This is a genomic window from Bradyrhizobium monzae, from assembly GCF_021458635.1.
Taxonomy (GTDB): domain Bacteria; phylum Pseudomonadota; class Alphaproteobacteria; order Rhizobiales; family Xanthobacteraceae; genus Bradyrhizobium.
In genome coordinates this window covers 56,364-113,770 of record NZ_JAIRDQ010000003.1, presented here as the reverse complement: position 1 = coordinate 113,770, position 57,407 = coordinate 56,364, and the positions used below count along the sequence as shown (strand labels likewise).

50 protein-coding genes (2 of these 50 cut by a window edge) are annotated in these 57,407 nt (G+C 63.9%); 35 read left to right on the top strand and 15 right to left on the bottom strand.

What is annotated here, in order from left to right; all coding sequences use genetic code 11:
* Positions 1–597: the start of a sensor histidine kinase gene (locus tag K3F49_RS14045; protein WP_234681984.1), read on the bottom strand. The gene continues 861 nt to the left of window position 1, outside the view; 597 of the gene's 1,458 nt are visible here — the first part of the coding sequence; its start codon is at positions 595–597; its stop codon lies off the left edge, out of view.
* Between the two features lie 424 nt (positions 598–1,021).
* Here K3F49_RS14045 and K3F49_RS14040 point away from each other — a divergent pair, with 424 nt between their 5' ends.
* Positions 1,022–1,255 carry a hypothetical protein gene (locus tag K3F49_RS14040; RefSeq protein WP_234681539.1) on the top strand — a complete coding sequence of 78 codons (234 nt, stop codon included), beginning with the start codon at positions 1,022–1,024 and terminating at the stop codon, positions 1,253–1,255.
* Positions 1,256–1,517: 262 nt separating this feature from the next.
* Here the strand turns inward: K3F49_RS14040 and K3F49_RS14035 are convergent, their stop codons facing one another.
* Entirely contained in the window at positions 1,518–2,792 is a 1,275-nt protein-coding gene (locus K3F49_RS14035) for a serine hydrolase domain-containing protein (RefSeq protein WP_234681538.1), read from the bottom strand.
* A 163-nt stretch (positions 2,793–2,955) separates the two neighbouring features.
* On the opposite strand from K3F49_RS14035, the gene K3F49_RS14030 reads away from it, so the two are divergent.
* Entirely contained in the window at positions 2,956–3,873 is a 918-nt protein-coding gene (locus tag K3F49_RS14030; RefSeq protein WP_234681537.1) for a dioxygenase family protein, read from the top strand.
* 15 nt (positions 3,874–3,888) lie between these two features.
* Here the strand turns inward: K3F49_RS14030 and K3F49_RS14025 are convergent, their stop codons facing one another.
* Together K3F49_RS14025 and K3F49_RS14020 are read right to left on the bottom strand one after the other, a co-directional pair.
* On the bottom strand, positions 3,889–5,622 hold the full coding sequence (locus K3F49_RS14025; RefSeq protein ID WP_234681536.1) for a bifunctional protein-serine/threonine kinase/phosphatase: 1,734 nt from the start codon (positions 5,620–5,622) through the stop codon (positions 3,889–3,891).
* A gap of 66 nt (positions 5,623–5,688) precedes the next feature.
* Positions 5,689–6,528, bottom strand: a complete 840-nt coding sequence (locus K3F49_RS14020) for a formate/nitrite transporter family protein (RefSeq protein ID WP_234681535.1) — start codon at positions 6,526–6,528, stop codon at positions 5,689–5,691.
* Between the two features lie 698 nt (positions 6,529–7,226).
* On the opposite strand from K3F49_RS14020, the gene K3F49_RS14015 reads away from it, so the two are divergent.
* The 8 genes from K3F49_RS14015 (at position 7,227) to K3F49_RS13980 (ending at position 17,351) form a co-directional block, all read left to right on the top strand.
* On the top strand, positions 7,227–8,609 hold the full coding sequence (locus K3F49_RS14015; protein WP_234681534.1) for an MFS transporter: 1,383 nt from the start codon (positions 7,227–7,229) through the stop codon (positions 8,607–8,609).
* Positions 8,610–8,731: 122 nt separating this feature from the next.
* The gene (locus K3F49_RS14010; RefSeq protein ID WP_234681533.1) at positions 8,732–9,160 is read left to right on the top strand and encodes a globin family protein; all 429 of its coding nucleotides are present in this window, start codon (positions 8,732–8,734) and stop codon (positions 9,158–9,160) included.
* A gap of 10 nt (positions 9,161–9,170) precedes the next feature.
* On the top strand, positions 9,171–10,388 hold the full coding sequence (locus K3F49_RS14005; protein WP_234681532.1) for an NAD(P)/FAD-dependent oxidoreductase: 1,218 nt from the start codon (positions 9,171–9,173) through the stop codon (positions 10,386–10,388).
* Between the two features lie 15 nt (positions 10,389–10,403).
* The gene (locus K3F49_RS14000; protein ID WP_234681531.1) at positions 10,404–13,109 is read left to right on the top strand and encodes a nitrate reductase; all 2,706 of its coding nucleotides are present in this window, start codon (positions 10,404–10,406) and stop codon (positions 13,107–13,109) included.
* Between the two features lie 217 nt (positions 13,110–13,326).
* Positions 13,327–14,223: an SMP-30/gluconolactonase/LRE family protein gene (locus K3F49_RS13995; RefSeq protein WP_234681530.1), complete on the top strand. Its 897-nt coding sequence runs from the start codon at positions 13,327–13,329 to the stop codon at positions 14,221–14,223.
* Positions 14,224–14,242: 19 nt separating this feature from the next.
* Positions 14,243–15,082, top strand: a complete 840-nt coding sequence (locus tag K3F49_RS13990; RefSeq protein WP_234681529.1) for an aldo/keto reductase — start codon at positions 14,243–14,245, stop codon at positions 15,080–15,082.
* Between the two features lie 188 nt (positions 15,083–15,270).
* Complete coding sequence (locus tag K3F49_RS13985) at positions 15,271–16,212, top strand: DMT family transporter (protein ID WP_234681983.1); 942 nt, start codon at positions 15,271–15,273, stop codon at positions 16,210–16,212.
* Positions 16,213–16,271: 59 nt separating this feature from the next.
* The gene (locus K3F49_RS13980) at positions 16,272–17,351 is read left to right on the top strand and encodes a zinc-binding dehydrogenase (protein WP_234681528.1); all 1,080 of its coding nucleotides are present in this window, start codon (positions 16,272–16,274) and stop codon (positions 17,349–17,351) included.
* 99 nt (positions 17,352–17,450) lie between these two features.
* Here K3F49_RS13980 and ppk2 read toward each other — a convergent pair whose 3' ends face one another.
* Both ppk2 and K3F49_RS13970 read right to left on the bottom strand, forming a co-directional pair.
* Entirely contained in the window at positions 17,451–18,371 is a 921-nt protein-coding gene (ppk2, locus tag K3F49_RS13975) for a polyphosphate kinase 2 (protein ID WP_234681527.1), read from the bottom strand.
* A gap of 97 nt (positions 18,372–18,468) precedes the next feature.
* On the bottom strand, positions 18,469–18,930 hold the full coding sequence (locus K3F49_RS13970; protein WP_074122330.1) for an Lrp/AsnC family transcriptional regulator: 462 nt from the start codon (positions 18,928–18,930) through the stop codon (positions 18,469–18,471).
* A 135-nt stretch (positions 18,931–19,065) separates the two neighbouring features.
* Here K3F49_RS13970 and K3F49_RS13965 point away from each other — a divergent pair, with 135 nt between their 5' ends.
* Entirely contained in the window at positions 19,066–21,429 is a 2,364-nt protein-coding gene (locus tag K3F49_RS13965) for a transketolase (protein WP_234681526.1), read from the top strand.
* Positions 21,430–21,636: 207 nt separating this feature from the next.
* Complete coding sequence (locus K3F49_RS13960; protein WP_234681525.1) at positions 21,637–23,067, top strand: aldehyde dehydrogenase family protein; 1,431 nt, start codon at positions 21,637–21,639, stop codon at positions 23,065–23,067.
* Between the two features lie 240 nt (positions 23,068–23,307).
* Here the strand turns inward: K3F49_RS13960 and K3F49_RS13955 are convergent, their stop codons facing one another.
* Positions 23,308–24,285, bottom strand: coding sequence for an SMP-30/gluconolactonase/LRE family protein (locus K3F49_RS13955; RefSeq protein ID WP_234681524.1), 978 nt, complete (start codon positions 24,283–24,285; stop codon positions 23,308–23,310).
* Between the two features lie 89 nt (positions 24,286–24,374).
* Here K3F49_RS13955 and K3F49_RS13950 point away from each other — a divergent pair, with 89 nt between their 5' ends.
* Both K3F49_RS13950 and K3F49_RS13945 read left to right on the top strand, forming a co-directional pair.
* Positions 24,375–25,199: an NAD-dependent epimerase/dehydratase family protein gene (locus K3F49_RS13950; protein WP_234681523.1), complete on the top strand. Its 825-nt coding sequence runs from the start codon at positions 24,375–24,377 to the stop codon at positions 25,197–25,199.
* Positions 25,200–25,295: 96 nt separating this feature from the next.
* Positions 25,296–25,709, top strand: a complete 414-nt coding sequence (locus K3F49_RS13945) for a hypothetical protein (RefSeq protein ID WP_234681522.1) — start codon at positions 25,296–25,298, stop codon at positions 25,707–25,709.
* 8 nt (positions 25,710–25,717) lie between these two features.
* On the opposite strand, the gene K3F49_RS13940 is transcribed toward K3F49_RS13945, so the two are convergent.
* The gene (locus K3F49_RS13940) at positions 25,718–26,416 is read right to left on the bottom strand and encodes a GntR family transcriptional regulator (RefSeq protein ID WP_234681521.1); all 699 of its coding nucleotides are present in this window, start codon (positions 26,414–26,416) and stop codon (positions 25,718–25,720) included.
* Positions 26,417–26,589: 173 nt separating this feature from the next.
* Between K3F49_RS13940 and K3F49_RS13935 the strand changes: the two genes are divergently transcribed.
* The 4 genes from K3F49_RS13935 (at position 26,590) to K3F49_RS13920 (ending at position 31,468) form a co-directional block, all read left to right on the top strand.
* Entirely contained in the window at positions 26,590–28,308 is a 1,719-nt protein-coding gene (locus K3F49_RS13935) for an IlvD/Edd family dehydratase (RefSeq protein ID WP_234681520.1), read from the top strand.
* Between the two features lie 62 nt (positions 28,309–28,370).
* The gene (locus K3F49_RS13930; RefSeq protein ID WP_234681519.1) at positions 28,371–29,378 is read left to right on the top strand and encodes a TRAP transporter substrate-binding protein; all 1,008 of its coding nucleotides are present in this window, start codon (positions 28,371–28,373) and stop codon (positions 29,376–29,378) included.
* Positions 29,379–29,552: 174 nt separating this feature from the next.
* Positions 29,553–30,131 (top strand): TRAP transporter small permease, encoded by a 579-nt coding sequence (locus tag K3F49_RS13925; protein WP_234681518.1) that lies wholly within the window; start codon positions 29,553–29,555, stop codon positions 30,129–30,131.
* On the top strand, positions 30,128–31,468 hold the full coding sequence (locus tag K3F49_RS13920; RefSeq protein WP_234681517.1) for a TRAP transporter large permease: 1,341 nt from the start codon (positions 30,128–30,130) through the stop codon (positions 31,466–31,468). Before K3F49_RS13925 ends, K3F49_RS13920 begins: the two co-directional genes overlap by 4 nt.
* A gap of 25 nt (positions 31,469–31,493) precedes the next feature.
* Here the strand turns inward: K3F49_RS13920 and K3F49_RS13915 are convergent, their stop codons facing one another.
* Positions 31,494–32,075, bottom strand: a complete 582-nt coding sequence (locus K3F49_RS13915; protein ID WP_234681516.1) for a histidine phosphatase family protein — start codon at positions 32,073–32,075, stop codon at positions 31,494–31,496.
* A complete protein-coding gene (locus tag K3F49_RS13910; protein ID WP_234681515.1) occupies positions 32,072–32,866 on the bottom strand; it encodes an enoyl-CoA hydratase/isomerase family protein in 795 nt (264 codons plus the stop codon). The genes K3F49_RS13915 and K3F49_RS13910 overlap by 4 nt, the downstream gene beginning before the upstream one ends.
* Before the next feature lie 244 nt (positions 32,867–33,110).
* On the opposite strand from K3F49_RS13910, the gene K3F49_RS13905 reads away from it, so the two are divergent.
* Positions 33,111–34,331: an NAD(P)/FAD-dependent oxidoreductase gene (locus K3F49_RS13905; protein WP_234681514.1), complete on the top strand. Its 1,221-nt coding sequence runs from the start codon at positions 33,111–33,113 to the stop codon at positions 34,329–34,331.
* On the opposite strand, the gene rbsK is transcribed toward K3F49_RS13905, so the two are convergent.
* Complete coding sequence (gene rbsK / locus K3F49_RS13900) at positions 34,332–35,249, bottom strand: ribokinase (RefSeq protein ID WP_234681513.1); 918 nt, start codon at positions 35,247–35,249, stop codon at positions 34,332–34,334.
* Between the two features lie 20 nt (positions 35,250–35,269).
* Complete coding sequence (locus K3F49_RS13895; protein ID WP_234681512.1) at positions 35,270–36,163, bottom strand: sugar kinase; 894 nt, start codon at positions 36,161–36,163, stop codon at positions 35,270–35,272.
* 208 nt (positions 36,164–36,371) lie between these two features.
* Here K3F49_RS13895 and K3F49_RS13890 point away from each other — a divergent pair, with 208 nt between their 5' ends.
* From K3F49_RS13890 to K3F49_RS13850, 9 genes are all read left to right on the top strand, one after another.
* Entirely contained in the window at positions 36,372–37,220 is an 849-nt protein-coding gene (locus tag K3F49_RS13890; RefSeq protein ID WP_234681982.1) for a VOC family protein, read from the top strand.
* Between the two features lie 129 nt (positions 37,221–37,349).
* Positions 37,350–38,105 carry a TetR/AcrR family transcriptional regulator gene (locus tag K3F49_RS13885; RefSeq protein WP_234681511.1) on the top strand — a complete coding sequence of 252 codons (756 nt, stop codon included), beginning with the start codon at positions 37,350–37,352 and terminating at the stop codon, positions 38,103–38,105.
* A 264-nt stretch (positions 38,106–38,369) separates the two neighbouring features.
* Positions 38,370–39,179 (top strand): ABC transporter permease, encoded by an 810-nt coding sequence (locus K3F49_RS13880; protein WP_234681510.1) that lies wholly within the window; start codon positions 38,370–38,372, stop codon positions 39,177–39,179.
* Positions 39,180–39,230: 51 nt separating this feature from the next.
* Positions 39,231–40,223 (top strand): ABC transporter substrate-binding protein, encoded by a 993-nt coding sequence (locus tag K3F49_RS13875; protein ID WP_234681509.1) that lies wholly within the window; start codon positions 39,231–39,233, stop codon positions 40,221–40,223.
* Positions 40,224–40,351: 128 nt separating this feature from the next.
* Entirely contained in the window at positions 40,352–41,197 is an 846-nt protein-coding gene (locus tag K3F49_RS13870; RefSeq protein WP_234681508.1) for an ABC transporter ATP-binding protein, read from the top strand.
* Between the two features lie 130 nt (positions 41,198–41,327).
* A complete protein-coding gene (locus tag K3F49_RS13865) occupies positions 41,328–42,737 on the top strand; it encodes an enolase-like domain-containing protein (protein WP_234681981.1) in 1,410 nt (469 codons plus the stop codon).
* On the top strand, positions 42,734–43,885 hold the full coding sequence (locus K3F49_RS13860) for a Gfo/Idh/MocA family protein (protein WP_234681507.1): 1,152 nt from the start codon (positions 42,734–42,736) through the stop codon (positions 43,883–43,885). The genes K3F49_RS13865 and K3F49_RS13860 overlap by 4 nt, the downstream gene beginning before the upstream one ends.
* A gap of 135 nt (positions 43,886–44,020) precedes the next feature.
* On the top strand, positions 44,021–45,211 hold the full coding sequence (locus tag K3F49_RS13855; RefSeq protein WP_234681506.1) for a dihydrodipicolinate synthase family protein: 1,191 nt from the start codon (positions 44,021–44,023) through the stop codon (positions 45,209–45,211).
* Entirely contained in the window at positions 45,211–46,074 is an 864-nt protein-coding gene (locus K3F49_RS13850) for a sugar phosphate isomerase/epimerase family protein (RefSeq protein ID WP_234681505.1), read from the top strand. The genes K3F49_RS13855 and K3F49_RS13850 overlap by 1 nt, the downstream gene beginning before the upstream one ends.
* A gap of 84 nt (positions 46,075–46,158) precedes the next feature.
* Here the strand turns inward: K3F49_RS13850 and rocD are convergent, their stop codons facing one another.
* The 3 genes from rocD to K3F49_RS13835 form a co-directional block, all read right to left on the bottom strand.
* A complete protein-coding gene (gene rocD, locus K3F49_RS13845; RefSeq protein WP_234681504.1) occupies positions 46,159–47,373 on the bottom strand; it encodes an ornithine--oxo-acid transaminase in 1,215 nt (404 codons plus the stop codon).
* 156 nt (positions 47,374–47,529) lie between these two features.
* Entirely contained in the window at positions 47,530–48,207 is a 678-nt protein-coding gene (locus K3F49_RS13840) for a potassium channel family protein (protein ID WP_234681503.1), read from the bottom strand.
* 6 nt (positions 48,208–48,213) lie between these two features.
* Positions 48,214–49,434, bottom strand: coding sequence for a cytochrome P450 (locus K3F49_RS13835; protein ID WP_234681502.1), 1,221 nt, complete (start codon positions 49,432–49,434; stop codon positions 48,214–48,216).
* A 106-nt stretch (positions 49,435–49,540) separates the two neighbouring features.
* Here K3F49_RS13835 and K3F49_RS13830 point away from each other — a divergent pair, with 106 nt between their 5' ends.
* The 7 genes from K3F49_RS13830 to K3F49_RS13800 all read left to right on the top strand — a co-directional run.
* On the top strand, positions 49,541–50,083 hold the full coding sequence (locus K3F49_RS13830) for a phosphonopyruvate decarboxylase (protein ID WP_234681501.1): 543 nt from the start codon (positions 49,541–49,543) through the stop codon (positions 50,081–50,083).
* The gene (locus K3F49_RS13825) at positions 50,080–50,670 is read left to right on the top strand and encodes a thiamine pyrophosphate-dependent enzyme (RefSeq protein ID WP_234681500.1); all 591 of its coding nucleotides are present in this window, start codon (positions 50,080–50,082) and stop codon (positions 50,668–50,670) included. Before K3F49_RS13830 ends, K3F49_RS13825 begins: the two co-directional genes overlap by 4 nt.
* A 141-nt stretch (positions 50,671–50,811) precedes the next feature.
* On the top strand, positions 50,812–51,513 hold the full coding sequence (locus K3F49_RS13820; RefSeq protein WP_234681980.1) for a TetR/AcrR family transcriptional regulator: 702 nt from the start codon (positions 50,812–50,814) through the stop codon (positions 51,511–51,513).
* Between the two features lies 1 nt (position 51,514).
* Positions 51,515–52,708: an efflux RND transporter periplasmic adaptor subunit gene (locus tag K3F49_RS13815; protein WP_234681499.1), complete on the top strand. Its 1,194-nt coding sequence runs from the start codon at positions 51,515–51,517 to the stop codon at positions 52,706–52,708.
* 79 nt (positions 52,709–52,787) lie between these two features.
* A complete protein-coding gene (locus K3F49_RS13810) occupies positions 52,788–55,883 on the top strand; it encodes a MexW/MexI family multidrug efflux RND transporter permease subunit (protein ID WP_234681498.1) in 3,096 nt (1,031 codons plus the stop codon).
* 105 nt (positions 55,884–55,988) lie between these two features.
* A complete protein-coding gene (locus tag K3F49_RS13805) occupies positions 55,989–56,972 on the top strand; it encodes an ABC transporter substrate-binding protein (RefSeq protein ID WP_234681497.1) in 984 nt (327 codons plus the stop codon).
* 54 nt (positions 56,973–57,026) lie between these two features.
* On the top strand, positions 57,027–57,407 hold the start of the coding sequence (locus K3F49_RS13800) for an ATP-binding protein (RefSeq protein WP_234681496.1). The gene runs 2,211 nt beyond the window's last position; only the first 381 of its 2,592 coding nucleotides appear in the window; it begins with the start codon at positions 57,027–57,029; its stop codon lies beyond the right edge, outside the window.

The window sequence follows — 57,407 nt, the reverse complement described above, 5'->3', positions numbered from 1 at the left end:
GCCGAAGGTCTCGTTCGGATTGGGGGCGCGCGCGAACACGACGCCCTTGCTGTCCAGCAGCGACACGGTCCATTGCTCGTCGGGGCGCTGTCGCTCGACCAGATGCTGGAAGATGTCGATCGGCGGGCTGAAGGACAGCGAGTAGATCACCTCGCCGTCGCTCAGCACGGGGACTTCGACCGTGACGATCGGGCGCTTCTTGGTAGATCCGGTGAACAGATCGGAGAATTGCGGCGTCTTGCTCGCGAAGACCCGTTCGACGATCTCGTGATTGTTGCGCGGTGGCAGGCTCGCCGTGTCGGTGGTCAGCGTCGAGAACAATTGGTGCCCAGACTTGTCGGCCAGCAGCAGCACGCTGTCCTCACCGTACTGGTTGATGAACCCGGCTGCCGATCGCCGGAAACTGTCGAAGTCACCTCTGCGCAAGGATTCGCTGAGCGCGAGCACCTGCAGACCGCCCGTCATCCGCTGCACTTCGGAATCGAGCACGAGGCGCATGCTTCGCACTGTCTCGAGCACCCGCCGCGTCGCGTCGCTGCGGTCCTGCCGATAGTTGGAATAAGCGAGACCGACGGCGAAAACGATCAGCGGCAACATCGTTCCCGCAACCAGGAGAGCGAGCCGGACCGGCAAGGTGAGCTTTGACAACGCGGGCGTCCCGGTTCCAGCGCTGCGGCGCCGGATTTTGATTTTGGACAGAACCATACGGGCAGGACTTGCGCGGCGCCACGATTTTCATCTCCGGCAAGCAGGCCGGAATGGCAATTTTGCAGCGCAGCCGCCGGCGCTTCAGCTCATGCCGATTGCCGTGAGCAGCAAACACATGGCGTACACGGCCGCCAGGCTCAGCCCGGCGATCCGGGCTTCTCGATGCGAAGTCATGGTGGGATCTACTCCGAGAGGCGACCGCTTGTTCAACATCCCTCTGAACGTGACGTTCCCGGCGGATAGGAACAAATTGCCATTTTTTCCCGTTTGTGAATCGACCGGGGTTTGGAATGCCCGGCAATTGGAGGAGAACATGAAATTGAGGATCGTAACCGCAGCGCTGATGGTTGCTGCATTTTCCCTGCCGGCGTTCGCAGCCGACGAATTCTACGTCGTGCAGGACGTCAAGACCAAGAAGTGCACCATCGTCGACAAGAAGCCGATGGACACATCCATGACCGTCGTGAGCCCGTCGGGCACGGTCTACAAGTCGCGCACCGAGGCTGAGAGCGGCATGAAGACCGTCAAGGTCTGCACGTCAAACTGACGAGGATGACACAATGCCAGTTCTCATCTTGTGGGCCGTGCCGGCCGTACTGGTTGTCGGCGGCGGCATCTATCTGATCGGCCACTTCCACTAGACAAAATAGCAACGGGCTCGCTGATCTCTCACGAAGCCCGTTGCCATCGTGTATGTCTCGTCATGGCCCGGCTTGTCCTGGCCATCCACGCGCTTGGCCAAGTGGAACGAAGAACGTGCATGCCCGGGCATGACGACCTCTCGCAAATCTCAAGAGACGTTCGTGATCTCAGAGATTGCTCTCGGTGATCGCGGCGTAGACCATGCTGCGCAGCTCGCGCCGGATCGGGTAGGCGCTCGACGGCAGCACCTGGGTCATGAAGATGGTGATCAGTTCCTCGGCGGGATCGATGAAGAACGAAGTCGTGGCTGCACCGCCCCAGGCGTATTCACCCGCGCTGCCCGCGATCAGCGTCTCCGATGGACGCATGGTCACGGCGAAGCCGAGACCGAAGCCGATGCCGTTGTAGGCGGCTTCCGAAAACAGCGAGCGCGACAGTTCGGGCAGCGCGTGGCCGCCGGGAAGGTGGTTGCTGGTCATCAGCGCCAGGGTCTTCGGCCCGATCAGTCTGACGCCGCCGAGCTCGCCGCCGTTGAGGAGTGCGCGGCAGAAGGTGAGATAATCCGCCATCGTCGAGCACAGCCCGCCGCCGCCGGAGATGAAGGAGGGCGGCGACAGGAACGAGCTCGTGGTCGGGTCGTCCTGGAGCGTGAGGCCTTCGCGGCGCTGGCCGGCATGGAAGGTGAATCCACCACTGGGATCGGCGTTGTAGCAGGCGGCGAAGCGGTGCGCCTTCGAGGCGGGCACGTGGAAGTCGGTGTCGGTCATGCCGAGTGGATCGAGGATGCGTGTTTTGAGGAACTGCTCGAACGGCATCCCGGAGATCTTGCCGACGAGATAGCCGAGCACGTCGGTCGCGACCGAGTAGTTCCAGGCCTCGCCCGGCGAGAACTCCAGCGGGATTTTGGCAAGGCTATCGATCATGGTCTGCAGCGTGCCTGCTTTCTCGACCTCGCCGATCTTCTCGGCGCGATAGGCCGCATCGACATTGGAGCGCTGCTGGAAGCCGTAAGTCAGCCCGGACGTGTGGCGCAGGAGGTCGACGATCAGCATCGGCCGGGACGGCGGCCGGGTCAGGAAGGCCGGCGAAGTGCCGGCGACGAACACGCCGAGATTCGTCCATTCGGGGATGTATTTGGCGACAGGCTCGTCGATCGCGACCAGGCCTTCCTCGACCAGCATCATGAAGGCGACGCTCGTGATCGCCTTGGTCATGGAATAGATGCGGTAGATGGTGTCGTCCTTGACCGGCACCTTGCGCCCGATATCGGCAAGGCCCTGCACGGAGCTGTGGGCGATCTTGCCGCGACGGTAGACGAGGAGATGCGTGCCCGGGAAGCGGCCGGCATCGATGTAGCGGGTCTTCAGATGGGCATCGACGCGGTCGAGCGCGGCCTTGGACATGCCCACGGATTCGGGCGAGGCGGGGGTAGGGGCGAGCATCGGTTCCTCCGGGCGGTTTTGTCGGCAAGTTGATAGCCGAAATGATGGCCTCATTCCCAGCGGGTCGCGCTTAACGCAGGGCCGCCGGTTGGTGTAGGCTCCGGTCTGGAACGCCTCCAGGGAGCCCAGCCGGGCCAACGAGAAAATCTAGGGCAAACGCACCATGACGCAGTTCAACGAGACCGAACTCACCGAAGCCGTCGTCAAAAGCTTCGACAACACCCCAAATCCGCGAGCGAAATTCCTGCTCCAGGAATTGGTGAAGTCGCTGCACGATTACGTGAGCAAGACCGGTCTCAGTTTCGAGGAATGGGACTACGCCATCGATTTCCTGACCCGCACCGGCCAGAAGTGCACCGACACCCGGCAGGAGTTCATCCTGCTGTCCGACGTGCTCGGCGTTTCCATGCTGGTCGATGCCGTCAACCACCGCGACCGCGATGGCGCGACCCAGACCACGGTGCTCGGCCCGTTCTATGTCGGCGAGCACAAGGTCACCGCCCACGGCACCGACATCTCGCCGAACAATCTCACGGGCGAGCGGATGTTCGTGCAGAGCCGCGTCACTGATCTCAAGGGCAAGCCGCTCGCCAATGTTCCTGTCGATGTCTGGCATGCCGACGATGACGGCTTCTATGATTCCCAGAAGGCGAATTATGACGAGGTCGGCGCCTCGGCGCGGGCGCGCTTCATCACCGACAGCGATGGCCGATTCTTCTTCCGCACCATTTTGCCGTGCAGCTATCCGATCCCGACGGATGGCCCGGTCGGCGAGATGATCATGCAGACCAAGCGCCATCCGATGCGCCCGGCGCATGTGCACTTCCTGGTCAATGCGAAGGGCTACGAGCCGCTCATCACCCACGTCTTCATGGACGGCGACAAATATCTCGATTCCGACGTGGTGTTCGGGGTCAAGGATGACCTCGTCGCCAAGGTCGAACCGCGCAGCGATCCGGCGATGCCCGACGGCGCCAAGGCGAACGGGCAATGGCACCTGATGACCTATGAATTCCACCTCAAGCCCGGTGGCGGCATCGCGCCCAAGCCGCTGGGGACGAAGGCGGCCGAGCCGGCCTGACCGAGATCGGTCCTACTAGCGCGCATGCAGCAGCGCGAGCAGGGTCACGACGGCGCATGCCAGGACCACTGTGGTCAACTTCCAGAACAGAAGCGGATTGCGCTCGAGCAGCGGCGTGGTCCGCGTGCTGAGATAGGCCGGATTCGGATTCCTGAGCTCGTAGGTGAATTCGGACAGGTCCTCGTGGCGCTTGTTGGGATCGGGATGCAGCGCCTTGCGCAGCGCGCCGTCGATCCAGACGGGGACAGCGCGGTCGTCGTGGCTGGCCGGACGATACCTCAGCTTCCACGCGTCCGATCGTCCCCGGATGCGGGCGATCTGGGCACCGTAAGGCAGATCTCCGGTCAACATCTGGTAGCAAATCACGGCCAGCGAGAACATGTCCGAGCGTGGTGAGCCGCCTTCGCCGAGAAAGTATTCCGGCGCGGTGTATTGCACCGTACCGAGGATTTCTGCGTCGGCCGGATGTGGCGAGGCCTCGACGATTCCGGCGACCTGGACCGCGCCGAAGTCGATGATCTTCGCGGTGCCGGTCTTGTCGATCAGGATGTTGTCGGGCCTCAGGTCCTGATGCAGCATCTCCATGCGGTGAAAGGCGCGCAGGCCCGTCGCGATCTGGTCCACGATGCCGCGGACGGTCTCGAGGTCGGGGCGCGGATTGTCCAGCATCCATTGCCGCAGCGTCTGCCCCTCGATGAACTCGGTCACAACGTAGAGGTAGTTGCGTCGTTTGGACCGCGTGCGGGGTTTCAGCACATGGGGGCTGTCGATCCGCCGCGCGATCCATTCCTCAATCAGGAAGCGCTTCAAATAGGCGGGGTCATCGCGCAGATCGATCGAGGGGATTTTCAGGGCGACCATCTCCTCGGTCTCGGTGTCGACCGCAAGATAGATGTGGCTGCGGCTGGAGGCGTGCACTTCACGGACGATGCTGTAGCCATCGAATAGTGCCCGCGGTTCCGGAAGCGGCGGCAACGGCAGCTCCGTCGTGCCGCCGAAAATGTCGGACGAACCGGTCTGCGGCACCTCGTCGATGCGCAGGATCTGGACGGTGATGTTGTCGTCGCTGCCGCGCCGATGGGCCTCCTCGACGATGGATTTCGCTGCGCCATCGAGATCGCCGGCATGGGCATCGAGCGTGCTGGTGACGAAGCGATGATCGGCGAACTCGTAGGCGCCGTCGGTGGCGAGCAGGAAGATGTCGCCCTTCTCGATCTGGAGCGCCTGGTAGTCGATCTCGATCTGCGGATTGATCCCGAGCGCGCGGCCGAGATAGGTCTGCTCCGACGAGACGATGACGCGATGGTCTTCGGTCAGCTGCTCGAGCGCCTTGCCGGCGACGCGGTAGATCCGGCAGTCGCCGACGTGAAAGATGTGGGCCATGGTCGATTTGACGACCATTGCGGTGAAAGTGCAGACGTAGCCCTTGTCGCGCTCGTAGGCGCACTGGCTGCGTCGCGTTTCCGCGTGCAGCCACGAGTTCGTGGCTTCGAGCACGCGCCGCGCCGACGTCTTCACCGTCCAGGATTCTGATGTGCAATAATAATCGCTCAGGAAGCTCTTGACCGCCGACTCGCTTGCGACCTGGCTCACGGCGCTGCTGGAGATACCGTCGGCCAGCACGACGGCGATCCCCTTCAGGCTCAACAGCGGCTCCGCCGGGATGAGGGCGCCGTGAAAATCCTGGTTGACCGGCTTACGCCCCTTGTCGGAGTGCTGCCCGATCGAAATTCGCAAGCCCCGGCCCATCCTCGCCACCAATGCAAAGGGAGCCTCACCTTATCAGGCGAGGCTCCCTTGTTGACCATCGATCGATCAGGCCGCGGCGCGGGTCTGCGCCTTCGCAGCCGGCTGGCGCTTCGGCTTCGTCAGCACGTGCGTCGTGTAGAGCGTCAGTCCGGTGAAGGCGAGGCCGCCCACGAGGTTGCCCAGCACGGTCGGGATCTCGTTCCAGATGAAGTAATCCATGATCGAGAATTTGGCGTGGAGCATCAGGCCTGACGGGAACAGGAACATGTTCACCACGGAATGCTCGAACACCATGTAGAAGAACACCAGGATCGGCATCCACATAGCGATCACCTTGCCGGGGACGGTCGTGGAGATCATCGCGCCGACGACGCCGGTCGAGACCATCCAGTTGCAGAGCATGCCGCGGATGAACAGCGTCGCCATGCCGGCGGCACCATGCGCCGCGTAGCCGAGCGTTCGGCCTTCACCGATATTGCCGATGGCCGCGCCGACCTTGTCGGGGTCCTGCGTGAAGCCGAACGTCGTGACGAAGGCCATCATGAAGGCCACCGTGAGCGCTCCGGCGAAATTGCCGAGGAACACCAGCCCCCAGTTGCGTAATACGCCGCCGAGCGTGACGCCGGGCCGCTTGTCGATCAGCGCGAGCGGCGCGAGCACGAAGACGCCGGTCAGAAGGTCGAAGCCCAACAGATAGAGCATGGAGAACCCGACCGGGAAGAGCAGCGCGCCGATGATCGGCTGGCCGGTGTTGACGTTGATGGTGACGGCGAACCAGGCCGCGAGTGCCAGGATGGCGCCGGCCATATAGGCGCGGATGACCGTATCCCGGGTGGACATGAAGATCTTGGATTCGCCTGCGTCCACCATCTTGGTGACGAATTCCGAAGGCGCGAGATACGACATCAACAGCTCCTTTGCTCGTGTGAACGATCGACCCGGCTCGTGCCGGATCGACGCCTCTGTCAGACCAATGAGCTGTGCGCGCGCCCCGCGGGACGGGGACGCGGAGCGGAGAAGAGCACCGACATGCGCAAGGGATAGCATCACGATGACCGCGCCTTGGCGGACCAGCGAACAGGCTTCCCAGTGGCCATCGGTGGCTTAACGCTCCGGCTCACTGTCAGTCATCGTTGACTAGGCAGAACAAAAGCAATCGATGTGCCAGACCGGCCGGCAAGCAGGTGACAACAGGCTGGGCCCGATTTTTTCGCTGTTTGGAAGGAGATACACCTCCCCGGCCGTGCCTCATCGGCTCCGGCAGATCGCCCGATGACGAAAAAACGGGCGCGTGCCCAAGTCTTGTGCGACGCACAATCAACAGGCGAATCTGCATTCAAGAAATGAGCGCGTCGCTGGTTTTTGATGCAATTATAGGCGTGATTATTTTTTCATCAATTGCATCAAGTTGCTGTATTTATTTAACTTTCCAACGTTGATCGGTTTGGCACGGAGCTTGAATTAAGGGTTTCGACGCCATCGACGCCGTCACCGAGCAATCATTCAAATCGTGACACCGCCGAAAACGGGGGCCTCCCCGAGCGTGCATCCGTGCGCCCCCGCGTCAGTCGGTGTCCCGCTTCCTACGAAAGGGAATTTTTCCAATGAAGGAAAGCAATCCGACGTGGATTTCTGACTGGCGCCCCGAAGATGAGGCGTTCTGGAATGCGGGCGGCAAAGCCGTCGCCCGGCGTAACTTGATCTGGTCGATCGTCGCCGAGCATATCGGCTTCTCCGTGTGGCTGATCTGGAGCATCGTCGCGACCAAGCTGCCGCAGGCGGGTTTCCACTATTCGACCGACGAGCTGTTCCAGCTCGTGGCGGTGCCGGGCCTGATCGGCGCCTTGATGCGCTTTCCCTATACGTTCGCTGTCACCACGTTCGGCGGCCGCAACTGGACCATCTTCAGCGCGGCGGTGCTGTTCATCCCGACGCTGGCGCTCGCCTACTTCGTGAGCCAGCCCGACACGCCGTTCTGGCTGATGCTGTTGATCGCGTCGACAGCCGGTCTCGGCGGCGGCAATTTCGCCTCCAGCATGACCAACATCTCGTTCTTCTTCCCGGACCGAATGAAGGGCTCGGCGCTGGGTATCAATGCTGCGGGCGGCAACATCGGCGTCTCCAGCGTGCAGCTCGTGACCCCGATCCTGATGACGCTCGGCGTCATCAACCTGTTCCAGGCCACGCCGGTCGGCGGCGTCTATTTGCAGAACGCCGGCTTGATGTGGGTGCTGCCGATCGCGATCGCGGTGTTCGGTGCGGCGTTCTTCATGAACAACCTGACCTCGGCCAAGTCGTCGGTGAAGAACCAGCTCGCGATCGTCAAGCGCAAGCACACCTGGATCATGGCGGTCATCTATATCGGAACGTTCGGTTCCTTCATCGGCTACTCCGCGGCGTTCCCGCTGCTGATCAAGACCCAGTTTCCGACGGTGACGATCTCGATCGCGTTCCTAGGTCCTCTGGTCGGTTCGCTATCGCGCCCGCTCGGCGGCTGGCTCGCCGACAAGGTCGGCGGCTCCATCATCACTTTCTGGAATTTCATCGCGATGGCGGCGGCCACGATCGGCGTGCTGTACTTCGTCGGGCAGAAGGACTTCACCGGCTTCCTGTCGATGTTCTTGATCCTGTTCCTGACCACGGGCATCGGCAACGGCTCGACCTACCGCATGATCCCCTCGATCTTCCGCGAGCAGAATCTGTTCAAGGTGCGCGGCAAGGGCGAGGCGGCGCGTGCGGATGCGTTGAAGACGGCGAGCGTCGAGAGTGGCGCAGCAGTCGGCTTCATCGGCGCGGTCGGCGCGATCGGCGGCTACCTGATCCCGAGCAGCTTCGGAAAGTCGATCGCAGCGACTGGTGGTCCGCAGCTCGCGCTAGCGATCTTCCTCGTGTTCTACGCCGCCTGCCTTGGACTCACCTGGTGGTTCTACCTGCGCCGCGGCCCGCAGACTGAAGGCGCGCCAAGCCTCGCCGAAGCGCGGGTCTAATACTCGGTACGCAACTCGCTTCTCCCCGCACGCGGGGAGAAGCCGCTCTGATGAAGTTTGACCCATGAACCTTGTTCGCAACGGCGCGGACAAAGGCAGACCGAAACAGACAGGAGAACATCATGACGCCACAGCAGATCGCCCTCGTGCAGCAAAGCTTTTCCAAGGTCGCGCCGATTTCAGAAGCAGCCTCAAAGTTGTTCTACGACCGCTTGTTCGAAGTGGCGCCGTCCGTGCGTGCGATGTTTCCCGAGGACATGACCGAGCAGCGCAAGAAGCTGATGGGCATGCTCGCCGCTGTCGTCAGTGGCCTGTCGAATGTCGAGACGATTCTTCCCGCGGCGTCGGCGCTCGCCAAGCGCCACGTCGCCTACGGCGCCAAGGCCGAGCACTATCCCGTGGTCGGCGCGACCTTGCTGTGGACTCTGGAGAAGGGGCTCGGCGACGCCTGGACGCCCGAACTCGCAACCGCCTGGACCGACGCCTATGGCGTGCTGTCCGGCTACATGATTTCCGAGGCCTACGGCGCACAGGCGCAGGCCGCCGAATAGGAGATGCCTTGTGAGTGAACCACTGGTCATCGTCGGTAACGGCATGGCGGCTGCGCGTCTGGTCGATGAACTCGCCAAGACTGCGCTCGGCCGCTACGCGGTTGCCGTCATCGGCGATGAGCCGCGGCTCGCTTACAATCGCGTGCTGCTCTCCTCGGTGCTGGCCGGCGAAACCGGCTCGCACGAGATCGAGCTGCGGCCCGCCGACTGGTGGCGCCATCGCGGCGTCACGGTGCGCTACGGCTACCGCGTCACCGAGATCGACACCGGCCGCCGCGAGCTGAAAATCGCAGGTGAAGAGAGCATGGAATATTCCAAGCTCGTGCTCGCCACGGGATCGACACCGCTGCGGCTGAACGTGCCCGGCGCCGATCTCGCCGGCGTGCATACGTTTCGCGACACGCGCGATGTCGACCTGCTGCTGACGCTGGCGGCCGCGAAGAAGCGCGTTGTTGTGGTCGGCGGTGGCCTGCTCGGGCTCGAAGCGGCCTATGGCCTGGCGAAAGCCGGCGCGCCCGTGACGCTGCTGCATCTGATGGACCGGCTGATGGAGCGCCAGCTCGATGGGCCGGCCGCCGATCTGCTCAAGACGCTGGTCGAACGCAAGGGCATCCGCATCCTGCTCAATGCCTCGACCGCGCGCATCCATGGCGAGCGCCAGGTCGAAGCCGTCGAGCTTGCCGACGGCAGCCGCGTCGAGGCCGACGCCGTGATCTTCGCCGCCGGCATCAGGCCGAACATCGCGCTGGCCAGGGAGGCCGGCATCGCGGTCAACCGCGGCATCGTCGTCAACGACGAGATGCAGACGGCGTCGCCCGACATCTACGCGCTCGGCGAGTGCGCCGAGCATCGCGGCACCTGTTACGGCCTGGTCGAGCCGGCCTATGAGCAGGCGCGCGTTCTGGCGCGGCATCTCGGCGGCCGTCCCGCCGCGTATCAGGGCAGTGTGGTCTCGACCAATCTGAAGGTCTCGGGCGTCAGCGTGTTCTCCGCCGGCGACTTCGTGGGCGGGGAGGGCAGCGAGAGCCTGCTGCTGACCGATCGCAGGCGCGGCACCTACAAGAAGCTTGTGATCGCCGACGGATGTCTCACCGGCGCCGTCTTGATCGGTGATACCGCCGACGCGCTCTGGTATCTCGAGCTGATCCGTACGCGCGAGAAGATCGCCGGGATCCGCGCCGACATGATGTTCGGCCGCGCGCTCGCGCTGCCGTCCAGAGCTGCTTGATGGAGGCGGCTTGACATGACGGCGATCGACCCCAACCTCCGCACGACCAAAACGACCTGTCCCTATTGCGGCGTCGGTTGCGGCGTGCTCGCAACGCCAGATGGCGCGGGCGGTGCTGCGATCGCGGGTGATCCCGATCATCCCGCCAATTTCGGCCGGCTGTGTTCGAAAGGCTCTGCGCTCGGCGAGACCGTCGGGCTGGAGAGCCGGCTGCTGTATCCGATGATCCGCTGCAAGGGCGTGCTGGAGCGCGTCGCGTGGAGCGATGCGCTTGATCACGTCGCCCATCGCATGCAGCACATCGTCGCGCGCGACGGGGCCGACGCGGTCGCGTTCTATCTTTCGGGCCAGCTGCTCACCGAGGATTACTACGTCGCCAACAAGCTGATGAAGGGCTTTGTCGGCACGGCGAACGTCGACACCAATTCGCGGCTGTGCATGTCGTCCTCGGTCGCCGGCCACCGCCGTGCCTTCGGCGCCGACACCGTGCCCGGCTGCTACGAGGATCTCGACCAGGCCGATCTGCTCGTCTTCGTCGGCTCGAACGCCGCCTGGTGCCACCCGGTGCTGTTCCAGCGCATGCTGAAGAACCGGCAGGAGCGCGGCGCGCGCATGATCGTGATCGATCCGCGCCGCACGGATACCGCGAGCGACGTCGATCTGTTCCTCGGCATCAAGCCCGGCACCGATACCGCGCTGTTCTCGGGCCTGTTCGTCCATCTCGCCGACAGCGGCGCACTGGATCAGGAGTATATCGCCCAGAACACGTCGGGTTTTGATGATGCGCTGGCGCGCGCGCGCAACATCGCCGGCAGCGTCACGGCGACCGCGCTGGCGACCGGCCTCCCCGAGCAGGACGTCGCCGCCTTCTTCAAGATGTTCCGCGACACCGAGCGTGTCGTCACGCTCTATTCGCAGGGCGTGAACCAGTCGGCGCAGGGCACCGACAAGGTCAACGCGATCCTGAACTGCCATCTTGCCACGGGCCGCATCGGTAAGCTCGGTGCCTCGCCGTTCTCGCTCACCGGCCAGCCCAACGCGATGGGCGGCCGTGAGGTCGGCGGTCTCGCCAATCAGCTCGCTGCGCACATGAACTTCACGCCGCCCGACATCGACCGCGTCAGGCGGTTCTGGAAGGCGCCGGGCATCGCGACCCACGAAGGGCTGAAGGCAGTGCAGCTATTCGAGGCGATCAACCGCGGCGAGGTCAAGGCGTTATGGGTGATGGGCACCAATCCCGCGGTGTCGCTGCCTGATGCCGATTTCGTGCGCGAGGCGCTGAAGAAGCTCGAGCTGTTCGTGGTCTCCGAGAACGTGCTCTCCAACGACACGGTCGGAGCCGGCCCGCACGTGCTGCTGCCGGCACTGGCCTGGGGCGAGAAGTCGGGCACGGTGACCAATTCCGAACGCCGCATCTCGCGCCAGCGTTCGTTCCTGCCCGCACCCGGCGAGGCGCGTCCCGATTGGTGGATCCTCAGCGAGACCGCAAAACGCCTCGGCTTCGGCGACAGCTTCAATTACAAATCCGCCGCCGAGATTTTCCGCGAGCACGCCGCGCTCTCGGCGTTCGAGAACAATGGCAGCCGCGATTTCGACATCGGCGCGCTGACGTCGCTGTCTGATGAAGACTTCGACGCCTTGAAGCCCGTGCAATGGCCGGCGCGCGAGGGCGAGGCGCCGGGCGAGCGCTTCTTCGCGGCAGGCGGCTTCTTCACCAATGACGGCAAGGGCCGCTTCGTCGCGCCGGAGATGCCTGCACTGCGCAGCGAGACCGGACCGTCGCGCCCCCTGCGGCTCAACACCGGACGCATCCGCGACCAGTGGCATACGATGACGCGCACGGGGCTGAGCAAGCGGCTGGGCGCGCATCTGCCCGAGCCGTTCGTCGAGATTCATCCCGACGACGCCAACAAATACGGCATCGTCCATGACGGCTATGCCCGCATCACCACCGATTACGGCCAGTGCATTTTGAAGGCTGTCGTCAGCGAGCGGCAGCAACGCGGTGCGTTGTTCGCGCCGATCCACTGGAGCGCGATGAATGCCTCGCACGGCCGTGTCGGTGCGCTGGTCGCGCCGTTCACGGATCCGTTCTCCGGGCAGCCGGAATCGAAGGCGACGCCGGCGGCGATCGCGCCGTATGAGTACGTCTTCCGCGGCTTTGCGCTGTCGCGAAAACAGCTCGATTTACCGCAAAACCTGCTGTGGACTCGCGCAACTGTGGCCGGCGGCTTCGGCTATCTCTTCGCCGACAACGCGGATCTGTCGCGCTGGCCGGCCTGGCTCGACGGCCTTGCCGGCGAAGATGTCGCCGACTACCGCGATTTCGGCGGCGGTGTTTATCGCGCGGCCTTGTTTTCGGGCGATCGCATCGAGACCTGTCTGTTCGTCGGCCCCGCGCGCGATGCCGGGGACTGGGAGGTGGTGAAGAGCGCGTTCGCGGCCGATCGCGTCACCGACGATCAGCGCCGCATGCTGCTGTCAGGCAAGTCCAGCGAAGGCGCCGCGGCGACCGGTCCGGTCGTCTGCGCCTGCTTCGGCGTCGGCCGTGGCACCATCTGCGACACCATCGCGGCAGGCGCGCGCACCGCCGCCGAGATCGGCGCAAAACTGAAGGCCGGCACCAATTGCGGTTCCTGCATCCCCGAGCTGAAGCGGCTGATCGCAACGACAGAGGCGGCACCGGCGAAGCAGGTCAAGCTCGCGGGCGCGGCGAGGTAGGCACCACTCTCTCCATCGTCATTGCGAGCGCAGCGAAGCAATCCAGAGTCCCGCCGCGGTGACAGTCTGGATTGCTTCGCTGCGCTCGCAATGACGGTGCTTGTTGAGGCGGATTATCCATTTCCACCAACGCAGCCATGCCACTGCCCCAATCGACGCGCCCGCGATTGTGCCCTATGTTGCCGCGCTCCCCCTCAGCAATAAGAAAAAATCAAAAATGTACCTGGAAACGCCGCCGCGCCTGATCGAAACCAAGATCTTTTCCGTCATGCCCGATGATTTCCGCCGCAAAGGCGTGTGGAGCGATTGGGCCGACGCCAACCGGCCGGGCGTACCGACCGATAGCTTCATCGAAGGGCCGTCGTTCGACAGGGATGGAAATCTCTACGTGGTCGACATTCCGTTTGGCCGCATCTTCCGCATTGCACCGGATGGCACGTGGTCGCTCGTGATCGAGTATGAGGGCTGGCCGAACGGGCTGAAGATCGCGGCCGACGGCCGCGTCCTGGTGGCGGATTACATGCACGGCATCATGGAGCTCGACGCCAAGGCTGGTCGCATCAAGCCCATCCTGACCGCGCGCAATTCGGAATCGTTCCGCGGCTGCAACGATCTGCATCTCGCCTCGAATGGCGACATCTATTTCACCGACCAGGGCCAGACCGGTCTGCACGACGCAAGCGGCCGCGTCTATAAACTGGCGCCGAACGGCCGGCTCGATTGTCTTGTTGACACCGGCATCAGCCCGAACGGACTGGTGCTTGATCCGACCGAGACCGTGCTGTTCGTCGCGATGACGCGCGACAATGCGGTATGGCGGCTGCCGTTCATGAAGGATGGCAGCGTGTCGAAGGTTGGCCGCTTCTGCTCGCTGTTCGGCACGTCAGGCCCCGACGGCATGACCATGGACGCGAGCGGTCGCCTGTTCGTCGGCCACGCCTCGCTCGGCCATGTCTTCGTGTTCGCACCGAATGGTGAGCTGATCGCGCGGATCAAGTCCTGCGCGGGGCCGAACTGCACCAATGTCGCTATCGGTGGCGCGAAGAAGGATCGGCTCTATATCACGGAGTCTGCGACCGGCAGCGTGCTGGTCGCGGACATCAGTGGTCTGTAGAGCATTTGAAGGAGCAAACATGAACACAAAACCCTTCGGCAGGACCGGCGCCAATGTCTCCGTGATCGGGCAGGGCACCTGGTATCTCGACCATGGCGATCGCAAGCGCGCGGTCGCGGCGCTGCAGCGCGGGCTCGATCTCGGCATGACCCATATCGACACCGCGGAGATGTACGGCGACGCCGAGCTCGTCATTGCCGATGCGATCGCCGGCCGCCGTGATGAGGTATTCCTGGTATCGAAGGTGCTGCCGAGCAATGCCTCGCGTCGCGGTACCATTACGGCCTGCGAGCGCTCGCTGAAGCGGCTGAAGACGGATCGTCTCGATTGCTACCTGCTGCACTGGCGCGGCTCGTATGACCTTGAAGACACCGTCGCCGCATTCGAGGAACTGGTGAAGGCCGGCAAGATCAAATCCTGGGGCGTTTCCAATTTCGACGCGGACGATCTCGACGAAATCCTCGATGTGTCCGGCGAAGGCAGGATCGCCTGCAATCAGGTGCTCTATCATCTGAAGGAACGTGCGATCGAGCATACGGTGATCCCGTGGTGCGAGAAGCACGGCGTCGCCGTCGTCGCCTATTCACCGTTCGGGCACGATGATTTTCCCGATGAGCGCAGCAAGGGCGGCGCCGTGCTCGCGCGCATTGCGGAGGCGCGTCGCGCGACGCCGCGTCAGGTCGCGTTGAGCTTCCTCACCCGTGCGACTACGGTGTTTGCGATCCCGAAGGCGTCATCCGCCGAACATGCCGGCGAAAATGCGACTGCCGGTAATCTCGTGCTGACGAAAGAGGAGATTTCGGCGCTGGATGCGGCGTTTCCGCGCGGTTCGAAACCGCGTGGTCTGCCCATGCTGTAGTGCACAAAGGCCTATTATTAATGGAGTATTGACGCGCGCGGACGTGAGCGCATATCGGCATCCTGTTTTCGGAAGTTGTGAAAGCGGCGCATTTGTCGTTTTTTACGATCGTTCCCGAATCGTCGTTTTCCCAGGTTCCAGCCGTGACACCGCCGCCCGCCGCAGCCGCAAGGCTCGACAGTATTTCCATGCCCGCGCCGGAGAAGAAGCAGGAGGCTCGCCGTGCGCCTGCGCGCGTCGATCATCCCTTCAAGGGCATCGCGCTGGTGCTGCTGTCGACGGTGTTCCTCGGCTGCTCCGACGTCACCGCGAAATATCTCTCGACCAGCCTGCCGTCGATCGAGATCACCTGGATCCGATTCGTCACCTTCGCGCTGATGTTCACGCCCGTGATGCTGCCGGGTTCGCCGCTGCATGCGATGCGGACCGAACGTCTCGGGCTGCAGTTGATGAGGGGCGTCGCGCTGCTCGGCTCCTCGCTGTTCTTCATCACTGGCCTGCGCTTCCTGCCGATTGCGGAAGCTTCCGCCACCGGCTTCGTCTCGCCGCTGTTTGTCACCGCACTGTCGATTATCTTCCTCAGTGAGAAGGTCGGGATGCGTCGCTGGATCGCGACCGCGATCGGCTTGACCGGCGTGATGATCATTCTGCGGCCCGGCTCGAGTGCGTTCCACATCGCCGCCTTCTTCCCGATCGTCTCGGCGTTCTGCTGGGCTGCCGCGCTGATCATGACGCGCATGATGAGCGGGCGCGAGGCCGTTCTCACCACCATGGCGTACTCCGCTCTCACCGGCGTCGCGATCCTCAGCGTGATGGTGCCGTTCGTCTGGGTCACGCCGACCTGGACCGCGATCGGCCTCGGCATCGTGATCGGTGTCGCCTCGACCGTCGGCCAATGGATCATCGTGCTGGCCTATCGCTACGGCGATGCTTCGGTGCTGGCGCCGTTCTCCTACACGCAGTTGCTGTGGGTCAGCCTTCTGGGATTCTTCCTGTTCGGCGAGTTGCCGGACGTATGGACGATCACCGGCGCGGCTTTCATCGTCGCCAGCGGTCTCTACATCGCCCATCGCGAGCGCATTCGCCGCGCTCAGCTTCTGGTGCAGGCCGCGCGTTCCCCGAACCCCTGACGCAAGTCAAGCGTCCCGCTTCGTGCTATCAACGGCTCCAACGATGGGGGAGGAGCTGGATGCGCGCTGCGATTTTCAGGAACGGTGAGATTGTCGTCGACCGGATGGCCGAGCCGAAGCCGGGCCCCGGCCAGGTGCTGGTCAAGACGCTCGCCTGCGGCATTTGCGGCTCCGACCTGCACGCGCGCCAGCACGCGCCGCGGATGGTGGAGATGGCGAAGAAGACCGGGCGAACGCCGATGGATCTGTCGCGCGACGTCGTCTTCGGTCATGAGTTCTGCTGCGAGATCGTCGACTACGGCCCCGGCACCACGCGCAAGCTCAAGCCGGGCACGCATGTGTGCTCGCTGCCCGCATTGCTCACGCCGGAGGGCATCAAGGGCATCGGCTATTCCAACGACTTCGTCGGCGGTTATGCGGAAGCGATGCTGCTCAGCGAGCCGCTGCTGCTGGAAGTGCCGAACGGCCTTGCGCCCGAACATGCCGCGCTGACCGAGCCGCTTGCGGTCGGCGTCCATGCGGTGGCCAAAGCCAACATCAGCGGCGGCGAAGTGCCGCTCGTCATCGGCTGCGGGCCGGTCGGCCTTGCGGTGATCGCCGCGCTGAAGCTCAAGGGCCTGCATCCGATCGTTGCTGCCGACTATTCGCCGGCGCGGCGCGCGCTCGCGGCAAAGTTCGGCGCCGACATTGTCGTCGATCCCCTGACGTCGCAGCCCTATGCGACCTGGGCCGAGCACGCGCAGATGTCGGAGGCGGAGAAGGCCGCGCGGCCGCCGTTCCAGGCCATGCTGCCGGCGCTGAAGCCCGCGGTGATCTTCGAATGCGTCGGCGTGCCCGGCCTGCTGCAGCAGGTGTTCGAGGGCGCGCCGCGCGATGCCAAGATCGTCGTGGTCGGCGTTTGCATGGAGAGCGACAAAAGCGAGCCCATGCTCGGCATCATGAAAGAGCTCAATGTCCAATATGTGCTCGGCTACACGCCGGAGGAGTTTGCGGCGTCGCTGCGCCTGATCGCGGAAGGGCAGGTGGATGCCGCCGCGATGGTGACGGCTGAGGTCGGAATTGACGGCGTCGCCAAGGCGTTCGCGGATCTCGCCAATCCCGAGGCGCACACCAAGATCATCGTGCAGCCGTGGCGGTGACGGTCTCGCAGGGTGGGCAAAGGCGCAAAGCGCCGTGCCCACCATCAAGTACCGTGCTCATCATGGTGGGCACGCTACGCTTTGCCCACCAGACTTTCCTCAGTATTTCGAAGGCACGTACATCTCCAGCGGGATCGGACCGCGGTGATAGTCGGGATTGCGCACGCGCGGCGGCAGCACCACGGGTGCGCGACCGACTTCCTGGTAGGGGATCTGGCTCAGAAGATGCGCGATGCAGTTGAGGCGGGCGCGCTTCTTGTCCACGGCATCGACGATCCACCACGGCGAGTCCGGCAGATGCGTGTGCTCCAGCATCGTCTCCTTGGCCTTGGTGTAGGCCTCCCAGCGGCTGCGGGCCTCGACGTCCATCGGGCTCAGCTTCCACTGCTTGAGCGGATCCTTGATGCGCATGGTGAAGCGGAACTGCTGCTCGTCGTCGGTGATGGAGAACCAGTATTTGACCAGAATGATGCCGGAGCGGATCAGCATCCGCTCGAACTCCGGCACCGTGCTGAAGAACTCCTGATACTGCTCGTCGGTGCAGAAGCCCATCACGCGCTCGACGCCCGCGCGGTTGTACCAGCTGCGGTCGAACAGCACCAATTCGCCGCCGGCGGGCAGGTGCGAGACGTAGCGCTGGAAATACCATTGCGTGCGCTCGCGCTCGCTCGGCGCCGGAAGCGCTGCGACGCGGCAGATGCGGGGATTGAGGCGCTGGGTGATGCGCTTGATCACGCCACCCTTGCCGGCGGAGTCGCGACCTTCGAACAGAACCACGACCTTCTTCTTCTCGCTCTGCACCCAGTCCTGCAGCTTGACCAGCTCGCCCTGGAGCCGGAGCAGCTCGCGGAAATAGAGTTTTCGGTCGACCGTCGGGCGGAGCCCGTCGGTCTCATCCAGCAGCTCGTCGAGCCTGCTGTCGTCGAGCTCCATCTCCAGCTCTTCGTCGAGATCGTCGATCATTTCCCGGATGATGCGCTCGCGTTTGGCCATTTCAGGGGTGCGGTCGGATGCGGTCATGGGTCCTTCTTTCGGCAGGGTGCCTGTCACCGGTGACCATCGGCGGGGTTTATTGCGCCCATGTGACACCGGTTCCGGAATAGCCCGGCAGGGACCGTCAGACCGGCAGCGCGATCGAATATTTGACCTGGCTGAGCGCAAAGCTCGACTCGATCGAGGCGATGCCGTCGAGCCGGGTCAGCTTGGTCTTGAGGAAGGTCTCGTAGGAGGCGAGGTCAGCCGCCACCACGCGCAGGAGATAGTCGCGGTTGCCGGTCATCAGATAGCATTCCAGCACCTCGTCCCATTTCGAGATCGCGCGGGCGAAACGATTGAGATCCTCCTCCTTCTGCCGCGCCAGCTTGATCGAAATGAACACGCTGACATGCAACCCCAGCGCCTTCTGGTCCACGGTCGCGATGTAGCGCGAGATCACGCCGCGTTCCTCCAGCAGCTTGACCCTGCGATGGCAGGGCGAGACCGACAATCCGACCTTGTCGGCGAGCTCCTGCATGGTCAGCCGGCTGTCGGTCTGCAGCAAGGCGAGGATTTTGCGGTCGATGGCGTCGAGCTCTGGCATTGGGATGGAACCTATGTTTTGTCCGGTCTTGTTGGTAAATTATCCCAATATTCGGAGGTATGGCGCGAAAAATTGAGAAGTTTGGCGTCGCTCGCAGGCGTATCATCTTCCGACCTGTTTTCCGGGAGCATTGCGATGCCCGTTGATTCCGCCCGTCTCGACACATTGACCGCGCTGGCCCGCAAGGCGCTGTGGCTGTCGTCATGGACCATCCACCACGCCAACCACGTCCGGTCGAACACGGACGGCCTCAAGGTCGGCGGCCACCAGGCCTCGTCCGCCTCGCTCGCGACCATCATGTCGGCGCTGTATTTTAGCGTGTTGCGGCCCGAGGACCGCGTCGCGGTGAAGCCGCATGCGAGCCCGGTGTTCCACGCCATCCAGTATCTGTTCGGCCGGCAGAGCCGCGAGAAACTGGAGAATTTTCGCGGCTTCAAGGGCGCGCAATCCTATCCCTCGCGGACCAAGGACGTCGACGACGTCGACTTCTCGACCGGCTCGGTCGGCCTCGGCGTCGCGCAGACGCTGTTCGCCTCGCTGGTGCAGGACTACGTCAAGGCGCATGGCTGGCTGAAGGATCGCCGCGAAGGGCGGATGATCGCGCTGGTCGGCGACGCCGAGATGGACGAGGGCAACATTTTCGAGGCGCTGGCAGAAGGCTGGAAGCACGGCCTGCGCAACACCTGGTGGGTGGTCGACTACAACCGCCAGTCGCTCGATGCCGTCGTGCGCGAAGGCCTCTGGGAAAAGTTCGAGACCATGTTCCGCAATTTCGGTTGGGACGTGGTCATCGTGAAATACGGTCGCCTGATGCGCGAGGCGTTTGCTGAAGTGGGGGGCGAGGCGTTGAAGCGCTGGATCGACAATTGCCCGAACGCGCTCTATGCGGCGCTGTGCTTCCAGGGCGGTGCAGCGTTTCGCAAGCATCTCCACGACGAGATCGGCGACCAGGGGCCGATCACAAAATTGATCGACAAGCGCAGCGACGACGAACTCTTGGCGTTGATGTCGAACCTCGGCGGTCACGACATGGCGAGCATGCTGGAGGCGTTCGAGTCCATCGATCACGATCGCCCGGTCTGCTTCATCGCCTACACCATCAAGGGCGTCGGCCTGCCGTTCCAGGGCCACAAGGACAACCATGCCGGCCTGATGACGGTCGCGCAGATGGAGAAATATCGCGAAAGCCAGAACATTCGTCCCGGGCACGAATGGGACAAGTACGAGGGCCTCACGCAAAGTGCCGCCGAGCTCGACGCGTTCCTCGCGCGCGTGCCGTTCAACAAGGATGGCCGCCGGCTGACCGCGCCTGTCGTCGAGGTGCCGCAGCAGCTTGTGTTCAAGCCGTCGCCGCAGATGTCGACGCAACAGGGCTTTGGCCTCGTGCTGAACGAGATCGCGCGCGGTGACAGCGAACTCGCACAACGCATCGTCACGACCTCGCCCGACGTCACGGTCTCGACCAATCTCGGCCCGTGGGTGAATCGGCGCGGCCTGTTCGCACGTGGTGAGAAGGCGGACTTATTCCGTAGCGAGAAAATTCCGTCCACATTCAATTGGGACTTCTCGCCCAAGGGCCAGCATCTCGAGCTCGGCATCGCCGAGATGAACCTGTTCATCATGCTCTCGGCGCTCGGCCTGTCGCACCAGATCAACGGCGCGCGGCTGCTGCCGGTCGGCACGCTCTACGATCCCTTCATCGAGCGCGGCCTCGATGCGCTCAATTACGCCTGTTACCAGGATGCGCGCTTCATGGTGGCGGCGACGCCGTCCGGCATCACGCTCGCGCCGGAGGGCGGCGCGCACCAGTCGATCGCGACGCCGCTGATCGGCATGGCGCAGGACGGGCTCGCCTCGTTCGAGCCGGCCTTCGTCGACGAACTCGCCGTGATCATGGGCTGGGGGTTTGCGCACATGCAGCGCGATCCGGGCGAGGGCGGCTCGGTCTATTTGCGGCTCTCGACGCGCTCGATCGAGCAGGCGCAGCGGATCATGACGCCGGAACTGCAGCAGGGCATCACCGACGGCGCCTACTGGCTGCGCAAGCCGGGCCCGAATGCCGAACTCGTGATTGCCTATACCGGCGCGGTCGCGCCGGAGGCGATCGAGGCGACCGGCTTCATCGGCGAGAGCCGCCGCGACATCGGCCTGCTCGCGATCACCTCGGCGGATCGGCTCCATTCGGGATGGACTGCCGCGCGCAAATTGCGGCGCGATCGGCGCGGCGTGCAGCACCTCAGCCACATCGAAAAACTGCTGGCGCCGTTGCCGCGCGACTGCGGCATCGTGACCGTGATCGACGGCCATCCCTCCGCGCTCGGCTGGCTCGGCAGCGTCCGCGGCCACCGCGTCGAGGCGCTCGGTGTCGAGCAGTTCGGCCAGACCGGCACCATCGCGGACCTCTATCGCCACTACGGCATCGACGCGAATGCGATCATCGATGCGGCGGAAAGCCTCACCACCGGTGCGCCGGTGCTGCATCGGAAGATGGCGGTGTAGCGGAAGTAACCGGGGGCGTGATTCCAGGGCGATAATGCGCGCCCCGGAATGACGGCCGGGCCACCTTGCCACGTTGTCGCCATCGGCTCATATAACCACCTCCGTCTGCCGCAACGCTGGCCCCGCATATGGCGGGTTCAATTGCTGGCGCTTTCGTGCAAGGATGCCTGCCGAAACGCCCCCCAAGCCCCCAAGAAGAGGTTAACGATGGTCAATCGCATGCAATTCTACATCGACGGCGCCTGGGTCGATCCCGCCGTCAAGAAGTCCACCCCGGTCGTCAATCCGGCGACGGAAGAAGCGATGTACGAGGTTGCGCTGGGCTCCAAGGCCGACGTGGACAAGGCGGTTGCCGCCGCCAAGCGCGCCTTTGCAACTTTCTCCCAGACCAGCCGAGACGAGCGGGTCGCGCTGCTCACGAAGGTCATCGAAGTCTACAAGGGCCGTCTCAAGGAGATCGGTGCTTCCGTCTCCGATGAGATGGGCGCGCCGCTGCCGATGGCGGAAAAACTCCAGGCCGGCGCCGGCCTCGGCCATCTCATGACCACGCTCGACGTGCTCAAGAACTATCATTTCGAGGAGCCGGTCGGCACCGCCATGGTGCTGCGCGAGCCGGTCGGTGTGGTCGGCATGATCACGCCCTGGAACTGGCCGCTCAACCAGATCGCCTGCAAGGTCGCACCCGCGCTCGCCGCCGGCTGCACCATGATCCTGAAGCCGTCGGAGTTCACGCCCACCTCGGCGCTGATCTTCGCGGAAATCCTCCATGAAGCCGGCGTGCCGAAGGGCGTGTTCAACCTCGTCAACGGCCTCGGCCCCGAGGTCGGCGCCGCCATGAGCGAGCATCCCGACATCGACATGATCTCCTTCACCGGCTCGACCCGCGCCGGTATCGACGTTGCCAAGCGTGCGGCGCCGACCGTGAAGCGCGTCAGCCAGGAACTCGGCGGCAAGTCGCCGAACGTCATCCTCGAAGGCGCCGACCTCACGAAGGCGGTGACCGGCGGCGTGATGCACATGTTCAACAACTCCGGCCAGTCGTGCAACGCGCCCTCGCGCATGATCGTGCCGACCTCGAAGATGAAGGAAGTCGCCGCGATCGCGAAGGCCGTCGCCGACAAGACCAAGGCGGGTGATCCGCGCGCTGAAGGCACCACGATCGGCCCCGTGGTCAACCGCGGCCAGTGGGACAAGATCCAGGCGCTGATCAAGAAGGGCATCGACGAGGGCGCAACGCTCGTCGCCGGCGGCCCGGGCCTGCCCGAAGGCGTCAACAAGGGCTTCTATGTCCGCCCGACGATCTTCGCCGACGTCACCCCCGAGATGACGATCGCCCGCGAGGAAATCTTCGGACCGGTGCTGACCATCCTCGGTGCCAAGGACGAAGCCGAGGCCGTGCACATCGCCAACGACACGCCCTATGGCCTCGCCGGCTATGTCTCGGGCGCCTCGGTCGAGGACGCCAAGCGCGTCGGTCGCCAGATCCGCGCCGGCAACGTCAACCTCCAGGGCGTGCCCAACGACCGCACCGCGCCGTTCGGTGGCTACAAGCAGTCGGGCAACGGCCGCGAGTGGGGCAAGTACGGCCTCGAGGACTTCCTCGAAGTGAAGGCCGTCGCCGGCTTCAACGCGGCGTAAGCCTTAGGGCCTGAACAGAATGACGCCGGAGCGGGAAACCGCTCCGGCGTTTTGTTGTAGCCCGCATGGAGCGGAGCGTAATGCGGGACCGGTCCCCGGATTGCGCTCCGCTCCATCCGGGCTACGAAGTCTATCCTTCGTCATTGCGAGCGAAGCGAAGCAATCCAGAATCTCTCCGCGGGTGGAGTCTGGATTGCTTCGTCGCAAGTGCTCCTCGCAATGACGGAGGAGAGAGGAGACCTAGCCTCCCGCCGCGCCTTGCGTGTTCACATACAGCGCGTAGATCGACTGGCTCGCCGCCATGAACAGGCGGTTGCGCTTGAGGCCGCCGAAGCAGAGATTGGCGCAGCGCTCGGGCAGCGCGATGCGGCCGATCATGACGCCGTCCGGCGCGAACACCACCACGCCGTCGAGTTCGGGATCGCCCATGCCCCAGCCGCACCAGAGATTGCCGTCGATGTCGCAGCGCATGCCATCCGGTGTGCCAGGTCCCGCATCGATGTGGACGCGCTTGTTCGAGATCGTGGTGCCGTCGGCCGCGACGTCATAGGCAAGGATCTTGCGGTTCGGCACGCCGCGCGATTCCACCACGTACAGAATCTTCTCGTCCGGCGAGAAGCACAGCCCGTTCGGGCCCAGCACGCCCTCGGCGACGATCGTCGCCTTGCGCGTCGCCGGATCGAGCCGATAGACGTTCGGCTCGATCTCGCTCTCCGCCTTGAAGCCCTCGTAGTTGCCGAGCAGGCCGAAGGTCGGATCGGTGAACCAGATCGAGCCGTCGGACTTGACCACGATGTCGTTCGGCGAGTTCAGCGGCTTGCCGCCGAATGAATCCATCAGCACCGTGATCTCGCCGTCATATTCGGTGCGGGTCACGCGACGGCCGCCGTGCTCGCAGGTGACGAGCCGGCCCTGGCGATCCCTGGTATTGCCATTGGCGAAATTGGAGGGCTTTCGGAAAACCGAGACGGCGCCGGTCTCTTCCTCCCATTTGATGATGCGCTGGTTCGGGATGTCGCTGCACAAGAGAAATCGCCCGTCGCCGAACCAGACCGGCCCCTCGGCCCAGCGCAGGCCGGTCGCCAGCCGTTCCACCGCCGAAAGTTTCAACCAGTATTTTTCGAATCGGGGATCGAGTGCGTGAATGGCCGGATCAGGATAGTAGCTCGCAGGCCGCCAGCCTGACCGCTCCTGGGTGTGGGACGATGCCTCATCCATGTCGGTTCTCTCGTTTCGTTCCCTCTGGACATTCCTGCTATCATTAGAGACACGTGACCGCAAATTGGTCACTAACGGCGAGGGAAGACATGCCGCGTATCTTGATGACGGGAGCTTCGGGCGGAATCGGAACGCGTCTGCGGAAACTGCTGCCGCCGATCTATCCGGACCTGCTGCTCTCTGACATCCGCCCGCCCGCCGATCTCGGGGCGAACGAGCAGTTCAAGGCGGCCGACCTGTCAGACCTTGCCCAGTGCGAGGCGATCTGCGAGGGCGTCGACGGCATCATCCATTTCGGCGGCTATTCGGTCGAGGGCCCGTGGGACGACATCCTCCAGGCCAACATCATCGGCGGCTACAATCTGTTCGAGGCCGCGTATCGCAAGGGCGTCAAGCGCGTCGTGTTCGCGTCCTCGAACCATGCCGTCGGATTCTATCCGCGCCACCGCAGGATCGATACCGACGTCACCGCGCGCCCGGACGGCCGCTATGGCGTCAGCAAGGTGTTCGGCGAAGCACTCGGCGCGCTCTATGCCGATAAGCACGGCCTGAAAGTGACTTGCCTTCGCATCGGCAATTTCGGGGACGTGCCGTTGGACCTCCGCCGGATCTCGATCTGGCTGAAGCCGGAAGATTTGGTGCAACTCTGCCAAATCGGGCTCGAGCATCCCGACATCCATTTCGAGGTGTTTTATGGCGTATCGCTGAACGAGCGCGCCTGGTGGGACAACCACCGCGCCTACGAATTCGGCTATCGCCCCACCGGCCGCTCCGAGGACCATGTCGCACACGCCATGGCCGAGCAGGCCAAGTTGAAGCCGGATCCGGTCGGCGACCATTTTCAGGGCGGCGCGTTCGCGAGCCTCGAGTTCGACGGCGACACCAGCCGGATCATTGATTGGAACAAGCGATAGTACTTGTCGTCATGGCCGGGCTGTTGACTTAGATCAACATCGTCCGGACACCATCGGGCTCTCGATCTGTGCGAGCGCAATTCGAGAGCCGCGACAATGAAAATCAAACTGTCTGTCGTTGCAATGCTTGCGACGATCGCATCAGCACCCTCGCGAGCCGCAACGCTCAGCGATGCTGAAGCGACGTTTCTCGACCAGCTTGTCACCGCGTCCGCAGTGCTCGAACAGCGATGCGTCGGCTACGAGGTCGATGGTGCCGGTGGCGTTCAACTCGGCGCCAGGCTGCTCGGGAGCCCCAATGCGGCGATGGCGATGATTGACGCTTATTCGGCGGCGATAAAGGCTCACGATGGCGAGAGCTACGATCCCGGCAAGTTCCGCCCCGAGGTGTTCGAGGCGGCCAGCAAGACGATCAAGCGCGTGCTAGCGGATTTGGTCAGGGATCCGAAAGGGGCCTGCGCCGATTATGGCGATGCCAGCGTGGATCGCGGTCTGCTGAGACGATACTGAACGCGGGGTTAGCCTGACGAGCACGTTAGCGCAGCCTCATCGGCAATCCGCGCCAGATAATCCGACTTGCTGAACTGCATGTGATCCACGCACAGTTGCGCCAGCGCCCAGCTGTCGCGGCCTTTGAGTAGCTCGATCATCAGCTCGTGCTGGCGCCGTGACTGTGCCAGTCCATCGCGGTCGGCGAGGTTTTTCGCGCGCATCGGCAGTGTCAGGCTCATGTAGTCCTGCAGCGAGCGGACCAGATAGGGATTGCCGCAGGCGGCGAACAACGCGACGTGGAAGGCGTCGTTGGCTTCGTGGATGCCGCGCAAGTCCCTCACGTCCGCCTTCGCGCAATACTCGCGTTGCAAGGCGGTCAGCTCGTCGATCAGGCCTTGCGGCGCGGGCAGGGGGATCATCAACGCCGCCTGCCGCGTCAGCATCTCCCGCACTTCGTAGATCTGCCGGACTTCCTCGGCCGAATAGAACCGCACGGTGGCGCCGACATTCTTCTCACGGCGGACGATGCCGCGCCGCTCGGCGTCCACCAGCGCCTGGCGCACGAAGTGCCTGGAAGTGCCGTAGCGCGACATCAGCGCGTCTTCGGTCAGGCGCGCGCCGGGTGCGAAGCGGCCGAAGATGATGTCCTCCTCCAGCCGCGCGACGACGTCATCCGGATCGTCGCGCCGGAGCGGCATGGCGTCTGCGGTACGAATGTCGGACATGCCCTCAGCCTCCGGCGCCTTGCCGGTCCGCCTTGTGGAGCAGGGAGAAGTCGGATTGTCAATAATTTGTGTCGCCGGGGAGCGCCAGGAGCAGAAAGAGCGACCATCTGGCCCTATCTTATTGACAATCAGGGGGCAGGCTGTACCACAATGGCAAGTTAAGGAGTGCCATGATGTCGAATGGGTTGCGCAAGGGTTTGACGAGCTATGGCGATGCCGGCTTCTCGCTGTTCCTGCGCAAGGCGTTCATCAAGGCCATGGGCTATTCCGACGACGCGCTGGAGCGCCCGATCGTCGGCATCACCAATACCTACAGCGACTACAACCCCTGCCACGGCAACGTCCCGCAGATCATCGAAGCCGCCAAGCGCGGCGTGATGCTGTCGGGCGCGATGCCGTTCGTATTCCCGACCATCTCGATCGCCGAGAGTTTTGCGCATCCGACCTCGATGTACCTGCGCAATCTGATGGCGATGGACACCGAGGAGATGATCCGGGCCCAGCCGATGGATTCGGTGATCGTGATCGGCGGTTGCGACAAGACGCTTCCGGCGCAGGTGATGGCCGCGATCAGCGCCGACCTGCCGACCGTCGTCATTCCCGTCGGTCCGATGGTGGTCGGCCATCACAAGGGCGAGGTGCTCGGCGCCTGCACCGATTGCCGCCGTCTCTGGGGCAAGTATCGCGCCGGCGAGATCGACGACGTCGAAATCGAAGCCGTCAACGGCCGTCTCGCGCCGTCGGTCGGCACCTGCATGGTGATGGGCACGGCTTCCACCATGGCCTGCATGATCGAAGCCATGGGTCTGTCGCTGCCGATGAGCGCGACGATCCCGGCGCCGCATGCCGAGCGTTTCCGTCTGGCGGAGGCGAGCGGCCGGGTTGCTGCTGAAATGGCCAAAACCAAGGGCCCGAGGCCGAGCGAGGTCCTGACGCCAGCGTCCTTCAAGAACGCGCAGGTCGTGCTGCAGGCGATCGGTGGCTCGACCAATGGCCTGATCCATCTGACCGCGATGGCGCATCGCTCACCGCATCGGATCGATCTCGAGGTGTTCGACCAGATCGGACGTGAGGTGCCGGTGCTGGTCGATCTCAAGCCGTCGGGCGAGCATTACATGGAGCATTTCCATCACGCCGGCGGCGTGCCGAAACTGCTGGCACAGCTCGGCGATCTCGTCGATCTCGATGCGAAGACGATCTCGGGTGAGAGCCTGCGCGACGTCGTCGCGAATGCGGAGGACGTGCCCGGCCAGGACGCTATCCGCTCGCGCGACAATCCGATCAAGAAGGAAGGCGGCCTCGCCGTCCTGCACGGCAACCTCGCGCCGCGCGGCGCCGTCATCAAGCAGTCGGCGGCGAGCCCAAAACTGTTGCAGCATACCGGGCGTGCGGTGGTGTTCGAATCCGTCGAGGACATGACCTTGCGGGTCGATGATCCCGAGCTCGACGTCACCGCCGATGACGTCCTGGTGCTGCGCAACGCCGGCCCCAAGGGCGCGCCCGGCATGCCCGAGGCCGGCTATCTGCCGATCCCGAAGAAGCTCGCGCGTGGCGGTACCAAGGACATGGTGCGCATTTCGGATGCGCGCATGAGCGGCACCGCGTTCGGCACCATCGTGTTGCACATCACGCCGGAATCCGCGGTCGGCGGACCGCTCGCGCTCGTGAAGAATGGCGACAAGATCAGTCTCGATGTAGCCAAGCGCAGCATCGAGCTGCTGGTAGATCCGGCGGAGCTGGAGCGTCGGCGCGCCGCCTTGAAGCCGGCTCAAGCGTCCGAGGAAGTCAAGCGTGGCTACGCTTGGCTATTCGACAAGACCATCTTGCAGGCCGACGAGGGCTGCGACTTCGACTTTATGCAGAGGACTGGACCAAAGACTGAAAAGGGCTGACAACCACTCGAACGAGCGTCCAGACCGCTAAAAGCGGCGGGCGATAACAACAGGGGGAGACGATGATTGTACGATCCATGGCAGGATTCTTACGCGGCTTGGTGGCTACGGCCGCCATGCTGTTCGTCACGAGCGCGGGGGCGCAGGAGGTGAAGCATTATCGCTTCGCCTATGACCAGCCCCGCAACACCGGCTACTCGATCGCCGGCGACCTCTTTGCCGACAAGCTCAAGGAATTGAGCAAAGGCACCATGATCATCGACCAGTATCCGGGCGCGCAGCTCGGCCAAGAGCCGCAGGTGCTTCAGCTCGTGAAGTCCGGCGACGTCGAATTCTCGATCGTCTCCTCGGCCAACACCGCGACGATCTCGCCGCAGGCCGGCGTGATGTCGCTGCACTATCTGTTCCGCGACGAACAGCATGTGATCAAAGGCCTCGCTGACCCGAAGGTGTTCGAGGCCCTCAAGATCATGATCGATGAGACCACGCAGGGCTTGCACCTCATCGGCACGGGCTCGCAGGGCGTGCGCCACATGTACTCCAAGAAAGAGATCCATAATGTCGGCGACATCAAGGGCCTGAAGGTCCGCGTGCAGGCGACCGCGACGGAGGACACCATGTTCCCGGCCTACGGCGCCCAGACCGTGCACATGCCGTTCGGCAGCGTCTACACCTCGTTGCAGACCGGTGTGGTCGATGTCGCCGAGAACAGCATCAACGTCTACCTCGTCAACAAGCACTACGAGGTCGCGCCGGTGCTGAACATCACCGAGCACGAGGCCAACAACGCGTTGGTGTTCGTCTCCGACAAGCTCTGGCAGAGCCTTTCGGCCGAGCAGAAGGGCTGGGTGCAGACCGCGGCCAACGAGGTCAGCACGAAGGAGCCGGCGAAGGCGTTCGACCTCGAACGGGCCGCGGCCGAGAAGCTGAAGAAGCTGGGCGTCAAGATCGTCGACAACGTCGACAAGAAGAGCTTTGCGGCGATTGCCGATCCCTATCTCGACAAGCTCGCCAAGGAGCTCGGCCCGCACGCCGAGAAGATCAAGGATCTGATCCGGTCGATTAATTAACGCGATTCCCGAAGACGGTGCGCTCCCTCTCCCGCTTGCGGGAGAGGGTTGGGGAGAGGGTGTCTCCACAATGTGATACTTCCCCAGAGGAAAGAACCCTCACCCGCGTCGCTTCGCTCCGCGACCTCTCCCGCAAGCGGGAGAGGTGAGGCCAACTCGCAGCCGGGAGCAATAATGGCCATCGCCGACAAGCTCGTATTGCAACGCCAGCGTCACCTGAAATGGCGCTGGCTCGACTGGCTCGAGCTCGCGCTCATGATCTTGTGCGGCGTGCTGTGCTTCGGTTTCTCGCTGTCGGTCACCGCCGACATCGTCACCCGCACCATCGGCCATCCCTGGCTGTGGCTCCAGGAAGTCACCTCGACGCTGTTCATCTATGCGATCTTCATCGGGACAGCCGTTGCGACCCGGCGCAACGATCACCTCTATCTCACCGCGATCTCGGAGGCGATGCATGGCGTGCCCAGGATCATCGTCGAGATCATCATTCGCCTCGTCGTGCTCGGCGTCGCTTTCTGCCTGATCTGGTACGGCTACCAGAATTACCTACGCGGCTTCGGCAGCTTTCGCCTGCCGTCCGGCACGCCGATCGCTTCGCTCTACGCCATCATTCCGCTCTCCGGCATCCTGGTCGGCCTGTTCACCATCGAGCAGCTCGTCAACGGCCTGCGCAACGGCTTCGACCACCCTGAGCCGCCGGAGGAGGATGCCGCGCCCGTCATCACCGAAGCGCAAATGAGGGCGCAGCCGTGAGCGCACCCATTGTCCTCGCGTTGATGTCGATCTGCTTCCTGTCGTTTGGCTATCTCGGCGTGCCCGTGCCGTTCTCGCTGATGGCCGGCGTGTTCATCGGCGCGGTCCTGTCCGACGTCTCGCTCGCCGCAATCATCCAGAAGATCTTTGACGGCGTCGATTCCGAGGCGCTGCTGGCGATCCCTTTCTTCCTGCTGGTCGGCGAGCTCATGAGCTCGGCCAATGTGGTGGTGCGAATCGCAAACCTCTCGGTATCGCTGGTCGGGCATATCAGGGGCGGACTGTCGCAGGTCGTGGTCGTCTTCAGCATGTTCTTCTCGGAGATGTCGGGCTCGACCACCGCCGACGTCGCCGTGATGAGCCGCGCGCTCGGCGGCCCGATGAAGCGCGAGGGCTATGAGCCCGCGTTCATTGCCGCGATCATTGCGTCGGCCTCGACCATTGCGGCGCTGGTGCCGCCGAGCATCACGGCGGTGGTCTATGGCGCCGTCGGCAACGTCTCGATCGCCGGCCTGTTCATGGCCGGCGTCGTGCCCGGCCTGATGATCGGCTTCGGGCTGATGATCTATTGCTATTTCTTCGGCCCGTCCGGCCTGCGCAAGCCGCGCGCGCCGCTGCGTCAGATCGTGTTCGCGGCCGGCGATGCGGCGCTGCCGCTGATGATTCCGGTGATCCTGCTCGGCGGCATTCTGACCGGCTGGTTCACGCCGACCGAGGCCGGCGTCGTCGCCGTGGTCTGGATCATCCTGGTCGTGATCCCCGCGCTCAACCGCGGCCATTTCCGGAAGATTCCCTACGATTTCTGTCTGGCGGGGCTGATCTTCTCGCTGCCGCTGATCACCATCGGCGCCGCCAACGCCTTCGGTTGGATGCTGGCGTACTTGCGCGGCGCCAGTTACATCGCCGACATGATCACCTCGATCGCCGGCAACGATCCCCATCTGATCATGCTTCTGATGGTGCTGCTGTTCACCGTCGTCGGCGATTTCATCGAACCGGTTCCGACCATCATCATCTTCATGCCGCTGGTCAACACGCTGACGGAAGCCGGCGACATCAATGGCGTCCACATGGGCGTGGTGCTGATCGCGACGTTGGCCTTCGGCCTGATCACGCCGCCTTATGGTCTGGTGCTCTTGATGGCGTCGAAATTCGTCGGCGTCAGCTTTGCGAAAGCGTTACGGGCGGCGCTGCCGATCTATGTCGTGTTCTTCGCCACCATCGCGTTCGCGATCTACTTTCCGAGCGTCGTGCTGTGGCTGCCGCAGAAAGTGCTGCCGGAATCGGTCGGCTGCTTCAAGTCGCCGGCGGGAACCGGCTACATCTGTCCCAAGTGATCTTCCTACGTCCCAAGTGATCTTCCTAAGTGATCAGCTGCTCGACGCGCCAACCGGCTCGGTCGTGCACGTAGCGAAACGGCGTGCCGTGGCTGTTCTTGAAATAGCTGCCGGTGAGCGCGTTCGCTATGCCCTGCATCACGGCGTCATGGCAAACGAACAGAACGTAGTCGTCGGGATAGCGGTCGAGCCAGAGCGCGACGGTGCGCAGTGATCGCTCCGTCATGGTGTCCCAGTTCTCGCCGTCGGCGGGCAGGATCGAGACGAGGCCCGTCGCCGATTTGACGCCGTGCCTGATCATGAGATCGCGGACGGGCAGGCCTTCAAAGCTGCCGAAGTCGAACTCGATGATGCCTGCGTCGATCGTGAGCGGCGCCGCGATCGCGTCGGCGACGATCTCCGCCGTTCGGGCCGCGCGCACCAGGGGGCTTGCGACGATGCGGCTGATGCCGGCGCCGCGCAGCAAATCTGCGGCCTCGTTCGCTTGCCGCAGGCCATCCTCGTTCAGCGGATTGTCGGTTCGGCCCTGGAAAAGTCCCTGCCGGTTCCAGTCCGTTGCGCCGTGGCGCAGGCCGCAGAACGAGCGCGATGGCGTGGGCGCGCTCACTTGCTCTTGCTCGTGAACTTCTTCACGGCAACACGAAAATCCTCCGTGTTCATCGCCATGATGATCTTGTGCTCCTCGGCATCGAGCTGCTGTTTGACCGGCGTGGTGGCGGCGGCATAGACCAGCGATTTGGTTCCGGCGATGGCCGCACGCGGATTCTGCGCCAGCCGCTCGGCCAGCTGCCGCGTCGCCGTCTTCAATTCGGTTGCGGGAACGGTCTTGGCGACGAGGCCCCATTCATAGGCTTGCTGCGCCGTAAATTTGTCCTCGGCCAGGAAGATCTGCAGCGCGCGGCGCGAGCCGACCGTGCCGACGATCCCGACCGTCGAGCCGCCATCCGGCGACACGCCGATCTTGGCATAGGCCGGCGTGAACTTGGCGTCCTCCGCGGCGATGCAGAGATCGGTGACGAAGGCGAGCCCCATGCCGGCGCCGGCGGCCGAGCCGTGCACGCTCGACAGCGAGATCTTCGGCATGCGCCGGATGATCTCGATGAAGGCATGGTAGTGCTTCAGTAACTCGCCGACCACCAGCGTCACCGTGTTGGCTTCGGCCGCAGCACCAATCGTCTGCAGATCGCCGCCGGCGGAGAAGGCGCGGCCTTCGCCTTCGAGCACCACGACCCTGATCGTGTCGTCGCCTTCGATATAGATCGCGAGCTGTTCGAGTTTTTGCGCGATCGCAAGGTTGATCGAGTTGAACGCGGCAGGGCGGTTCAGCGTGATGGTCGCGATCGGGCCGTCGATCCGCAGCAGCGCGGGATCATCGGGTTGGGAGACGGGAGTTGGCATCTGAGGAATCCCCGGCATGAGGTCTGTTGCTGTAACTAAATCGCAGAAGGCGAGGGGTGACAATCCCTGGCCGCCAGTGCCCCGCCTACGGGCCTTGCGTCGCGCGGAATGATCGGCTCAAATAGGGCCGCCTTCGTTTAGGGACGGACACGAGCGCCGGCTCCTCCTAGGCTAGCCAAGCCAGTATGAGCGAGAGAGGAGACGACATGGGTGACGCTCGTGTCTTGCGGAAATGGGCTGTCCAATGACGGACGGTCCGGTGATCATTGTCGGTGCCGGCCATGGCGGCTACCAGGTCGCGGCATCCCTGCGGCAGGCGGGTTTTTCGGAGCGCATCCGCCTGATCAATGACGAGGCGCATCTGCCCTATCAGCGGCCGCCGCTGTCCAAGGCCTACATCAAGGGCTCGGCCGGGCCGGAGAGCCTGATGTTCCGGCCGGAGAAATTTTACCACGATCAGGCCATCGAGCTGATCGCCGGCCGCGCCGTGTCGATCGACCGGGCGGGGCGCAAGCTTCTGCTCGCCTCGGGCGAAACGCTTCCCTACGGTCACCTGATCCTGGCAACCGGCGCGCGCAACCGCCTGCTCGATCTGCCCAACGCCAATCTGCCCGACGTGAAATATCTGCGCATCCTCGACGAGAGCGAGGCGCTGCGAAAGATCATTCCGTCGAAGACGCGGGTCGTTGTGATCGGCGCCGGCTTCATTGGCCTCGAATTCGCCGCGACCGCGCGGATCAAGGGCCTCGAGGTCGACGTGCTCGAGCTCGCGCCGCGCGTGATGGCGCGCGCGGTGACGGCGGAGGTCTCGGAGTATTTTCAAGAACGTCATCGCGATGCCGGCATCCGCATTCACCTCGGTGTGCAGGCAACCTCCATCGAAGCCGAGAACGGCAAGGTCACCGGCGTCTCCTTGAGCGACGGCCGGCATCTGCCCGCCGACCTCGTCGTGGTCGGCGTCGGCGTGTTGCCGAACATCGAGCTTGCGGCCGAGGCGGGGCTGCCGGTCGCGGCCGGCATCATCGTCGACGAATATCTCTCGACCGCTGATCCCAATATTTCCGCGATTGGCGATTGCGCGCTGTTCAAAAGCCCGCGCTTCGGCGGCTCGCTGCGACTTGAATCAGTGCAGAACGCCACCGACCACGCCCGCTGCCTCGCGGCGCGGCTGACCGGGGACAAGAAACCTTACGACGGCCATCCTTGGTTCTGGAGCGACCAGGGCGACGACAAGCTCCAGATCGCAGGCCTCACCACCGGCTACGACCGCGTCGTGCTGCGCGGCGACCCCGCCAAGAAGGCGTTCTCCGCGTTCTGCTATCACGGCGACAGACTGCTCGGCATCGAATCGATCAACCGCGCCGGCGATCATATGTTCGGCCGAAGGTTGCAGGCCATGGACCGCTCGATCACGCCGGAGCAGGCGGCCGATGAAAGCTTCGACCTGAAGAGTGCGCTGGCGTGATCAGCCGGCGCTGAGCACCGCCGTAACCTCGGCGGCCGTCGGCATCGACGGTCCGGCCCCCATCCGCTGCACGCTGATTGAGGCGGCGGCGTTGGCGAAGGCGAGGGCGGCGCGCAAGGGAACGCCATCGGCGAGCTGCGACGCGAGCGCGCCGACGAAGCAATCGCCAGCGCCAGTAGTGTCGACCGCCTTCACCACGCGTCCCCGCACGGCAAATTCGTCGCTGCCGGCGAGCGCCAGCACGCCGCGCTTGCCGAGCGTGATGCAGATGGTCTGGTCCCCGCGCGCCTGAAGTTTTCGCGCGACATCGATGATTGTTGCGGCCTCGTCGTTATCAGAGAGCTCAGTGCCCGCAAGGAAGCCGAGCTCGGTCTCGTTCAGCACGAGGATGTCGACCAGCGCGAGCAGCTCGGGCGACATCTTTTGCGCCGGGGCGGGATTCAGCAATGTGGTGGCGCCCGCCGCGTGCGCGCGCTGGAAGAACGCGGCGATGGTCGGCAGCGGAACCTCGAACTGGCTGACCGCGACGTCGCCCTTCGCCAGCGGTACGCTCGCGACATCATCCGCGCTGACCAGCGCATTGCTGCCGGGAATGACGACGATGGTGTTGTCGGAGGCCGCGACCGTGATGATCGCGGTGCCGGTGTGCGTCTCCGGCGTCTCCTTGATCGAGCCGGGATCGATGCCCTGCGCCGTGAGAAACGTCCTGAGCTCAGCCCCGAACGCATCCGTGCCGAGCCGCCCGATCAGCGTCGTTTTCGCGCCGAGCCGTGACGCGGCCACGGCCTGGTTCGCACCCTTGCCGCCGGGAAAATACAGCACCTCGCGGCCGGCGACGGTCTCGCCAACCCTGGGATGACGATCGGCGGTCGCCACCACATCCATGTTGATGCTGCCGGCGACGAAGACGCGTCCCATGATATGCCCTTACAAAATCCCTAGACCCTGACTTCGAACTCGTGCCTGACTTTGGCGATGTCCACAAGGGTCGGCAGGCCGGCCTCGTTGCCGAGGCGCTGGATCTTGAAGGTCGAAGCGGCGCGGGCAAAATCAAAATGCTCGCGCCAGCTTTTGCCGGGGTGCGCGAGATAGGAATAGACATAGGCGCCGTGGAAGACGTCGCCGGCGCCGTTGGTGTCGATCACGCGCTCGCGCGGGATCGGCATCGCCGGCATCACCTGCACCGTCCCGGTCTCGTCGTACCAGAGCAGGCCCTTCTCGCCCATGGTGACGCCGCCGATCCTGCAGCCGCGGCCCTTGAGGTAGTCGAGCATCTTCTCCGGCGTCAGGTCCATCTGCTCGCACAGGCGCTCGGCGACGATGGCGACGTCGATAAACTCCAGCAGCTCATGCGTGTTGGTGCGCAGGCCGCCGCCGTCGAGCGAGGTCAGAATGCCGACCTCGCGGCAGACCTTTGCGTAATGGATCGCGGCATCGGGCTGGTGGCCATCGATATGCAGCGCGCGGCAGCCGCCGAGATTGAGCATCGGGAAGGGGTGGATGTGCTCGTCGTCGCGGCAGCGAACGATGGCGCGCTTGCCGTCCTTTGGCATGATGAAGGAGAGCGAGGACTGGTTCACCTTCCGCCCATGCAGCGAGATCGCGTATTTCGCGCACATGTCCTGGAACATGCGGCCCAGCCAGTCATTGGCCGCCGTGGCGATGAGATCAGGCACGATGCCGAGCTTGGCGCAGCAGAACGCCGCCGTGACCGCGTTGCCGCCGAAAGAAACCGCGTAGTCTGTTGCCACGTGCTTTTCGTCGCCGGTCGGCATGTGGTCGGTAATGAAGACGACGTCGATATAGGTCTGTCCGATGAAGAGAGCCTGCATTGCTTGTCCGTGATGCGCGTGGTGGTCCCGGCCGGCGGGTTTACTCTAACACCGGTTCCCTGTCCGGGACGCTGAAATTATTCGCAAAACCGCCCCAAGGCGCTTGAGGTCGGCATGAGGCCGGAATACGACCATGGCACGCCCGTGCCAAGCCCGGACAAATGCCGTTTTCGGCCCCACGGTTCCAGGTCGATCAAAAGGGATGAACATGATCACCGGCCTCGATCACATCGTCGCTCTGGTCAGGGATATCGGTGCGGCCAAGGCGGCCTATCAGACGCTGCTCGGGCGCGCGCCGGCCTGGCAGAATTCCGGCGAGGGCGCCGATCGCGTGCTGTTCACCCTCGAGAACATGACCCTCGAATTGATGGCGCCGAGCGGCTTTACCGCAACCGCGGACCGCATGCGTGCACTGCTCGACGACCAGGAGGGCGTGCTCGCCAGCCTGTGCTTTCGTGTCGCAGACATGAGCAAGATGCACCGGCGACTGGACCGGGTGGCGCTGAAGCCGGATCCCGTCGCCGAGGTCGAGAGCAGCAACGATGCGAGCGGTGCAGCCCTGCACTGGAAGCGCACGCGGGCCGCGACCGAGCTGACGCGCGGCGTACGCATGTTCTTCCTCGAGTTAGCCGAGGAGCGTCCGAAGTCGGTTGCGACCGACATCGCGCCGATCGACGGGCTCGACCACGTCGTGATCACTACCGAGGATTCCGATCGCGCCGCCGCGCTCTATGGCGCGCGGCTCGGGCTCGATCTGGCACTCGACCGTTCGCATCTCGACTGGGGCCAGCTGATGTTCTTCCGCTGCGGCGATCTCATCGTCGAAGTGGTGCGCCGCCCCGTTGCAGGCGGGGATTCCCTGCATGACCGGCTCTGGGGCCTGAGCTGGCGCGTCGCCGACATCGACGCCACCCGCGCCCGCCTGCTCGCTGCCGGCCTCGATGTCACCGAGGTGCGCAACGGCCGCAAGCCGGGCACGCGGATCATGACCGTGCGCAACGGCACCTGCGGGATCCAGACCGTGCTCCTGGAGCGTTCGCCGAAGCCGGTGGAGTGAGGGGCGGCTGTCTCTCCTCCGTCATTGCGAGGAGCCCTTGCGACGAAGCAATCCAGGCTGTTTCCGCGATAGCAGTCTGGATTGCTTCGCTCCGCTCGCAATGACGAAACTATGCGCCGGGCCGCGCGCATGATAAATGCGATCCAGACGACCACCCAGCGAGCACCCGGTTTGGCGAAAGCAGCGGCAAAGCGAACTCTGAAATGGCAGCGCGATCCCGAGGGGATGCGGCTGCGCATTCTCGAGGCGGCCAAGCAGGAGTTTTCCGCTCATGGGCTGGCCGGCGCACGCGTCGACCGGATCGCGGCCAAGGCCGGCGCCAACAAGCGCATGCTGTACTACCACGTCGGCAACAAGGACGACCTCTACCTCGCTGTGCTGGAAGGCGCCTATGACAAGATCCGCAGCGAGGAGCGGGGGCTCGATCTCGAGCATCTCGATCCGCCCGAGGCCATCAAGCGCCTGATCGAGTTCACCTGGGGTTACTTCCTGCGCAATCCCGAGTTCCTGTCGCTGCTCCAGACCGAGAACCTCGCGCGTGCAAAGCACCTCAAGCGCTCGACCAAGGTCAAGTCGATGCACTCGCCCTTCGTCGAGATGATCGGCACCGTGGTGCGGCGCGGCGTCGAGAGTGGCGATTTTCAGGTCGCGGTCGATCCGGTGCAGCTCTACATCTCGATCGCGGGCCTCTGCTTCTTCTATCTCTCGAACTCGGCGACACTCGGCGTGATCTTCGGCCGCGACCTGCTCGCCAAGGACGCCAAGGACGAGCGGCTTGCGCACATGGTCGGCCTCGTGCTGGCCGCGCTGACCGGACAGTCCGCCGTGCTGTTCGAGATCGCCAAGGCGCCGAAGTCGCGCGCTGCGGTGGCGCAGACGGTTTAATCCGTGGCCCGGATGGAGCGCGCGAGGCGGGGACCCCGCACTTTACTCCGTCATTGCGAGCGTTAGCGAAGCAATCCAGAATCTGTCCGCGGCGGCAGTCTGGATTGCTTCGCTGCGCTCGCACCTCCAGCGACAACCGCTTCGCGGTTGCGCGGGGATGACGGGTCTGGCCGGGGCACAAAACGTCACAGGGAAACCTCTGGACAGTATTTATCCAACGGGTTAATTTCTCCCCGGAAACGAAAAGAATACCGGGAGTGAGGCGTGGCTGAGCTGAAGCCGCAAAGTGCGGTGTCCAAGATGCTGAATGCGGCCTGGGTGCGGCCGTTTCTGTTCCTGGTTTTCATCGTGGTGGCCTGGGACCTTGCGATCCGGCTGTTCAAGATCCCGGCCTATCAGATCCCGTCGCCCGCGGACGTCGTCGCTGTGCTGCGCTCCGACTGGCCGGAACTGCTGCGCCAGTGCTGGCCGACCACTTATGCGACCGTCTGCGGCTTCCTGCTGTCCGCGCTGTTCGGCATCCCCGTCGCCATGCTGATCGCGGGCTCGAAAACGGTGGAGAGCTACGTCTATCCGCTCTTGGTGTTCTCCCAATCCGTGCCGAAGATCGCGATCGCACCGCTGTTCGTGGTCTGGTTCGGCTTCGGCATCATTCCAAAGGTGATTTCCGCGTTCCTGCTCGGGTTCTTCCCCGTCGTGGTCTCGGCGGTGCAGGGCTTCAAGTCGGTCGATCCTGACATGGTCGATCTCGCCCGCGCCATGCAGGGCAGCCGTTTCCAGGTGTTTTGTGCGGTAAACCTGCCGCATGCGCTGCCGGCGATCTTCTCCGGCCTAAAAGTGTCGGTGACGCTTGCCGTGGTCGGCGCCGTCGTCGGCGAGTTCGTCGGCTCCAATTCCGGCATCGGCTACGTGATGCAGCGTTCGATCGGCACCTTCGACCTGCCGACGATGTTCGCGGCTCTCGTGATCCTCGCGCTGCTCGGCGTCATCCTGTTCTGGATCGTCGACCGGATCGAGAAGCTGGTCATTCCCTGGCATGTCAGCCAGCGCGAAGACGTGATTTTCGCCTCTTAACTTAAGCAACGGCCACCAACGGCCGAAACATAACGACAAGGGAGAGTGACGATGAAGCGGTGGATTGGGGCTGCATCTGTGGCGCTGATGGCGTTTGCAGTTACGCCGGCGCAGGCGGCCGACAAGGTCGTGCTGATGCTCAACTGGTACGTCTATGGCGAGCACGCGCCGTTCTATTACGGCAAGGCCAAGGGCATTTATGCGGCCGAGGGCATCGACCTCGAGATCCAGGAAGGCCGCGGCTCGGCTGCGACCACCCAGGCCGTCGCCGCCAAGACCGCGGACTTCGGCTATGTCGACGTTCCCACCATGATGCGCGCCGCGATCAAGGGCGCGCCTGTGATCGCGACCGGCGTTCTGCTGCAGACCTCACCGATGTCCGCCATGGGCTTCGTCGACAAGAACATCAAGAAGCCGGAGGACATCAAGGGCAAGACGGTGGCGATCACGCCGGCCGATTCCATGACCCAGATCTGGCCGCTGTTCCTGAAGAAGACCGGCCTGAAGGAAAGCGACTTCACCACCGTTGCCGGTGACGGCCAGACCAAGCTCAACGCCGTCATCAACGGCCAGGCTGATCTCTTGCTCGGCTACGTCATGGACCAGTCGATGAAGATCAAGGACGCCACCGGCAAGGACGTCTATCCGATCAAGTTCGCCGACTACGGCATCAACATGGTCTCCTCCGGCATCATCGCCAACTCCGACTATGTGAAGGCCAATGCCGACCTCGTCCGCCGCTTCATGTCGGCGACGACCAAGGCGGTCGAAGCCGCCGAGAAGGAGCCGAAGGCGGCCGCGCAGTCGATCCTCGATGCCAACCCCAAGGGTGGCAAGATCGACACGCTGACGCAGGGCTTTGAGCTGACCATTCCGCTCTACCGGACCGCCGAGACCAAGAGCAAGCGGCCGTTCCAGGTCACCGACCAGAACATGACGGACAGCGTCAACCTGATGGTCGAATATGGCGGCCTCGATGCCAAGGCCAAGGAGAACCCGAAGGCCTTCTACACCAACGATTACCTGCCGAAGAGTGGCTCGTGAGCGCCTCTGTTATTGCGAGCGAAGCGAAGCAATCCAGGCTGCCTCTGCGGAAAGATTCTGGATTGCTTAGTCGCTTCGCTCCTCGCAATGACGGTGCGGATCGTCTGAGTTCAATTGGATGTGACTGAATGATTCCGAAGAAGGCCAGTCCAGAAGAACAGCCTAGCGCTCACCTCCGACTGGTGAGCGACCGCGCCGGTAACGACACGTCGGGCATCACTCTGTCCGGCGTGTCCAAGACCTATCGGACGCGCGATGGCGACGTGCCGTCGCTGCGGCCGCTCGATTTCCACATCAACGACGGCGAGTTCTTTGTCGTGGTCGGCCCAAGCGGCTGCGGCAAGTCCACGCTGCTCAAGCTGATCTCGGGTCTGCTGCCGCCGAGCGCGGGCGAGGTCTTGGTCGAGGGCGAGAAGGTGACGAAGCCGCACGGCAATGTCGGCATCGTCTTCCAGAACGCGCTGCTGCTGCCCTGGCGCAACATCCTCTCCAACGTGATGCTGCCGATCGACATGAAGCGCCTGCCGCGTGACGAATATCTCGTCCGCGCCAAGGCGCTGTTGAAAATGGTCGGGCTCGAAGGGTTCGAGAAGAAGCTGCCCTGGCAGCTCTCCGGCGGCATGCAGCAGCGGGCCTCTATTTGCCGCGCCCTGGTGCACGATCCCAAGATCATGCTGATGGACGAGCCGTTCGGCGCGCTCGATGCGCTGACGCGCGAGCGCATGAATGTGGAGCTGATGCGGATCCAGCGCGAGACCAGGAAGACGGTGCTCTTGATCACGCATTCGATTCCGGAGGCCGTGTTCCTCGCCGACCGCGTGCTGGTGATGACCGAGCGCCCCGGTGCGGTCGCCGCGATCTACGACGTGCCGCTGCCGCGCCCTCGCTCGCTCGATGTAATGGCCGATCCGGTCTTCACCGAGCTCGTGCAACGCATCCGCAAGCATTTCTTCTCGCAGGGTTCGCTGGATTAGAGAGGATGGAAGCAGCTCTAGATTCCGGAGCGTCATGGCCGGGCTTGTCCCGGCCATCCACGCCTTGCTCCACGCGACAAAGAACGTGGATGCCCGGGACAAGCCCGGGCATGACGACCTTCTCGGGACGATCCTCGTGCGCCTGAAGCTGCGAGACATCGCTTTCTTCGAACGTCCCGTGCATTTTGCGCGGCCGTTCCGCTTTGGCGCTGTTACTATCAACGCGACGCCGCAGCTGTTCGTGCGGGTTGAGATCGAGGTCGAGGGCAAGACCACGGGCAAGGGAACCGCCGTCGGCGCCAGCGCCGAAATGCTGGTGCCAAAATGGTTCGACAAGCGGCCGGAGCTGTCTCCGGCGCAGACGGTCGACGGCTTGCGCCGCTCGCTCGCAATCGCGCGCGGGCTTTATCTGGCGCGAACCGGATTCCAGACAGCGTTCGATCTGCATGCCTCCTGCATCGGTGCCCAGGTCGCGACCTGTGCGAAGCAGAGCATTCCGGCGCTTGCAGCCGCCTACGGTCCAGCGGAAATCGACAAGGCTATCCTCGATGCGCTGCTGCGCGCCGCGCAGACCAATTTCTTCGATGGGATGGCCGGCAACATCGCCGGCATCGATGCGCGGCTGTCGCCGGACCTGAAGGAAGCGGACCTCACGACGTTTCTCTCGGGCCGCAAGCCGCTGCCACGTGTTGCGATCAGGCATACTGTCGGTCTCGATGATACCGTCGAAGGCGAGGGCGGCGTTGCCGATCTGCGCGAGAACGCCGGCGCGAATTACTTCAAGCTGAAGCTGTCGGGCGACCCTATGGCCGATGCGGCACGGCTGGCGCGCATTGGCAAGGAACTCGACCGGCTGGGGCGGGAGTACAAGGTAACGCTCGATGCCAACGAGCAATATGCCGACCTTACCGGCTTGCAGGCGCTGGTCGACCGGCTCGATCGCGAGCCCATGCTGCGATCGATCTCGTCGAAATTGCTCTACATCGAGCAGCCGATGCCGCGCGATATCACCCGGCAATCGCCGCTCGGCTCGCTCGCCGCGCGCGGCCTCATTATCGACGAGGCCGACGATTCTTACGACGCGTTCCCGGCGGCGCGGGCGCTCGGCTATCACGGCATCTCGTCAAAGTCCTGCAAGGGGCTCTACAAGTCCATTGTCAACGCGACGCGCGCGGCGAAATGGAGCGCGGGCGGAGAAAAATTCTTTGTCGCTGGTGAGGACCTCACCTGCCAGGCGGGCCTTGCCGTGCAGCAGGATCTTGCGCTCGGTGCCTTCATCGGCGTCACCCATGCCGAGCGCAACGGCCACCACTATGTCAACGGCTTTGGCGGGACGCCTGTAGCCGAAGCGCAGGCCTTCGCGGCCGCGCATCCTGACCTCTATGCCGATGCCGGGCAGGGCATCCGGCTCTCCATTCACAACGGCGATCTCCTGACGGGATCGCTCAATGCAACGGGCTTTGCGACGTCGGTCCATCCGGACTGGTCGGCGCTTCGCCCGCTCGAACAGCCAAGATCACTTCAGGAGCAAACGGCATGACTACCCAACGCCTCGGCCTCATCATGAACGGCGTCACTGGCCGCATGGGGCTCAACCAGCATCTGATCCGCTCGATCGTCGCGATCCGCGACCAGGGCGGCGTTCGCTTGAAGAACGGCGACCGCATCATGCCCGATCCGATCCTGATCGGCCGCAGCGCCGAGAAGGTCGAGGGGCTTGCCAAGCGTTACAACATCACGCGCTGGACCACCGATCTCGACGCGGCGCTCGCCGACAAGAACGACACCATGTTCTTCGATGCCGCGACGACGCAGGCGCGGCCCGGCCTTCTGACCCAGGCCATCAATGCCGGCAAGCACGTCTATTGCGAGAAGCCGATCGCGACGAACTTCGAGGAAGCGCTCGAAGTCGTGAAGCTCGCCAATTCCAGGGGCGTCAAGCACGGCACGGTGCAGGACAAGCTGTTCCTGCCCGGCCTGAAGAAGATCGCCTTCCTGCGCGATTCCGGCTTCTTCGGCCGCATCCTCTCGGTGCGTGGCGAGTTCGGCTATTGGGTGTTCGAGGGCGGCTGGCAGGAGGCGCAACGGCCATCCTGGAACTACCGCGACGAGGACGGCGGCGGCATCATTTTGGACATGGTCTGCCACTGGCGCTACGTGCTCGACAACCTCTTCGGCAATGTCCAGAGCGTGGTCTGCATCGGCAACACCGACATCCCCGAGCGCTTCGACGAGCAGGGCAAGACGTACAAGGCGACCGCGGATGATTCCGCCTACGCGACCTTCCAGCTCGAGGGCGGCGTCATCGCGCATATCAACATGTCCTGGGTCACGCGCGTCTACCGCGACGACCTCGTCACCTTCCAGGTCGACGGCACGCACGGCTCGGCCGTCGCGGGTCTCACCGACTGCATGATCCAGGCGCGCCAGGCGACGCCGCGGCCAGTGTGGAATCCGGACGAGAAGCGGCTGCACGATTTTTACGGCGACTGGCAGAAGCTGCCCGACAACGTCACCTACGACAACGGCTTCAAGGAACAGTGGGAGATGTTCATCCGACACGTCTACGAGGATGCGCCCTACAAGTTCACGCTGCTCGAAGGCGTCAAGGGCGTGCAGCTCGCCGAATGCGCACTGAAGAGCTGGAAGGAGCGGCGCTGGATCGACGTCGCCCCGATCAAGGCCTGAGTCTATTGGACAAGTCGCGATGTTTACCAAGCCGTCATTGCGAGCGAAGCGAAGCAATCCAGTGTCCCTCTGCGGTGAGCGTCTGGATTGCTTCGTCGCTTCGCTCCTCGCAATGACGGGGAGAGGTCCGAAGTCATGAACAAACCTGTGTTGCCAATGTCATCATTGTCGCTGAAGCTGCCGAAAGCCGATCGCTCGATCGAGACCTACCGGCTCGCGGCCTCGCGGACCTTTCCCGCAAAGCTCGAAGGACCGTTGAACCGCATCGCCTTCTCGGCCGTGCATACTGTCGCCGATCCGTTCGCGGATAACGACCCCTGGCTTTCGGTGGCCGTCGACTGGGACAAGACCATCGCGTTTCGCGAACACGTCTGGGATCTCGGCCTCGGCGTCGCCGAAGCGATGGACACGGCGCAGCGCGGCATGGGGCTGGACTGGCCGACCTCGCTGGAGCTGATCACGCGTTCGGTCGGTGCAGCCAAGCGGCGCAACGCGCTGGTGTTCTCCGGTGCCGGCACCGATCACCTCGCCGTTGAAGATGCAAAAAGCCTCGACGACGTCATCCGGGCCTACGAGGAGCAGATCTCGGCGGTCGAGAAGGTCGGCGGCCGCCTCATCCTGATGGCGTCGCGCGCGCTGGCAAAAATTGGTCGCAGCGCCGACGACTACGCGAAGGTCTACAACCGCGTGCTGTCGCAGGTCCGTGAGCCCGTGATCATCCACTGGCTCGGCGACATGTTCGATCCTGCCCTGACGGGATATTGGGGCCCCAAGGATCTCGACAAGGCGATGGACATTGCGGTGGCCATCATCAACAACAATGCGGCCAAGGTCGACGGCGTCAAGGTCTCGCTGCTCGACAAGCAGCGCGAGATCGACATGCGCCACCGTCTCGACAAGCGCGTCAAGATGTATACCGGCGACGATTTCAACTATGCGGAGCTGATCGCCGGCGACGAGCGGGGCTTTTCGCACGCGCTGCTCGGCATTTTCGATGCCATTGCGCCGGCGGCATCCTACGCACTGTCGCGGCTCGCAGCTGGTGACGAAGCCGGCTTCCACGACGTGCTGGGGCCGACGGTGCCGTTGTCCCGCCACATCTTCAAGGCGCCGACGCGGTTCTACAAGACCGGCGTCGTCTTCATGGCGTATCTCAACGGCCATCAGGATCATTTCACCATGGTCGGTGGCCAGGAGAGCACGCGCTCCACGCTGCATCTGGCCGAGCTGTTCCGTCTGGCCGACAAGGCCGGCCTGCTCGCCAACCCCGAACGCGCGACGCAGCGGATGAAGACCGTGCTCGCCACCCGCGGTATCGAATCCTGATGCGTGATTTTTCCTCCGACCATCGCTGGCTGTCACTGAACACGGCGACCGTCCGCAAGCAGGGTGACCTCGTTCAGATCATCGAGGCCAGTGCCAGGCACGGCATCCGCGCCATCGATCCCTGGCGCGACCAGGTCGCCGCCGTCGGTCTCGACCGCGCCGTCCGCGCGGTGCGTGATGCCGGCCTCGATCTCTCCGGCTATTGCCGCGGCGGCATGTTCACGTCGGACGCATCGCGCCGCACCGAGGTGCGTGACGATAACCGGCGCTGCGTCGATGAAGCCAAGGCGCTGGGTGCGCCCTGCATCGTCCTCGTCGTCGGCGGCCTGCCGCAATATTCGCGGCCCGGCAGCGAGGCCTCGAAGGATATTTCGGCAGCGCGCGGGCAGGTGGAAGAAGCCCTTGCCGAGATGCTCGACTACGCCAGGCAGGCAAACCTGCCGCTCGCGATCGAACCTCTCCATCCGGCCTATGCCGCTGACCGCGCCTGCGTGAACACGACAAAGCAGGCGCTCGACATCTGCGACCGGCTCGACCCCGCCCGTAGCGGCATGCTCGGCGTCGCGCTCGACGTCTATCATATCTGGTGGGATCCGGAGCTGATGCACCAGATCGCGCGCGCCGGCCAGGATCGGCTGCTGGCCTTCCACGTCTGCGACTGGCTGGTGCCGACCAGGGACATCCTCAACGACCGCGGCATGATGGGCGACGGCGTCATCGACATCAAATCCGCGCGCGCCGCCGTCGAGGCGCAAGGTTTTGCCGGCTATTCGGAGATCGAAATTTTCTCCAACGACTGGTGGAGCAAGCCGATCGACGAGGTACTGCGCACCTGCATCGAGCGGCACAAGACGGTGGTGTAGCTTGCGGCGTGTTGAAGCGCGTAGGATGGCTTCAGCTCTTGCGAAACCCATCGCCCTCATTGCGATCTTCCGGCGCGAGCAACCTCAAGAGAAATCCTGCGTCAGGATCGTGGCGAACTGCTCGATCGCCCAGTCGACCTGGTCGCTGGTGATCACCAGCGGCGGGGCGATGCGGATCGTGTGCTCATGGGTGTCCTTGGCGAGGATGCCCTTGCCCTGGAGCGCCTCGCAGTAGCGGCGGGCACGGCCGGCCTCGGGATGCAGCTCGACCGCCAGCATCAGGCCGCGCCCGCGCACGTCGCGGATCGTGTTGGCGCGGATGTCCTTCAAGCCTTGCAGGAAGCGCGCGCCCTGCGTGGCCGCGTTCTCGATCATGCCTTCCTCGACCAGTACGCGCACCGCTGCGCGCGCCACCGCGCAGGCAAGCGGGTTGCCGCCGAAGGTTGAGCCATGCTGCCCAGGTCGCAATGTCCCGAGCACGTCGTTGTTCGAGAGCACGGCCGACACCGGATAGAAGCCGCCGGACAAGGCCTTGCCGAGCAGCGTCACGTCAGCCTCGATTCCCTCGTGCTGTTCGGCAAGCAACTTGCCGGTGCGGCCGAGCCCGGTCTGGATCTCGTCGAGCACCAGCATCACATTGTTGGCGGTGCAGAGCTCCCGGACCTCTGTGAAATAGCCGGCCGGGGGAATGATGACACCGGCTTCGCCCTGGATCGGCTCGACCAGAAAGGCGACAGTGTTTGGCGTGATCGCTGCTTCGAGGGCCGCGGCATCGCCGAACGGAATGATCCTGAAGCCCGGCGCGAACGGTCCAAAGTGTCCGCGTGTCTCGGCGTCCGTTGAGAAGCCGACGATGCCCAGCGTGCGTCCGTGGAAATTGTCGGCGCAGACGATGATCTCGGCCTGGCCGTCCGGCACGCCTTTCACCTCATAGCCCCATTTGCGCACCGACTTGATCGCGCTTTCGACCGCCTCGGCGCCGCTGTTCATCGGCAGCACCTTGTGGGAGCCGGTCAGCGCCGCGATCTCTTCGTAGAACAAGGCGAGCTGGTCGTTGTGGAAGGCGCGCGAGGTCAGCGTCAGCCGGTGGGCCTGTTCCACCATCGCCGCCAGGATCTTGGGGTGGCAGTGGCCCTGGCTGACCGCGGAATAGGCGGAAAGGCAATCGAGATAGCGGTTGCCTTCGGTATCCCAGACCCAGACACCTTCGCCGCGCGTCAGGACGACCCCGATCGGCTGGTAATTATGGGCGCCAAAGCGTGCTTCCGTTGCGAGGAGATCAATGACCGACGAGCTCATTTTTCGTCACTCCCACTGGGCAACCCGGGATGTGCGCGATGCTGCCGATTTGCCCCGGCGTGTCAAATGGTTCTGCGCATCCACCGGGCCTTTTCGACCAACCCGCCTCCTACTGTGCATGGGGTTGTTTTCGACTTTTTGGGTCGGCGGGGGTGGTCAGGAGTCTTGCCTGCGATGTTCGATCTCGAGCGTGACGAGGCGCGCCAGCAACGTCGCCGGATAGAGCTGGCCGAAGATGGCTTCCATGTTGCACAGGCTGCGCGCGACGGGGTGGAGGGGTGCGACGTCACCATATCCGGTCGTGGTCATCGTCGCGAAGCTGAAATAGATGACCTCGCTTGCGAGGCTGGGACTGTCTTCCACCTTCATGCTGACGAAGGCGTCCTGATCCAGTGAGCCGATGAAGGTGTAGAGGGCTGCGAAGATGATCGCGATAGTCAGATACAACAGCACCGCGCCGATCACGCGATGATAGGTCACGCGCCCCGGCGCAAAAGTCTGGCGCGCGACCGCCCAGGCCATCGTCGCTCCCACGATGAACCATGAACCGGCGAACAGATTGAGGTCGAGAATGGACGGCGATTTGATCCGCAGGATCGCGCCGGTCACGATCATGCCGAGCGCGATCAGCATCGCGACAACCGCGACCGGGCTGCCTGATATCACGAAGATGCCGCAGACCAGCAGCAGCGCCAGCACGAGCTCGGACACCTGGAATGCAAAAAGCCCGAGCGCCTGCAACGGCGAGATCACGAACATCATGATCACCAGCAGCACCGTCAGAACCGTCAGGGCCGGATCGGCCCAGCGTTCGCGCAATTGATCGATGTTCATGACACCTCAGCCGATCGCGCAGGGGACGCTCAGGAAGCCGCGGAACCGGACGCGGCCGCCGCGCACGGGCTTGTCGCTCACGGCATAGTCCGGGAAGCGCGCCAGGAAACGCGAGATCGCAATCGCGCCTTCGAGCCGGGCCAGCGCCATGCCGGCGCATTGATGCGCGCCGGTGGCAAACGCCAGATGCCGGTTCGGTGTGCGCGCGACGTCGAAGCTTTCAGGGTCGGAGAACTGCGCAGGGTCGCGGTTGGCCGCACCGATGCACAGCGTCACCGACGTGCCGGCTTCGAGCATGACGCCGCCAAGCTCGACCGGTTCGGTCGTCATGCGGTTGCCGAGCTGGTTCGAACTCTCGTAGCGCAGGATTTCTTCCACCGCGGTCTTGATCATGTCTGGATTGTCGATCAGCCGCTGCTTCTGGTCCGGATTCCGATGCAGCGCGACGAGGCCGTTGCCGATCAGATTGGTCGTGGTCTCGTGGCCGGCATTGAGCAGGAAGATGCAATTGTGCAGCAGTTCCTTCTCGGCCAGCCGCTCGCCGTTGTCTTCGCCCTGGATCAGGCGCGTCAGCACGTCCCGCTCGGGATTGCTCGGCTTTTGGCGCCGGCGCGCGACCAGCGTTTCGAGGTAGGCCAGGAAATCCGTCACCGCCTTGTTACCGCGCGCGGCGACTTCGGGCGACACGACCGGCTCGAGCGCGCCAAGGATCGCCAGCGACCAGTCGCGCAACGGCCCGCGCTCCTGATGGGGGACGTCGAGCAGATTGCCAATCACCTCGATCGGGATGGAGGCGGCAAAGTCCTCGATCAGCTCGCAATCGCCTTTGACCGCGATGGCATCGAGCAGACCGTCGACCAGCTTGACGATGTCGCCCTCCATCCCCGCGATCGCACGCGGCGACAGCGCACCCATGATCAGGCGCCGCACCCGGGTGTGCGCGGGCGGATCGTTGAAGACGAGGCTCGTGGTATGGTGCTCGTAGAGCGGCGTGTCGCCATATTTCGGCGCGAACTCGCGCTTCTTGTCCGAGCTGAACGATTTTGTGTTCTTGTAGGTGCTGACGAGGTCGTCGTAGCGGGTCAGGAACACGGTGCCGCTTGGCAGGCGTTTGACCGGCTCGTTCTCCCGCAGTGCACGATAAGTCGGGTAGGGATCGTCGTAGAATTCGCTCGTCAGCTTCGCCAGATCGAAATTGGCCGCCAATTCTTTCGCATCTGCGTTCATGCGCCATACTCATCGGTTGAGACCGATATGCCGTTTTCGCTCTTTCGAGCCGTGCTGATCACCGTCTACAGTCTCGCTGTGATTTGCTAGCCGACCGGACAGAAAAATGCACGCCCGCGCTGACGCTGCCGACACGGCCCCGAACTGGCCGGATGATATTTTCGCGACCTTGCAACGCTTCGACGTTCGGCAGGTGCCTTACGTTCCCGATGCCGGCCATTCGAAGCTGATCCAGCGCGTGCTGGGCTCGTCCATGATGCGCGGCATTCCGCTGACGACCGAGGAGGAGGGCGTGGCGCTGCTCGCCGGCGCCTGGACCGGCGGCCAGCGCGGTGTGCTGCTGATGCAGTCGAGCGGCGTCGGTAATTGCATCAACATGCTGTCGCTGATCCCGATCCTGCGCTTTCCGTTCCTCGCCCTCGTGACCATGCGTGGCGAGTGGGGCGAGTTCAATCCGTGGCAGGTGCCGATGGGCTCGACCACGCAGGGCGTGCTTGAGCTGTCCGGCGTCAAGGTGCTGCGCGCCTCGAACGCAGCCGAAGTGCCGGCGGTGTTGGAGGCGGCCGCGGCGCAAGCCTACAATGCGCTGACGCCCACCGCCGTCCTGCTGTCGCAGCGCCTGATCGGCGCCAAGGTGTTCACCAGATGAGCAAGGCCAATCTCCTCGACCGCCGCCAGGTGGTGTCCGCGCTGCTCGCGAACCGCAAGGACGTGGTTGCGATCGGAGGCCTCGGTGCCTCCACCAACGACATCACCGCCGCCGGCGATCATGCCCGCAACTTCTATCTCTGGGGTGGCATGGGCGGCGCTGCCATGATCGGCCTCGGTCTTGCGCTGGCGCAGCCAGAACTGCCGGTGCTGGTCATCACCGGCGACGGCGAGATGCTGATGGGCATGGGCAGCCTTGCCACCATCGGCCTGCAGAAGCCGTCCAACCTCTCGATCGTCGTTCTCGACAATGAGGCCTATGGCGAGACCGGCGGCCAGACCAGCCACACCTCGGCTGCTGCCGACCTCGTCGGCGTCGCCAGGGCCTGCGGCATCGCCGACAGCCGGTCGATCTCGACCATGGCGGAGGTGGGGGCCTTCGCCAAAGCCGTCCACGACCTCTCGGCGGGCCCGCGCTTTGCCAATGTGAAGATCGACAGCGCCAGTGTGGAGCGGATCTTGCCGAGCCGGGACGGGACCCACATCGTCAACCGGATCCGCGGCGACCTCGGCTTCCAGCCGATCTGACGCGCGTCCCCTGATCCGGTTCCCCGCGGGTGGCCCTCCGCGGAGGTAAGCTGTGACCGATTTCCAACAGATCGTCACCCATCTAGGTTGCGCCGCACCATTTGGCTTGACTTTGGCGTGGGTGAGTGCTTACTCACTAATATGAGCTCATTGCGTATGACGAGCGACCTGAGGCGTCAATTGATCCTCGGAGCCGCGAAACGCTGCTTTGCCCGACACGGCTATACCGGCACCACGACCAAGAGCGTGGCGGCCGCTGCGGCTATTTCCGAGGCGCTGCTGTTCAAGCATTTCCCGTCCAAGGCGGCGCTCTACGCTGAAATCCTCAGCGACGAGTGCGAGGCGGACCCGGCGCTCATGGAGTTGCTCGAGCGCGAGCCGTCGACGGCCACCCTGGTCGAGCTGATCCGCGGCATGGTCCAGCACTTCCTGGAGATCGCCGGCGGCCCCGACCAGGAGGAGGCCCAGCGCCTGCGACTGACGGCCACCAGTCATCTGGATGACGGCGAATTCGCTCGTTTGCTATACGCCAAGATCGAGACGCTGATCGGAGCGATCTTCGTCGCCTCGCTCGAACGTGCGGTCGCCGCCGGCGATGCGCGGCCGTGCGGCATCGAACCGCTCAACCTGTTCTGGTTTGCGCATCATACGGTGATGACCGCTGCGCTGACCAGGCTGCCGTCCGTACCCTGTCTTGCTTATGGCAGGGCGAGCGAATTGGAGCGGCAGCTCTGTGAGTTTCTCTTGAGAGGTATCGGACTTAACGACGCCGCAATTGCTTCGCATCTGGGCCGCGATCAGGCCGCGGGTGCCGGCAAGACGGCGATTGCAGAAAGCGCATGACATGAACATCGTAGCCGAACACAAGATTTCGGGCGAACCGATCGACAGCAAGGCCCCCAAGCGTCCGGTCCGGCCGGTGCTCTGGTTCATCATCGTCGGCGTGCTCCTGGGCGCGTTGGTCGGAGGCCTTGTCTGGTTCAATTATTTCCGTGGCCAGATGATCAAGCAATTCTTCGCCAACAACAAGCCGCCGCCGACCGCGGTCAGCGCGGCCGAGGCGAAGTCCGAGGTGGTCCCGAACCTGCTCACCGCAGTCGGCGGCCTCGCCGCCGTACACCAGGTCGACGTTAGCGCCGACGTCAACGGTCGCGTCACCGAGATCAAGTTCGAGCCGGGCGCGCATGTTGAGGCCGGCATGCCGCTGGTGCAGCTGTTCGACGCGCCGGATCAGGGCGACCTCGCCAACTACAAGGCGCAGGCAACTGTCGCGCAGCTGTCGCTCGACCGCGCCAAGCAGCTGGCGTCGCGTCAGTTCGGTCCGCAGGCGACAGTCGATAACGCGCAGGCCGCCTATGACCAGGCGCTCGCAGGCATCGCCAAGACCGAGGCTCTGATCTCACAGAAGCTTGTGCGTGCCCCGTTCTCCGGCGATCTCGGTGTCCGCAAGGTGGAGGTCGGCCAGTATCTGACGGCCGGCACGGCCATCGTGTCGCTGACCGATCTGTCGGTGCTGTGGGCCAATTTCACGGTGACGGAAAAGGACTCGGGCAACCTCAAGGTTGGCCAACCGGTCCGGCTCAAGGTCGATGCCTATCCGGGTCGCACCTTCGACGCCAAGATCACCACGATCGAGCCGCAGATCGCGACCGACACCCGCAATATCCGCGTGCAGGCGACGGTCGCCAATCCGGAAAAGATCCTGAAGCCCGGCATGTTCGTGACCACCACGGTGGTGCTGCCGGACAAGCCGGCGGTGGTCACCGTGCCCGAGACAGCGGTCGACTATACGCTGTACGGCGACTCGGTGTTCGTGATCACGGAAAAGAAAGAAGAGGACGGCAAGACCAGCCTGAGTGCGGTGCGCACCTTCGTGCAGACCGGCAACCGGGTCGATGGTCGTGCTGAAATCGTCAAAGGCCTGAAGCCGGGCGACAAGGTCGTCGCCGTCGGCCAGCTCAAGCTGCAATCGGGCTCGGCTGTGTCGATTTCAGCGGATCCGGCTCCGCCTATCCCGGCGCAACCGCCACGCTACTGACAATGCGCCCGCATGATCCGGCAAGGCCGGATCATGCTTCGTAAGCCCAAGAAATCGAGATCGAATCGAGATCGCCGCGATGCGCTTCACTGATATTTTCATCAAACGCCCGGTCCTGTCGATCGTCGTCAGCCTGCTGATCCTTCTGATCGGTCTGCGCGCGGCGACGACGCTGCCGATCCGGCAATATCCAAAACTGTCGAACACGGTCATCAACATCACGACCGTCTATCCCGGTGCATCCGCGGACCTGATCCAGGGCTTCATCACGACGCCGATCGAGCAGGCGGTCGCCTCGGCCGAAGGCGTGGACTACATGACCTCGTCCTCGGTGCTCGGCACCTCGACGATCCAGGTCTACATCAAGCTGAACTTCGATCCGAACCAGGCGCTTACCGAGGTGCTGGCCAAGACGAATTCGGTCAAATATCTGATTCCGAAGGAATCCAACGACCCGATCGTCACCAAGACCACGGGCCAGACCACCGCGGTGATGTATCTCGGCTTCTCGTCCGACGAGCTGTCGGGCTCGGCGATCTCCGACTACCTGACGCGCGTGGTGCAGCCGGTGCTGTCGACGGTGGATGGCGTCGCGTCCGCCGACATTCTCGGCGCCCAGAATTTTGCGATGCGGCTGTGGCTGGATCCGGTGAAAATGGCCGGCCGCAATGTGTCGCCGGCCGACGTCGCCGCGGCGATCGCCGCCAACAATTTCCAGTCCGCGGCGGGCCAGACCAAGGGCTATTTGATCGTCTCGAACATCTCGACGAACACGGGCCTGACCGACGTCAACCAGTTCAAGAAGATGATCGTCAAGGCCAAGGACGGCGGCTTCGTGCGGATGGAGGACATCGCGTCCGTCGAGCTTGCCGCGCAGACCACCGATGCGAGCGTGGCCTTCAATGGCGAACACGCGATCTTCATCGGTGTGCAGGCGACTCCGCAAGGCAACCCGCTGACGCTGGTCAAGGGCGTGCGCGCGCTGTTCCCGGAGCTCGAGCGTAATCTGCCGCCGTCGATGAAGATGAAGGTCGCTTACGATTCGACCAAATTCATCCAGTCGTCGATCGACGAGGTCGAGAAGACGCTGGGCGAAGCCATCGTGATCGTCATTGTGGTGATCTTCTTGTTCCTGGCATCGTTCCGCTCCGTTATCATTCCGGTTGTCACGATTCCGCTCTCGATGATCGGCGTCTGTACGCTGATGCTGATGCTGGGCTTCAGCTTCAACTTGCTGACGCTGCTGGCCATGGTGCTTGCGATCGGCCTTGTGGTCGACGACGCCATCGTGGTGGTGGAGAACATCCACCGCCATCTGGAGGAGGGCAAGACACCGGTGCAAGCGTCGCTGCAAGGCGCGCGCGAAATCGTCGGTCCGGTCGTCTCGATGACCATCACGCTCGCCGCCGTGTACGCCCCGATCGGCTTCCTCGGCGGACTGACCGGCTCGCTGTTTCGCGAATTCGCCTTCACGCTGGCGGGCTCCGTGATCGTGTCCGGCGTGATCGCGCTGACGCTGTCGCCGATGATGTGCTCGGTGCTGCTGAAGAACACGGAGGAGGGCCGGTTTGCCAAGCTGGTGAATGGCGTGTTCGGCGCAATGACACGCTGGTACGGTCGCAGGCTCGACCGATCGCTCGACTACAAGGCCGTCACCGGCCTGTTCGCGGTGACGATCCTCGGGCTCGTCGGCTTCCTGTACATGCACACATCGAAGGAGCTGGCACCCGAAGAAGACCAGGGCATCGTCTTCGCGGTGACCAAGGCGCCGAAATACGCCAACATCGACTATGTCGATTTCTACGGCGAGAAGCTCGACAAGGAATTCCAGAAGTTCGCCGAAACTGATCTGCGTTTCGTGCTGAATGGCATCAACGGACCGCAGGGCGGTATCGCCGGCATGCTGCTGAAGCCGTGGGACGAACGCAAGCGTTCCTCGATCGCGCTGAAGCCACTGGTCCAGGCCGAGCTCTCCAAGATCGAGGGGGTTCAGGCCTTTGCGTTCAATCTGCCGCCGCTGCCGGGCGGGCCTGGCGGCCTGCCGGTGCAGATGGTGATCAACTCGACCGCGGGCTTCCAGGCCGTCTACGAGCAGATGGAGAAGCTGAAGGCCGCCGCGCGCAAGAGCGGCATGTTCATCGTGTCCGACAGTGACCTCGCCTATAACCAGCCCACCGTCACGGTGAAGATCGATCGCACCAAGGCCCAGGACCTCGGCGTCAACATGCAGAACGTCGGCAGCGCACTGGCGGTGCTGCTCGGCGGCAACTACATCAACCGCTTCAATCTGGAGGGCCGTTCCTACCAGGTGATCCCGCAGGTGCCGCGCGGCCAGCGGCTCTCGCCGGAATCGCTCGGCGGTTACTACGTGTCGACCAACAGCGGCCAGCAGCTTCCGTTATCGACAGTGGTGTCGATCGAGACCAGGACCGATCCGAATTCGCTGACGCATTATAATCAGCTCAACTCGGCAACGTTCTCTGCCGTGCCGATGCCTGGCGTGACGATCGGTGCGGCGGTCGACTTCCTCGAAAGCGAGGCCAAGAATCTGCCGCAGGGCTTCAGCCACGACTACCTCGCTGACAGCAGGCAATACGTGCAGGAAGGCAATCAGCTTGCGATCACCTTCGGCTTCGCGCTGATCATCATCTTCCTGGTGCTGGCGGCACAGTTCGAGAGCTTGCGTGATCCACTGGTCATCATGATCTCGGTGCCGATGGCGATCGTGGGGGCGCTGATCCCGCTGTTCTTCGGCGTCGCGACCATGAACATCTACACCCAGGTCGGTCTGCTGACGCTGGTGGGTCTGATTACCAAGCACGGCATCCTGATGGTGGAGTTCGCCAACGAGCTTCAGATCAACGAGCGGCTCGACCGCCGCTCGGCCATCGAGATGTCGGCCCGCATCCGCCTGCGGCCGATCCTGATGACCACGGCTGCGATGGTCACCGGCCTGATCCCGCTGCTGACCGCATCCGGCGCCGGTGCGGCCAGCCGCTTCTCGATCGGCCTCGTGGTCGTGGCCGGCATGTCGATCGGCACGTTGTTCACGCTGTTCGTGCTGCCCGCGGTCTACGTCGTGCTCGCGACCGACCATCGCGCGGCGGCCGACTCCGAACGGAACAAGGAGGTCAACGATCTCGACCTTGGCGCCGAGGCGTTGCGGCCGACCTGACCAAGGCTCGATTTGTGTGCAAAGCGGCAACAGCCATCGCTGTTGCCGCTTTTTTTTCGTCGCGCTATATTTGCAATGGCGCCGTCGCGCCACGGCGGGATGGGGATGATCAAGCGGCGCGAATTCTTCGGAGGGCTCGGCTCGCTCGTGCTGTTGCGGCCGCGCGCGGCGATAGCCGAGAGCGGCCGGACCTTTCATCTCGGCACATTGACGCCGATCGCGCCGGTCACCGAGACGAGTCCGACCGGCGAGATCCTGATCAAGGTCCTCGCCGAGCGCGGATTCAAACTCGGACAGAACCTCACCCTCGAGGCGCGCGGCGCGCTCGGAGACGTCGCGAAGCTGCCTGCATTGGTCGCGGAGCTGAAGGCCAAAGGCGTCGATGCCATCGTGATCGGCGGCTATCCGACCGCGATAGCGCTCAAGGGAGTCGGCATTCCGACCGTCGCGGCCATCGGCATCGGCGATCCCGTGGAGACCCATCTGATCGAAAGCCTCTCCCACCCCGGCGGCAACATCACCGGCATTTCGGACGTGGCGGCGACCTTGAGCGCCAAGCGCTTGTCGCTGCTCAAGGAGATGTCGCCGAAGCTCGCCAAGGTCGCGATGCTCTGGAACGAGGACGACCTCGGCATGACCATGCGCTATCAGGCATCTGCCAAGGCTGCCCAAGCGCTCGGGCTGTCTGTGCAGGCCCTAGGCGTGCGCGAACCCGACGATTTCAACGAGGCCTTCGCCGCGATGGACGGCGACACGCCGGACGGCATCCTGATGGTGGCGGACGGGCTGACTAACCTCAATCGCAAGCGCGTGTTCGATTTCGCGGCCGCGAAGAAGATTCCGGCGATCTACGAATTCGACTTCCTCGCTCGCGACGGCGGGCTGATGTCCTACGGACCGGACCTGTCGGAATCCTTCGCGCGAGCGGCGGCGCTGGTCAGCCGCATTTTCAGAGGCGAGCGCCCCGGCGACCTGCCGTTCGAGCAGCCGACCCGTTATCCCCTCGTCCTCAACCTGAAGACCGCCAAGGCGGCGGGGCTCGAGTTTCCGCCCACTTTGTTGGCGCTCGCCGACGACGTCATCGAGTAACCCCCTGCGCCGCCGCAAGAGACAAGGTCCCGCCTTCTTGCTAGGCTTGGGGGAATGAGCATTTCCGCCCATCCCGACACCCCGCAAACCAGGACGCTGCCGAGCGCGGCCGCGGACGGCGTCGCGTCCGCCGAGGCGGGACGGGGGGGCAGGACGCGGCTGTTCACCAAATACGTCGCGCTGTTCGTGGCCGTGGTCGCCGTCGCCCTGCTAGCCAATGGCCTGTTCGAGGTCTTGTTCTACTATCGGGAGCACAAGGCCTCGCTGATCCGGGTCCAGCACGAGCAGGCCGAGGCGGCAGCCGCCAAGATCGGCCAGTTCGTCAAGGAGATCGAGAGCCAGCTCGGCTGGACCACGCAACTGCCGTGGTCGGCAGGCTCGATCGAGCCGCGCCGGTTCGACGCGCTGCGGCTGCTGCGTCAAGTGCCGGCGATC

What these genes read in the sequence shown, in the direction of transcription:
- K3F49_RS13870 (WP_234681508.1), top strand. Translation starts at nt 40,352, where the DNA reads ATGATTCCGAAGAAGGCCAGTCCAGAAGAACAGCCTAGCGCTCACCTC.
- K3F49_RS13970 (WP_074122330.1), bottom strand. Translation starts at nt 18,930, where the DNA reads ATGCCAGAGCTCGACGCCATCGACCGCAAAATCCTCGCCTTGCTGCAG.
- K3F49_RS13810 (WP_234681498.1), top strand. Translation starts at nt 52,788, where the DNA reads ATGCGCTTCACTGATATTTTCATCAAACGCCCGGTCCTGTCGATCGTC.
- rbsK (WP_234681513.1), bottom strand. Translation starts at nt 35,249, where the DNA reads ATGGGACGCGTCTTCGTCGCCGGCAGCATCAACATGGATGTGGTGGCG.
- K3F49_RS14030 (WP_234681537.1), top strand. Translation starts at nt 2,956, where the DNA reads ATGACGCAGTTCAACGAGACCGAACTCACCGAAGCCGTCGTCAAAAGC.
- K3F49_RS14020 (WP_234681535.1), bottom strand. Translation starts at nt 6,528, where the DNA reads ATGTCGTATCTCGCGCCTTCGGAATTCGTCACCAAGATGGTGGACGCA.
- K3F49_RS14040 (WP_234681539.1), top strand. Translation starts at nt 1,022, where the DNA reads ATGAAATTGAGGATCGTAACCGCAGCGCTGATGGTTGCTGCATTTTCC.
- K3F49_RS13960 (WP_234681525.1), top strand. Translation starts at nt 21,637, where the DNA reads ATGGTCAATCGCATGCAATTCTACATCGACGGCGCCTGGGTCGATCCC.
- K3F49_RS13940 (WP_234681521.1), bottom strand. Translation starts at nt 26,416, where the DNA reads ATGTCCGACATTCGTACCGCAGACGCCATGCCGCTCCGGCGCGACGAT.
- K3F49_RS13850 (WP_234681505.1), top strand. Translation starts at nt 45,211, where the DNA reads ATGCGTGATTTTTCCTCCGACCATCGCTGGCTGTCACTGAACACGGCG.
- K3F49_RS13830 (WP_234681501.1), top strand. Translation starts at nt 49,541, where the DNA reads ATGCACGCCCGCGCTGACGCTGCCGACACGGCCCCGAACTGGCCGGAT.
- K3F49_RS13825 (WP_234681500.1), top strand. Translation starts at nt 50,080, where the DNA reads ATGAGCAAGGCCAATCTCCTCGACCGCCGCCAGGTGGTGTCCGCGCTG.
- K3F49_RS13905 (WP_234681514.1), top strand. Translation starts at nt 33,111, where the DNA reads ATGACGGACGGTCCGGTGATCATTGTCGGTGCCGGCCATGGCGGCTAC.
- K3F49_RS13935 (WP_234681520.1), top strand. Translation starts at nt 26,590, where the DNA reads ATGTCGAATGGGTTGCGCAAGGGTTTGACGAGCTATGGCGATGCCGGC.
- K3F49_RS13890 (WP_234681982.1), top strand. Translation starts at nt 36,372, where the DNA reads ATGATCACCGGCCTCGATCACATCGTCGCTCTGGTCAGGGATATCGGT.
- K3F49_RS13930 (WP_234681519.1), top strand. Translation starts at nt 28,371, where the DNA reads ATGATTGTACGATCCATGGCAGGATTCTTACGCGGCTTGGTGGCTACG.
- K3F49_RS13805 (WP_234681497.1), top strand. Translation starts at nt 55,989, where the DNA reads ATGATCAAGCGGCGCGAATTCTTCGGAGGGCTCGGCTCGCTCGTGCTG.
- K3F49_RS13840 (WP_234681503.1), bottom strand. Translation starts at nt 48,207, where the DNA reads ATGAACATCGATCAATTGCGCGAACGCTGGGCCGATCCGGCCCTGACG.
- K3F49_RS13860 (WP_234681507.1), top strand. Translation starts at nt 42,734, where the DNA reads ATGACTACCCAACGCCTCGGCCTCATCATGAACGGCGTCACTGGCCGC.
- ppk2 (WP_234681527.1), bottom strand. Translation starts at nt 18,371, where the DNA reads ATGACCGCATCCGACCGCACCCCTGAAATGGCCAAACGCGAGCGCATC.
- K3F49_RS13910 (WP_234681515.1), bottom strand. Translation starts at nt 32,866, where the DNA reads ATGCCAACTCCCGTCTCCCAACCCGATGATCCCGCGCTGCTGCGGATC.
- K3F49_RS13995 (WP_234681530.1), top strand. Translation starts at nt 13,327, where the DNA reads ATGTACCTGGAAACGCCGCCGCGCCTGATCGAAACCAAGATCTTTTCC.
- K3F49_RS14025 (WP_234681536.1), bottom strand. Translation starts at nt 5,622, where the DNA reads ATGGGCCGGGGCTTGCGAATTTCGATCGGGCAGCACTCCGACAAGGGG.
- K3F49_RS13925 (WP_234681518.1), top strand. Translation starts at nt 29,553, where the DNA reads ATGGCCATCGCCGACAAGCTCGTATTGCAACGCCAGCGTCACCTGAAA.
- K3F49_RS13985 (WP_234681983.1), top strand. Translation starts at nt 15,271, where the DNA reads ATGCCCGCGCCGGAGAAGAAGCAGGAGGCTCGCCGTGCGCCTGCGCGC.
- K3F49_RS14010 (WP_234681533.1), top strand. Translation starts at nt 8,732, where the DNA reads ATGACGCCACAGCAGATCGCCCTCGTGCAGCAAAGCTTTTCCAAGGTC.
- K3F49_RS13980 (WP_234681528.1), top strand. Translation starts at nt 16,272, where the DNA reads ATGCGCGCTGCGATTTTCAGGAACGGTGAGATTGTCGTCGACCGGATG.
- K3F49_RS13950 (WP_234681523.1), top strand. Translation starts at nt 24,375, where the DNA reads ATGCCGCGTATCTTGATGACGGGAGCTTCGGGCGGAATCGGAACGCGT.
- K3F49_RS13815 (WP_234681499.1), top strand. Translation starts at nt 51,515, where the DNA reads ATGAACATCGTAGCCGAACACAAGATTTCGGGCGAACCGATCGACAGC.
- rocD (WP_234681504.1), bottom strand. Translation starts at nt 47,373, where the DNA reads ATGAGCTCGTCGGTCATTGATCTCCTCGCAACGGAAGCACGCTTTGGC.
- K3F49_RS13835 (WP_234681502.1), bottom strand. Translation starts at nt 49,434, where the DNA reads ATGAACGCAGATGCGAAAGAATTGGCGGCCAATTTCGATCTGGCGAAG.
- K3F49_RS13965 (WP_234681526.1), top strand. Translation starts at nt 19,066, where the DNA reads ATGCCCGTTGATTCCGCCCGTCTCGACACATTGACCGCGCTGGCCCGC.
- K3F49_RS13895 (WP_234681512.1), bottom strand. Translation starts at nt 36,163, where the DNA reads ATGCAGGCTCTCTTCATCGGACAGACCTATATCGACGTCGTCTTCATT.
- K3F49_RS13955 (WP_234681524.1), bottom strand. Translation starts at nt 24,285, where the DNA reads ATGGATGAGGCATCGTCCCACACCCAGGAGCGGTCAGGCTGGCGGCCT.
- K3F49_RS14035 (WP_234681538.1), bottom strand. Translation starts at nt 2,792, where the DNA reads ATGCTCGCCCCTACCCCCGCCTCGCCCGAATCCGTGGGCATGTCCAAG.
- K3F49_RS13990 (WP_234681529.1), top strand. Translation starts at nt 14,243, where the DNA reads ATGAACACAAAACCCTTCGGCAGGACCGGCGCCAATGTCTCCGTGATC.
- K3F49_RS13885 (WP_234681511.1), top strand. Translation starts at nt 37,350, where the DNA reads ATGATAAATGCGATCCAGACGACCACCCAGCGAGCACCCGGTTTGGCG.
- K3F49_RS13855 (WP_234681506.1), top strand. Translation starts at nt 44,021, where the DNA reads ATGAACAAACCTGTGTTGCCAATGTCATCATTGTCGCTGAAGCTGCCG.
- K3F49_RS13820 (WP_234681980.1), top strand. Translation starts at nt 50,812, where the DNA reads ATGAGCTCATTGCGTATGACGAGCGACCTGAGGCGTCAATTGATCCTC.
- K3F49_RS13945 (WP_234681522.1), top strand. Translation starts at nt 25,296, where the DNA reads ATGAAAATCAAACTGTCTGTCGTTGCAATGCTTGCGACGATCGCATCA.
- K3F49_RS14000 (WP_234681531.1), top strand. Translation starts at nt 10,404, where the DNA reads ATGACGGCGATCGACCCCAACCTCCGCACGACCAAAACGACCTGTCCC.
- K3F49_RS13875 (WP_234681509.1), top strand. Translation starts at nt 39,231, where the DNA reads ATGAAGCGGTGGATTGGGGCTGCATCTGTGGCGCTGATGGCGTTTGCA.
- K3F49_RS14015 (WP_234681534.1), top strand. Translation starts at nt 7,227, where the DNA reads ATGAAGGAAAGCAATCCGACGTGGATTTCTGACTGGCGCCCCGAAGAT.